This is a genomic window from Chlorobium sp. KB01 (assembly GCF_001975465.1).
In the GTDB taxonomy this organism is placed as follows: domain Bacteria; phylum Bacteroidota; class Chlorobiia; order Chlorobiales; family Chlorobiaceae; genus Chlorobium.
Map to the genome: position 1 here is coordinate 1 of NZ_MPJE01000040.1, position 44,807 is coordinate 44,807.

General features: G+C 49.9%; 44 protein-coding genes and 2 pseudogenes. 20 read left to right on the forward strand and 26 right to left on the reverse strand.

Annotation, left to right across the window (positions count from 1 at the left end):
* The first annotated feature begins 191 nt into the window (after positions 1–191).
* A complete protein-coding gene (locus tag BOO20_RS04190; RefSeq protein ID WP_076790832.1) occupies positions 192–686 on the forward strand; it encodes a DUF4405 domain-containing protein in 495 nt (164 codons plus the stop codon).
* A 204-nt stretch (positions 687–890) separates the two neighbouring features.
* On the opposite strand, the gene BOO20_RS04195 is transcribed toward BOO20_RS04190, so the two are convergent.
* Positions 891–1,367 (reverse strand): TspO/MBR family protein, encoded by a 477-nt coding sequence (locus BOO20_RS04195; protein ID WP_076790833.1) that lies wholly within the window; start codon positions 1,365–1,367, stop codon positions 891–893.
* A gap of 177 nt (positions 1,368–1,544) precedes the next feature.
* On the opposite strand from BOO20_RS04195, the gene BOO20_RS04200 reads away from it, so the two are divergent.
* Positions 1,545–2,345 carry an inositol monophosphatase family protein gene (locus BOO20_RS04200; RefSeq protein ID WP_076790835.1) on the forward strand — a complete coding sequence of 267 codons (801 nt, stop codon included), beginning with the start codon at positions 1,545–1,547 and terminating at the stop codon, positions 2,343–2,345.
* A 155-nt stretch (positions 2,346–2,500) separates the two neighbouring features.
* Positions 2,501–3,904 carry a bifunctional UDP-3-O-[3-hydroxymyristoyl] N-acetylglucosamine deacetylase/3-hydroxyacyl-ACP dehydratase gene (locus BOO20_RS04205; RefSeq protein WP_006365511.1) on the forward strand — a complete coding sequence of 468 codons (1,404 nt, stop codon included), beginning with the start codon at positions 2,501–2,503 and terminating at the stop codon, positions 3,902–3,904.
* Positions 3,905–4,221: 317 nt separating this feature from the next.
* Here the strand turns inward: BOO20_RS04205 and BOO20_RS04210 are convergent, their stop codons facing one another.
* From BOO20_RS04210 to BOO20_RS04220, 3 genes are all read right to left on the reverse strand, one after another.
* Positions 4,222–4,776, reverse strand: a complete 555-nt coding sequence (locus BOO20_RS04210; protein ID WP_006365512.1) for a CDP-alcohol phosphatidyltransferase family protein — start codon at positions 4,774–4,776, stop codon at positions 4,222–4,224.
* Positions 4,777–4,865: 89 nt separating this feature from the next.
* Positions 4,866–5,432: a crossover junction endodeoxyribonuclease RuvC gene (gene ruvC, locus BOO20_RS04215; protein ID WP_076790836.1), complete on the reverse strand. Its 567-nt coding sequence runs from the start codon at positions 5,430–5,432 to the stop codon at positions 4,866–4,868.
* Between the two features lie 5 nt (positions 5,433–5,437).
* The gene (locus BOO20_RS04220) at positions 5,438–6,190 is read right to left on the reverse strand and encodes a YebC/PmpR family DNA-binding transcriptional regulator (RefSeq protein ID WP_006365514.1); all 753 of its coding nucleotides are present in this window, start codon (positions 6,188–6,190) and stop codon (positions 5,438–5,440) included.
* A 232-nt stretch (positions 6,191–6,422) separates the two neighbouring features.
* Here BOO20_RS04220 and pheA point away from each other — a divergent pair, with 232 nt between their 5' ends.
* The 5 genes and pseudogenes from pheA to BOO20_RS13075 form a co-directional block, all read left to right on the forward strand.
* Positions 6,423–7,265: a prephenate dehydratase gene (gene pheA / locus BOO20_RS04225; RefSeq protein ID WP_076790838.1), complete on the forward strand. Its 843-nt coding sequence runs from the start codon at positions 6,423–6,425 to the stop codon at positions 7,263–7,265.
* A complete protein-coding gene (gene polA / locus BOO20_RS04230) occupies positions 7,262–10,099 on the forward strand; it encodes a DNA polymerase I (RefSeq protein WP_076790840.1) in 2,838 nt (945 codons plus the stop codon). The genes pheA and polA overlap by 4 nt, the downstream gene beginning before the upstream one ends.
* Positions 10,100–10,180: 81 nt before the next feature.
* A complete protein-coding gene (locus BOO20_RS04235) occupies positions 10,181–10,942 on the forward strand; it encodes a M23 family metallopeptidase (protein ID WP_076790841.1) in 762 nt (253 codons plus the stop codon).
* 20 nt (positions 10,943–10,962) lie between these two features.
* Positions 10,963–11,190 (forward strand): DUF2795 domain-containing protein, encoded by a 228-nt coding sequence (locus tag BOO20_RS04240; protein ID WP_006365518.1) that lies wholly within the window; start codon positions 10,963–10,965, stop codon positions 11,188–11,190.
* Between the two features lie 160 nt (positions 11,191–11,350).
* Positions 11,351–11,599: pseudogene (locus BOO20_RS13075) on the forward strand (POTRA domain-containing protein); the annotation flags it as partial.
* Between the two features lie 21 nt (positions 11,600–11,620).
* On the opposite strand, the gene BOO20_RS13080 reads toward BOO20_RS13075, so the two are convergent.
* Entirely contained in the window at positions 11,621–11,839 is a 219-nt protein-coding gene (locus tag BOO20_RS13080) for a hypothetical protein (RefSeq protein WP_232209738.1), read from the reverse strand.
* Positions 11,840–12,202: 363 nt separating this feature from the next.
* Between BOO20_RS13080 and BOO20_RS13085 the strand changes: the two genes are divergently transcribed.
* Complete coding sequence (locus BOO20_RS13085) at positions 12,203–13,441, forward strand: BamA/TamA family outer membrane protein (protein WP_233120875.1); 1,239 nt, start codon at positions 12,203–12,205, stop codon at positions 13,439–13,441.
* A 48-nt stretch (positions 13,442–13,489) separates the two neighbouring features.
* Positions 13,490–14,155: a ribulose-phosphate 3-epimerase gene (rpe, locus tag BOO20_RS04250; RefSeq protein WP_076790843.1), complete on the forward strand. Its 666-nt coding sequence runs from the start codon at positions 13,490–13,492 to the stop codon at positions 14,153–14,155.
* On the opposite strand, the gene trpC is transcribed toward rpe, so the two are convergent.
* The 4 genes from trpC to purD all read right to left on the reverse strand — a co-directional run bounded on the left by trpC (position 14,136) and on the right by purD (position 18,437).
* Complete coding sequence (gene trpC / locus BOO20_RS04255; protein WP_076790845.1) at positions 14,136–14,912, reverse strand: indole-3-glycerol phosphate synthase TrpC; 777 nt, start codon at positions 14,910–14,912, stop codon at positions 14,136–14,138. The genes rpe and trpC overlap by 20 nt on opposite strands.
* Before the next feature lie 5 nt (positions 14,913–14,917).
* A complete protein-coding gene (gene carB, locus BOO20_RS04260) occupies positions 14,918–16,396 on the reverse strand; it encodes a carbamoyl-phosphate synthase large subunit (RefSeq protein WP_076790846.1) in 1,479 nt (492 codons plus the stop codon).
* 152 nt (positions 16,397–16,548) lie between these two features.
* Positions 16,549–16,980 carry a Mov34/MPN/PAD-1 family protein gene (locus BOO20_RS04265; protein ID WP_006365523.1) on the reverse strand — a complete coding sequence of 144 codons (432 nt, stop codon included), beginning with the start codon at positions 16,978–16,980 and terminating at the stop codon, positions 16,549–16,551.
* Between the two features lie 167 nt (positions 16,981–17,147).
* Entirely contained in the window at positions 17,148–18,437 is a 1,290-nt protein-coding gene (gene purD / locus BOO20_RS04270) for a phosphoribosylamine--glycine ligase (RefSeq protein ID WP_076790848.1), read from the reverse strand.
* Positions 18,438–18,580: 143 nt separating this feature from the next.
* On the opposite strand from purD, the gene BOO20_RS04275 reads away from it, so the two are divergent.
* Both BOO20_RS04275 and lpxK read left to right on the forward strand, forming a co-directional pair.
* Complete coding sequence (locus BOO20_RS04275) at positions 18,581–19,198, forward strand: lysophospholipid acyltransferase family protein (protein WP_076790850.1); 618 nt, start codon at positions 18,581–18,583, stop codon at positions 19,196–19,198.
* Complete coding sequence (lpxK, locus tag BOO20_RS04280; RefSeq protein WP_076790852.1) at positions 19,191–20,258, forward strand: tetraacyldisaccharide 4'-kinase; 1,068 nt, start codon at positions 19,191–19,193, stop codon at positions 20,256–20,258. The genes BOO20_RS04275 and lpxK overlap by 8 nt, the downstream gene beginning before the upstream one ends.
* Positions 20,259–20,524: 266 nt before the next feature.
* On the opposite strand, the gene BOO20_RS04285 is transcribed toward lpxK, so the two are convergent.
* A complete protein-coding gene (locus BOO20_RS04285; RefSeq protein ID WP_076790853.1) occupies positions 20,525–21,067 on the reverse strand; it encodes a hydrolase in 543 nt (180 codons plus the stop codon).
* 111 nt (positions 21,068–21,178) lie between these two features.
* On the opposite strand from BOO20_RS04285, the gene BOO20_RS04290 reads away from it, so the two are divergent.
* Together BOO20_RS04290 and elbB are read left to right on the forward strand one after the other, a co-directional pair.
* Positions 21,179–21,667 (forward strand): isoprenylcysteine carboxylmethyltransferase family protein, encoded by a 489-nt coding sequence (locus tag BOO20_RS04290; RefSeq protein ID WP_076790855.1) that lies wholly within the window; start codon positions 21,179–21,181, stop codon positions 21,665–21,667.
* Positions 21,668–21,819: 152 nt separating this feature from the next.
* Positions 21,820–22,476 (forward strand): isoprenoid biosynthesis glyoxalase ElbB, encoded by a 657-nt coding sequence (gene elbB / locus BOO20_RS04295; RefSeq protein WP_076790856.1) that lies wholly within the window; start codon positions 21,820–21,822, stop codon positions 22,474–22,476.
* Positions 22,477–22,578: 102 nt separating this feature from the next.
* Here elbB and BOO20_RS04300 read toward each other — a convergent pair whose 3' ends face one another.
* The 3 genes from BOO20_RS04300 to BOO20_RS04310 form a co-directional block, all read right to left on the reverse strand.
* Entirely contained in the window at positions 22,579–23,004 is a 426-nt protein-coding gene (locus BOO20_RS04300) for a putative toxin-antitoxin system toxin component, PIN family (RefSeq protein ID WP_076790857.1), read from the reverse strand.
* Entirely contained in the window at positions 23,001–23,252 is a 252-nt protein-coding gene (locus BOO20_RS04305; protein WP_040432916.1) for a CopG family ribbon-helix-helix protein, read from the reverse strand. The genes BOO20_RS04300 and BOO20_RS04305 overlap by 4 nt, the downstream gene beginning before the upstream one ends.
* 161 nt (positions 23,253–23,413) lie before the next feature.
* Entirely contained in the window at positions 23,414–24,265 is an 852-nt protein-coding gene (locus BOO20_RS04310; protein ID WP_076790859.1) for an ABC transporter permease, read from the reverse strand.
* 153 nt (positions 24,266–24,418) lie between these two features.
* On the opposite strand from BOO20_RS04310, the gene ppdK reads away from it, so the two are divergent.
* The 4 genes from ppdK to BOO20_RS04330 all read left to right on the forward strand — a co-directional run bounded on the left by ppdK (position 24,419) and on the right by BOO20_RS04330 (position 31,243).
* Positions 24,419–27,169, forward strand: coding sequence for a pyruvate, phosphate dikinase (gene ppdK / locus BOO20_RS04315; protein WP_076790861.1), 2,751 nt, complete (start codon positions 24,419–24,421; stop codon positions 27,167–27,169).
* A gap of 597 nt (positions 27,170–27,766) precedes the next feature.
* On the forward strand, positions 27,767–30,610 hold the full coding sequence (gene uvrA / locus BOO20_RS04320) for an excinuclease ABC subunit UvrA (RefSeq protein ID WP_076790862.1): 2,844 nt from the start codon (positions 27,767–27,769) through the stop codon (positions 30,608–30,610).
* 173 nt (positions 30,611–30,783) lie between these two features.
* A complete protein-coding gene (locus BOO20_RS04325) occupies positions 30,784–31,035 on the forward strand; it encodes a hypothetical protein (protein WP_076790864.1) in 252 nt (83 codons plus the stop codon).
* Positions 31,025–31,243: a DUF2283 domain-containing protein gene (locus tag BOO20_RS04330; protein ID WP_076790865.1), complete on the forward strand. Its 219-nt coding sequence runs from the start codon at positions 31,025–31,027 to the stop codon at positions 31,241–31,243. The genes BOO20_RS04325 and BOO20_RS04330 overlap by 11 nt, the downstream gene beginning before the upstream one ends.
* Before the next feature lie 296 nt (positions 31,244–31,539).
* Here the strand turns inward: BOO20_RS04330 and BOO20_RS04335 are convergent, their stop codons facing one another.
* On the reverse strand, positions 31,540–31,962 hold the full coding sequence (locus tag BOO20_RS04335) for a putative toxin-antitoxin system toxin component, PIN family (protein WP_076790867.1): 423 nt from the start codon (positions 31,960–31,962) through the stop codon (positions 31,540–31,542).
* The gene (locus BOO20_RS04340; RefSeq protein WP_076790868.1) at positions 31,959–32,186 is read right to left on the reverse strand and encodes an AbrB/MazE/SpoVT family DNA-binding domain-containing protein; all 228 of its coding nucleotides are present in this window, start codon (positions 32,184–32,186) and stop codon (positions 31,959–31,961) included. The genes BOO20_RS04335 and BOO20_RS04340 overlap by 4 nt, the downstream gene beginning before the upstream one ends.
* 404 nt (positions 32,187–32,590) lie before the next feature.
* On the opposite strand from BOO20_RS04340, the gene BOO20_RS04345 reads away from it, so the two are divergent.
* On the forward strand, positions 32,591–32,872 hold the full coding sequence (locus tag BOO20_RS04345; RefSeq protein WP_076790870.1) for a type II toxin-antitoxin system prevent-host-death family antitoxin: 282 nt from the start codon (positions 32,591–32,593) through the stop codon (positions 32,870–32,872).
* Positions 32,854–33,135 carry a Txe/YoeB family addiction module toxin gene (locus BOO20_RS04350; RefSeq protein ID WP_076790872.1) on the forward strand — a complete coding sequence of 94 codons (282 nt, stop codon included), beginning with the start codon at positions 32,854–32,856 and terminating at the stop codon, positions 33,133–33,135. Before BOO20_RS04345 ends, BOO20_RS04350 begins: the two co-directional genes overlap by 19 nt.
* A 96-nt stretch (positions 33,136–33,231) precedes the next feature.
* Here BOO20_RS04350 and BOO20_RS04355 read toward each other — a convergent pair whose 3' ends face one another.
* From BOO20_RS04355 to BOO20_RS04405, 11 genes and pseudogenes are all read right to left on the reverse strand, one after another.
* Complete coding sequence (locus BOO20_RS04355; RefSeq protein ID WP_198935415.1) at positions 33,232–34,473, reverse strand: MFS transporter; 1,242 nt, start codon at positions 34,471–34,473, stop codon at positions 33,232–33,234.
* Between the two features lie 219 nt (positions 34,474–34,692).
* Entirely contained in the window at positions 34,693–35,277 is a 585-nt protein-coding gene (locus tag BOO20_RS04360; RefSeq protein ID WP_076790873.1) for a UpxY family transcription antiterminator, read from the reverse strand.
* Positions 35,278–35,506: 229 nt separating this feature from the next.
* The gene (locus BOO20_RS04365) at positions 35,507–36,049 is read right to left on the reverse strand and encodes a DUF4351 domain-containing protein (RefSeq protein ID WP_233120877.1); all 543 of its coding nucleotides are present in this window, start codon (positions 36,047–36,049) and stop codon (positions 35,507–35,509) included.
* Positions 36,050–36,219: 170 nt separating this feature from the next.
* A pseudogene (locus BOO20_RS04370) lies at positions 36,220–36,545 on the reverse strand (cytosolic protein); the annotation flags it as partial.
* 492 nt (positions 36,546–37,037) lie between these two features.
* Entirely contained in the window at positions 37,038–37,787 is a 750-nt protein-coding gene (locus BOO20_RS04375) for a YdcF family protein (protein ID WP_076790875.1), read from the reverse strand.
* A 166-nt stretch (positions 37,788–37,953) separates the two neighbouring features.
* Entirely contained in the window at positions 37,954–39,369 is a 1,416-nt protein-coding gene (locus tag BOO20_RS04380) for a mannose-1-phosphate guanylyltransferase/mannose-6-phosphate isomerase (RefSeq protein ID WP_076790877.1), read from the reverse strand.
* Positions 39,370–39,479: 110 nt separating this feature from the next.
* Entirely contained in the window at positions 39,480–40,073 is a 594-nt protein-coding gene (rfbC, locus tag BOO20_RS04385; RefSeq protein WP_076790878.1) for a dTDP-4-dehydrorhamnose 3,5-epimerase, read from the reverse strand.
* Between the two features lie 144 nt (positions 40,074–40,217).
* Complete coding sequence (gene rfbA / locus BOO20_RS04390; protein WP_076790880.1) at positions 40,218–41,099, reverse strand: glucose-1-phosphate thymidylyltransferase RfbA; 882 nt, start codon at positions 41,097–41,099, stop codon at positions 40,218–40,220.
* A 229-nt stretch (positions 41,100–41,328) separates the two neighbouring features.
* The gene (locus BOO20_RS04395) at positions 41,329–42,576 is read right to left on the reverse strand and encodes a type II toxin-antitoxin system HipA family toxin (RefSeq protein WP_076790882.1); all 1,248 of its coding nucleotides are present in this window, start codon (positions 42,574–42,576) and stop codon (positions 41,329–41,331) included.
* Positions 42,569–42,904, reverse strand: coding sequence for a helix-turn-helix domain-containing protein (locus tag BOO20_RS04400; RefSeq protein ID WP_076790883.1), 336 nt, complete (start codon positions 42,902–42,904; stop codon positions 42,569–42,571). Before BOO20_RS04400 ends, BOO20_RS04395 begins: the two co-directional genes overlap by 8 nt.
* 350 nt (positions 42,905–43,254) lie before the next feature.
* Positions 43,255–44,652, reverse strand: a complete 1,398-nt coding sequence (locus tag BOO20_RS04405) for an ATP-binding protein (protein ID WP_076790885.1) — start codon at positions 44,650–44,652, stop codon at positions 43,255–43,257.
* Positions 44,653–44,807: the final 155 nt, after the last annotated feature.

Sequence of the window (44,807 nt, forward strand, 5' to 3'; positions counted from 1 at the left end):
TTGAATATTCCATAATTCGCCTCCTTGTTGGACGCGACATCTATATTAACACATAGGGCTCTCTTGCTGTCCACTTTCTTTTCTTAAACAGGCGCAGGATTTCCGCAACAGTAACGTCACACCTGTGAACCCGGTATTTCGATACCCCGAAACAATCTGTTTCACAACCTCTGAACCAAACAAAATAAAAGATGTCCTCAATGAAATCATGGGCAACCCCTCTTGCCACAGGCACCTTCATCATTCTTGCCGTCACCGGCATCCTGATGTTCTTTAAAATCGAGACCGGATTTATCGGCCCGGTGCATGAATGGCTGAGCTGGGCGCTGATTGCAGGCGTCCTGCTGCATATCGCCGCAAACTGGAAGTCATTTACCGGCTACCTCTCCCGAAAACCCGCGCTTGCCATTATCGGCACAGGGCTCCTTGTCACCCTGATCTCGGTCTTCACTCCTGTTGAAAAAGAGTCAAACCCCCGGATGAATATCATCAGGGCCGTTGAATCGTCAAGCCTCGAAACGGTTGCCGGAGTTGCCGCCGAAAAGAGCGAAACCATCATTGCCAAACTTGAAAGCAAGGGCATCACCGTTGTCAAACCATCCATGACCATCCGGGAAATTGCAGCAAAAAACAGCAGGGAGGAGAAGGATATACTCGGCATTATCTTCGAACAGCCAAAAAAATAAAAATTTCAGGGGCATCCCGACGCCGTCGGGATACCCCTGAATTCCCAAATAAAGGACCAGAAGGACTTCAAGGACAGCAACGACAAAAAGAAAACTCAGCACCACTTCTCCTGTCCACTCACATCCTCTTTCTTCTTCTTCCCTCAGCACTCAGCACTTCTGCTCCTGTCCAGTAACGTCCACTGAAGTCCACTTTTCTCCTCTTCAGTTAAGCTGCCAGATCGTAAAGTTCAGATACGAGGCAAAGCTTACCCATAGGAGATAGGGAATCAAGAGATTGCCCGCCAAAGGCGAAATCGCCCGGAATTTCACGATAGTAAGCACGATCGCAAGCCAGAGCAGCACAATATCCACCAGAGCAAAGAGCGGAGAGTGCAGTCCGAAAAAGAGCGCTGACCATGCAAGATTCAAAAGAAGCTGAACACCGAACACCGCAAGAGCCCCCTTCACCAGTTTATTTTTATCCCACTCTGTCACAACAAGGTAGAGGGCAATGCCCATGAGCAGAAAGAATAGAGTCCATGCCGGGGGGAAAAGCCAGTCGGGCGGATTCCACCACGGCTTATTGAGCAGCTGATAGTACCACTCCGAGCCCGGCTCTGGCGTAAAGGTTCCTCCGGCAAATGCAAACAGAAAACAGAATGCAATGCTGAGTGCAAGTTTTGGGACGTTGAGTTTCATGATTTTGGGTATTATGGATATAAATCAACGTAAAGCAATAATTTAATGAACAAACGAACTCTGCCGATAATTCCCGCATGTCAGTCATAGAACATATAGGTCTTATAAGTCCTATGACGCTAAAATGCTATATTGAATTCAAATCATGCAAACCATTATCCCCAAACTCCTTCCCTCATGGAACAAATGAGCAGGGAACTGCAGACCGCCGTCAACGCGGCAAGGGCTGCAGGGGCCATCACGCTTGAAAAACTCGGAGAACTCACCGAGAGCGAAATCCACGCAAAAGAGTCCAGGGATTTTGTAACTGAAGTCGACAAGCGGTGTGAAGCTGCAATTACAGCAATAATCATGGCGGATTTTCCCGAAGACAGCCTTCTCTCGGAAGAGGGGACAATCAGGAACGGGAGTTCGGGACGCACCTGGATTGTCGATCCGCTTGACGGCACCCTTAATTTTATTCACTCCTTCCCGGTATTTTCAGTCAGCATCGCGTTGAAAAACGAGCAAAATGATCTCCTTGCCGGAGTAGTCTTTCAGCCACTTCTTGAGGAGCTCTTTACGGCTGAACGGGGAAAAGGAGCATACCTGAACGGCAGACGCATCTCTGTTTCAAACCGCACCGACAGCAACAGCTTTCTCATAGCAACCGGTCTTCCCTTCAAGGAGTACCACTATCTGGAGGCCTATTTCGGCATGCTCAAGGAGGTCATTGAAAATTCAGCAGGGGTTCGGCGGGCCGGGTCAGCGGCAATTGATCTGGCCTACACCGCCTGCGGTCGCTTTGACGGCTTCTGGGAGTTCAGGCTTTTTCCGTGGGATTTTGCCGCCGGAGCACTGCTGGTCCGTGAAGCCGGGGGAAGCGTAACCGGCTTTGGCGGAGAGAGCGATCTCTTCGGGCAGCAGAGCATCATCGCCGGCAACGCTGTGACTCATCCACTCCTGCTCGATCAGGCAAAGAGGCACTTTCCCGCATGATGGCCCGCCGTGATTTGAACAGGAATACGATCTTTATTATCTTGTACGCTTTATCGGTTACCCCTTACTCCTGTAATCGGCAGAAGGCTATAGTATAGCCAATAATTCCACTTCATTTCCTGTACGGCAGACTCGTCAGGAGCAACAAGAACACTATGCTCATTCATCAGCGCACACTGCAAAAAGAGGTCTCTCTCTGGGGTACCGGACTACACACCGGCAAGGAGTGTATGATCACCTTCAAACCGGCCCCGGTCAACTCCGGCTACCGTTTTGTCCGGACCGATATTGAAAACAGTCCCGAAATACCTGCCCTCATCGAGAATGTGGTTGATGTTCTCCGTGGCACAACCATAGGCCTGGACGGTGTAAAGGTTCATACCACTGAACATGTTCTTGGCGCACTTTACGGCCTTCAGATCGATAACTGCCGTATTGAACTGAGCGGGCCCGAGCCTCCGGTAATGGATGGAAGTTCACACCCCTTTGCGGAAGCCCTGCTTGGTGCAGGTTTCCTTGAGCAGGAGGAACCAAAAAACTACCTTGTCATCGATGAGACCATAGAGTACCATGATGCAGAAAACAGTGTGGATATTGTTGCTCTGCCGCTGGACAATTTCAGAATAACGGTCATGGTCGACTACAAAAATCCCGCCCTCGGCTCCCAGCACTCCGGTCTTTTTGATCTTGAGCAGGAGTTCGTAAAAGATTTTTCGGCATCCAGAACATTCTGCTTCCTCAGTGAAGTCGAAGCACTCGCCAATCAGGGTATCATCAAAGGTGGTGATATCGACAATGCAATCGTCATTATTGACAAAACCATGCAGCAGGAGGAGCTGAGTGCTCTTGGCGAAAAACTCGGTATTGAGAGCGCAAACCTCATCCTCGGAAAAAACGGCATTCTCAACAACAGGGAGCTTCGATTTAAAAATGAGCCTGCCCGCCATAAACTGCTCGATCTTCTTGGAGATATCGCCCTGCTCGGTATGCCGCTGAAAGCCCAGGTTCTTGCCGCAAGGCCGGGCCACGCATCAAATGTTGAATTTGTCAAACAGCTGAAAAAATATGCCGATCGCAACAAGCTCGCCCGGCAGTTCCAGCATGAGAAAAAAGCCGGTGTCATTTTTGATATCAATGCCATTCAGAACATCCTTCCGCATCGCTATCCATTCCTGTTGATTGACAAAATCGTCGAGTTCAAACTGGACGAGAAAATTGTCTCCATCAAGAATGTCACCATGAACGAGCCATTCTTCCAGGGCCATTTCCCCGGAAACCCCATCATGCCGGGAGTGCTTATCCTTGAAGCCATGGCCCAGACAGGCGGCATCATGATGCTTAACGGCAATGACAACATCAAGGAGAGTGTGGTCTACTTCATGGGGATCGACAAGGCACGTTTCCGCAAACCGGTGCTTCCCGGCGACACGCTTGTCATTGAAGCAATCATGACCAACAAGCGCAGAAATGTCTGCCAGTTTGACGCTAAAGCCTATGTACGGGGGGAGCTGGTCTGCGAAGCCTCACTCATGGCGACCGTTGTACAGAAGAGTAAATAACCTGCTTTTTTAATGAATAAAGCCCCCTTCTTCTCCCCGGAGGGGGGCTCTCTCTTTCTTTCACGCAATCCCGGTCAAGCGCAACGTAATCGGCTAAAAAAACAGCTGACGGCGCTTGCAAAAACGCATCTCAACATTCCATCCACAAGTTATCAACATTTTTAACGAACAGGCATAAAGTCCGTTAATAACCGCATCCCCATTTATAATAGCTATTTATGAAACTAAACGCCCTTAACATTCACTTTTCAAAAAAAGTTATCAATACCCTGAAGATAATAATGAGAGTACTGTTAAACCGGTAACCCCCGGAGAAATCAGGCACGATAATCGAGACCCTTGTGTATGCGCAGAAACCTCAAACAATAGAGCACGAAAGAGTAGAGAAGCATTACGGTGGAGAGATAGAGGAAAACCTCCTTCAGCGGATAACGGACAAAAATGGGATGAGGCCAGACCATGACAATAAACATCATGGAGACAAATCCAACGGCCCATTTCCCCGGCCAGAGGGATGTGGTAACAACTGAATGGCGTAACCGGACATAGGCTGCACCGATAAAGATCAGAATATCACGAAGGACTGCAAAAATCACAAACCAGAGGGGAAGCTCACCGATCCAGAGAAAATAGATAGCCACACTGGCAAGGCAGAGCTTGTCGGCAAGAGGGTCAAGAATTTTACCCATATCAGAGACCTCATTGGTCCAACGGGCAGCCTGACCGTCAAACCAGTCGCTCAAAACAGCTATAATCATGATAACCATAGCGATATTGACCTGACCGGTATGAAAATAATAGAGAAACCAGGGTATCAGTATTATTCTCAATACGCTGAGAAAATTCGGCAGATTGATGATGTGACCTTCCACAGTATTGAATTTATGGTTCAGCTTGTTCTCTGGATTAAACTGCTCGATTCAGCTCTCCGCGGCAGCCATAGATCACCGGCAACTCCGCTTCAGCCCCTGATAACCAGATCAGGTGATTCGGTAACAAACTTCGACCAGCTGCCGCCTCCGGAACGGGACTTTCGCTGCGGTATTACAAGATCCCTGCTTTCACCCCGGAGCAGATCACACAATGCTATGCCCAGGGCATCGGTAACGTCAAACGGTTCGGGCACCGGATTGAGGCCAAGTAATCTTCCAACCATAAAGGCAACCTGCTCCTTGGTTGCCGAGCCTCTTCCGGTCACTGCGGATTTGACCTCACGCGGTGCATACTCATGAAGCAGAAGATTACGGCTCATGACCAGAGCAATCACCGCACCCCGCACCTGGCCAAGCTTCAGAGCCGACTGCACATTTTTATTCAAAAAAACAGTCTCAAGCACAACCCTGTCAGGAGCAAATGCAGTGATAAGAGCATCAAGTTCACGATAAATCTGACCGATACGCTCTGCATGACTTCTGCTGGCCTGCATCCGGATCACTCCGGATGCAAGAACCCTCAACACTCCTGATTCCTGGCGAATAACGCCATAACCGGTGATCAGGCTTCCGGGATCAATCCCGAGAACAACCATCCGGCCTATCCGTTCAAACTGTTCATGGCACTCTCACTGATCTCCATATTGCTGTAGACTGCCTGGATATCATCATTATTTTCAAGTGCATCAATCAACTTGATCACCTTCTCTGCATCATCGGCTTCAAGCTCGATATAGTTTTCGGGAAGAAGATCAATCTTCGCATTTTCATAAGCGATCGCGGCTTCATCAAGCACTTTTTTAACATCCTCAAGCTGCCTGACATCGGTAATGACGGTATAGTAGTTATCATCATCATCACTGAGATCCTCAAGGCCTGCATCAAGCAGAATTTCCATAAGCTGATCCTCATCGGCGGCGGACTTCAGGACATCAACCGTTCCCTTTCGCTGGAACATCCATGCCACACTGCCGCTTTCGCCCAGAGAGCCGTTATTGCGGCTCATGATATGACGAATATCAGCCACGGTCCGGTTGCGGTTATCCGTTGCCGTTTCAATAATAAGGGCAATCCCTGCCGGACCGTAACCCTCATAGGTGATCTCATCATAGGTCACACCCTCCAGTTCACCTGTCCCCTTCTTGACTGCACGCTGGATATTGTCCATCGGCATGGAGTTGGCCCTTGCCGTATCAATGGCAAGCCTGAGCCGGGGGTTACCGTTTGGATCCCCTCCACCCATTTTTGCTGCTATGGTAATCTCTTTGACCAGCTTGGTAAAGAGGCTTCCTCTTTTCTGATCGGTGGCCGCCTTTTTTCTTTTAATAGTAGCCCATTTGCTATGTCCAGACATAAAAAACTGCTGATTTATAATTGCCGGAAACACCCGTCTATGATAATAGATTTATTTTCTTTAAATAAAATGAAATCCAACGGCATAAGTACCAAGGAATCACTATTTATAACTCCGGAGCATTGTTAAAAAAGTCAGCCGGAATACCGGAACCGGAGGCGATCCCGGCACACCGGTATATCGCGAGAGATAATAGATCGTGATCCATACAAGGTAATCACAAGAACAAATAATGACAAACTTGATCATAGCCTATCAGGGCGAACCCGGCGCCTACAGTGAAATTGCCGCCCTCAGGATTGGAGAGCCGAAACCCTTCGAATCCTTTGAAGAGGTATTTGCTGCCGTCGAAAACCGCGCGGCCGATTTCGCGGTTATCCCCATTGAAAATTCACTCGGAGGCAGCATTCATCAGAACTACGACCTGCTCCTCCAGCACCCTGTCACTATTGCAGCCGAAACCTTTGTCAAGGTGGAGCACTGCCTGCTCGGCATTCACGGTTCAACCATAGCGAATGCAAAAAGGGTACTCTCCCATCCCCAGGCACTCGCACAGTGCCGCAATTTCTTTGCAGCACACAAAGAAGTTAAAGCTGAAGTAGCCTATGACACTGCCGGCAGCGCAAAAATAATTGCCGCTGACAACGACCCCACAAAACTGGCCATTGCATCAAAAAGAGCCGGCGAACTCTACGGACTCCGAATCCTGCAGGAGAACCTGGCAGACGAAGAGTGGAATATTACCCGATTCTTCTGTATTTCGCATGCAGAGAACAGTGTTGCGCTTAAGCTCGAAACCGGAACGGACCCCGCACAATACAAAACATCCATAGCCTTCACCCTGCCGAACGAACCTGGATCACTTTTTAAAGCCATGGCAACCTTTGCCCTGCGAGGTATCGATATGACTAAAATAGAGTCGCGGCCATTTCGGAAAAAAGCGTTTGAGTATCTCTTCTATGTTGACTTTACCGGGCATCAGAGCGACCCGAATATCCATAACGCCCTCTGCCATCTCCGCGAATTCGCAACCATGGTCAAGGTGCTTGGCAGTTACGGGGTGGTTGCATCATGAGCCGCAAACAGCTTGATTTTTTCCATTCCGGCAGTGCGGAAAGAGCGACAGCCCCGCTAAAACCACCGGCTGCTGAAAAACCAAAGCTCATTCTGATCGACGGCATGGCCATGCTCTATCGGGCTTTTTTTGCCCTCCAGCGGGCAGGGATGACCAGTCGTGACGGCAAGCCGACCGGAGCAGTGTATGGATTTACCTCAGCGCTGCTGAAAATCTTTGAAACCTGGAAGCCCGACTACCTGGCGGCAGCATTCGACAGCCGTGAAAAAACCTTCCGTCACCATCTCTACCCGCTCTACAAGGCAAACCGTTCCGCTCCGCCCGAAGATCTCATCAGCCAGCTCGATGCGGTCTTCGAGCTGCTTGCAGCTTTCGATATCCCGCTCATCAAAATCCCCGGATTCGAGGCCGACGATCTTATCGGCACAGCCGCACGGATATTTCAACCGGAATGCGCGGTCTTTATCGTCACGCCGGACAAGGACCTTGCCCAGCTGGTCCAGGACGGAGTAAGCATCCTGAGGCCCGGTAAAAACCAGAATGAGCTTGAACTGCTCGGCCGGAGCGAGATCGCTGAACAGTTCGGGGTTCCTCCCGAGCGATTTACCGACCTGCTGACACTAACCGGAGATACCTCCGACAATATCCCCGGAGCAAAAGGGATCGGGCCGAAAACCGCAGCAACACTGCTCGGCAAATACGACTCCCTGCAGAATATCTACCTCCATCTCGGTGATCTCTCCCCAAAAAACAGACTCACTCTTGAAGAGTTTCAGCCGCAGCTCAACCTGATAAAGCAGCTCGTCACCATTCGCACGGATCTGCAGATCGACCTCACGCTGAAAGAGCTTACCTGCGGATCACCGGACCTCACCTTGCTGTTACCGCTCCTGAAAAAACTGGAGCTTAAAACCGTTATCGGACGGCTTCCAGTCGTCTTTCCGAAGCTCATGGAGCATGCTTCCCTTGAGGCGAGTATGCATGACGGCCCGGACAGTCCCCTCGCTGCAGCAGAGCCGGAACTCCGCTCACCCCGAACCGGCGCCGATTATGGCGTGATCACCACAGTGGAAGGGCTGAAGGCACTCATCAATTCACTTCAGGACGCTCCCCGGATCGCGGTAGATACCGAAACAACCAGCCTCAACACCTTTGAAGCTGAACTTGCCGGCATATCAATCTCCACAGAGGCCCGTAAAGCCCGCTTTATCGCACTTGCAAACAGCTCACTCAATCCTCAGAGTGCCCTTGAGCTCCTCAGACCGCTGCTTGAAAACCCTGAACTGCCGAAAACCGGCCAGAACCTCAAATACGATATTCTTGTTCTGAAGAAATACGGCATTGATCTCACGCCTGTCGGATTCGATACCATGCTGGCCAGCTATGTACTTGACCCGGAGGAGAAGCACAATCTCGATGACCTGGCAGCCCGCCATCTCGGTTACAAAACAACTACCTTTGAGGAGCTCACCGGCACCGGAAAAGCAAAACTGCATATTTTCGATGTGGAACCCGAACAACTCTCCGACTACGCCTGTCAGGATGCCGATCTTGCCCTGCAGCTTGAGGACATCTTCCGCAAAAAACTTGAAGGAGAAAAAGAGCTTCTCTGGCTATGCGAGCATATAGAATTTCCGCTGGTCAGTGTACTTGCCGCCATGGAGCATGCCGGTATCTGTATCGACACGCCCCATCTTGAAAAGACCTCCGAAGCGGTCGGAAAAGAACTTGAACTGCTGACGGAAAAGATATACGCAGCGTCAGGCGCACCATTCAACATCGACTCACCGAAGCAGCTCTCCAATATTCTCTTCAATGTGCTCGGTCTTCCCACAAAAAAGAGCACCAAAACCGGCTTTTCAACAAATGTCGAAGTGCTCGAAGAGCTCGCAGAGCTTCATCCCGTTGTAGCAAGTCTGCTTGAATACCGGACGCTCCAGAAGCTCAAGACCACCTATATTGATGCACTGCCGAAAATAGTCAATCCTTTAACCGGAAGGCTGCATACCTCTTTCAACCAGTTTATCACGGCAACCGGAAGGCTCTCCTCATCAAACCCGAACCTGCAGAACATCCCTATCCGCTCCCCTCTCGGCAAGGAGATCCGCAGGGCTTTTATTCCTTCATCACCGGACAAATGGCTGTTGTCGGCAGACTACTCCCAGATTGAACTTCGAATTGCGGCTGAAATTTCCGGAGACCCGCAGCTCATTGAAGCATTCCGTAACCGTGAAGATATCCATACGGCAACTGCCCGGGTAATTTTCGGCAGTGATGAGATAACTCCCGACATGCGGCGGAAGGCAAAAGAGGTGAACTTCGGTGTCCTCTACGGCATCATGCCGTTCGGCCTTTCAAAGCGGCTCAACATCCCCCGTTCCGAGGCAATCGCTATCATAGATACCTATAAAGCCAAATATCCGGGGCTCTTCCTCGCCCTGCAGGAGATTATCGAAACCGGAAAAAAAGATGGTTACGTTTCGACCCTTCTCGGACGGCGCCGCTATATTGCTGATCTCAACAGCCGCAATTCCAATATTCAGAAAGCGGCGGAACGGGCAGCAATGAATACGCCGATCCAGGGCACAGCGGCCGATATCATCAAGTGTGCCATGAACCTCTGCAGCCAGCGCATGCGTGAACACGCAATGCACTCCGTTATGCTTCTCCAGGTGCATGACGAACTGCTCTTCGAAACCACTGATGAGGAAAAAGAGCCGCTGAGCAACATGATTGAGCAGGCAATGATCGATGCAGCAATAACTTGCGGGTTAAAAAATGTTCCCGTAGAGGTTGATACCGGCATCGGAAAAAACTGGCTGGACGCCCACTAATCATTGACTTATAGGAAAAGTTTTTTTATACTTCCCAATCAATAAAAGGGCACCTGCCCGTCCAAATAATCCGGATATCGAATGTCTTCAGCTTCCCTGTTTTCGGCCCTGAAAGAATACGTCAGAACCCTGAAGAGAGTCGTCATATCCTCCGGGAAGGCGCGCATCTCTTTTGGTTTTCTGCTGCTCCTCTCTTCCTTCTCCTTTCCCTCGGACTCCCTTTTTGCCGAAGCAAAACCTCCGGCGGAAGCAAGAACCACCGAAGGCCTTCTGGCAAGCACCGAACAGATGATTGAACACCTGATCCTTCAGATAGAGCGCCAGAGGGAGAGTGCTCCCGAAACCGTTGAGATCGCAGACAATCCAAATCCGACCTCTTTTTTTTCAAGCGTACCGAATATCAAACCCCTTTCCGGCTCAATTACCAGCAAATTCGGTATCAGGGTACATCCAATCTACAATGTGCCTCTTTTTCACTCCGGCATTGACTTTGCTGCGGCCGAAGGATCAAGGGTGCACTCAACAGGTGACGGTATTGTAGCTTTCTCGGGATATGACCGGGGGTATGGCCAGAAAATCACCATCAATCACGGTTACGGCTATAAAACAATCTATGGCCATCTCTCAAAAGCTCTGGTTCGTCAGGGTCAAAGAGTCAAGCGCGGCGACATCATCGCGCTTTCCGGCAACACCGGAGTTTCAACCGGGCCGCACCTGCACTACGAAGTGCGCAAAAACAATCTCTTAGTAAATCCAACCGCCTATTTCTTTGATGATGCAAATCCTGACAAATTCATCACAACAAAGGACGCTTCAGCCGAAGAGAGTGGTAATAACTCTTAAACCGATTCAATCGACGCAGTATGTATTGGAATTTAGACCTGGCCCGTTATATAGCCGATGCCCCATGGCCTGTAACAAAAGATGAACTGATCAATTACGCCAACAGAACCGGCGCGCCCCAGCAAGTAATTGACAACCTGATTGATCTTCCCGATAGTGACGACATGTATGAAACCATTGATGAGATATGGCCTGACTACCCTACAGATGAGGACTTTCTGTATGGCGATGAAGAACCATTAACATAGAGCCAAAAAGGGAGCCAGTGTTTTTTTTTTAAATAAATCCCGCTCTGCAAGGGCAAAAGTCTTCGCACTTGTTGCCCTTCATCTCCTCTTTGCCTTACCGGTAAATGCTCTTCCCGAACCTTCTGAAACAGTCAGAGAAACGGTAACGCCCTATGTCGGCAACATTCGCTTTTCCGGCAATAAATCGATCAGTGAGGATGAACTCCGCCAGATCATTGCTACCACAGAACACTCATCCTTCCTCGGATTAGGGCTCTTTGGCGGGGCAAAAAAACCATTCAACCCCGAAGAGTTTAACAAGGATATCTCCCTCATAAAAAAGCTCTACACCTACAAAGGCTATTTTTTCAGTGAGGTAAACAGCTCCGTCGATAAAAAAGGAGACGGCCGGAAAGTCAACATCAACATCCGGATCCGTGAAAACGAGCCATCAAGAGTAGACAGCCTCAACTACATTGGTCTTGAGCCAATTTCCGACGAGCTCCGAACGCTCTTTCTCAATCAGAAACGCCTCAAAGTCAACGATATATTTTCCGTTGAACGACTGATTGAAGAACGAAACCGCACCATCTCCTTTTTCAAAGAGTATGGCTATACCTTTTTTCATGAAGACAGTATCCGCATCAAGGTTGATACCGTCGGCACCCATGCCGGCGTCCGGTTCAGGTTCAATCTGCCGCAACGCCTCAAATACGGCAGTGTCAATGTCGTTGTTAACACTACTTCGAGAAACAACGGCACCGCAAAAGTAAATTCATATACAAAAGAGGGGATCAGCACCACCATTATCGGCAAACAGAAAATAGCTCCGGATCTCATTGTTTCAGCCATAGAATTCAGACCGGGCGATACAACCCGCCAGAGTCGTGAACAGAACACCCTGCAGAATTTTGGCCTTACAAACCTCTTTTCCTCTATTTATATCAATCAGGACTCGGTCCGCGCCGGCGAGCTCTTCACCACACTCCATCTGGAAACCGCACCAAAGTACCAGATAGAGCCCAAGCTGCTGGTGGACAACCGGTACGGGGAGCTTTTTTTCGGAGGAGCACTGGCCTTTGAAAACAAAAATATCTTCGGTGGAGCCGAAAAATTCCTTTCAACGGCGGCATACGGCACCCAGTCCGGCAGCAGCACCAGACTGCTTTCAAACCTTGCCGAGGGAGAGTACGAGAAGGTTACACCCAGAGAGTTCAGCCTGAAAAATCGCCTCCTTCTGCCGGTGCTTAAAAAACCGGGAAACTTCTATGCCGTAACGGCCGAATATGCAACCATAACACAACCGATACTGCTCTCAAGCCGGACCGGACTGCTCCGCAGCAGCTACAGCGCCAAACTTGGCCCTTCATCCCGCCTGAATTTCGACTTCTTTGAATTTGAACTGGTACAGAAGGACTCCCTTCGCGGCTTTAAAAAGCTCTTCAAAACCGACCTTGCCCGCAATATCGGCATCGACCCGGCCAATGAGAGCAGAGTCAACGCGGGTATTGACAGCCTGCTCAACACCCATGTCAACCAGAGCTTCCGGCTTCGCTATAACTACTCGAACCGGCTGAACGCGATGCCCGAAAAGACAATCTGGAACCTCGATCTGCTCGTCGAAGAGTCCGGCAGTCTGGCTTGGCTCGTTGACAACTATCTTGACAAAAAACCGTATACAGGCTTTACCGACAGTGACCCCCAGATATTCGGCATAGCCTATTCACAGTATGTCAAGCTGGAATCAGGTATGGGATTTGCCAAAAACCTCTCACCCGGCAGCCAGCTGGCCGGAAGATGGAGTATCGGGTTGATGAGGCCGTACGGCAAGGCTGAAACAACTCCCGAAGAACGGCGCTTTTACGCCGGCGGGCCGAACAGTATGCGCGGCTGGCTGTTCAACACCCTTGGCCCCGGCAGGAGCGCCAGTGAAGCAGCCTCAAATTTCGGGGCGGATATCAAGCTTGAACTCGGTATGGAGTACCGTCTCAAATTCTTCAGGTTCTTCAAGCAGCAATCAGGAGTGACCTTCTTCACCGATGTCGGCAACATCTGGGATCGAACCGGGCCATACGCCCTGACACTGCGCTCGTTGAGAAGAGATTTTGCCTGGGATGCAGGCGCCGGGCTCAGAGTAGGCTCCCCGATCGGTCCCTTCCGTTTTGACTTCGCCTGGAAAATCCATGACCCGGCTGAAGTGCAGCCATGGCGAATAGCTCAATGGCGACTGAAAGACTACACCTTCAATTTTGGAATTGGAGAGGCTTTTTAATTATTTCATTACAAGGATATTTTTTTCACGATCAACAGAAGTTCAACCATGCCTGCACACTCAACACTCCTGGCCCCATCCATTCTCTCGGCAGACTTCACAGATCTCCGTTCATCAATAGCAATCGCTGAAAATGCGGGCGCCGAGTGGATTCACTGCGATATCATGGACGGAAACTTTGTACCGAACATCACCTTCGGGCCATTCATCGTTCAGGCAATCGCATCATGTACCTCCATGATCATCGATACACACCTCATGATTGCCGCACCGGACCGTTACATCGAGGAGTTTGTCAAGGCAGGATCACACCAGATCACCGTCCACCAGGAGGCCTGCCCGCACCTGCACCGCACCATTCAGTTCATCAAAAGTCTCGGAGCAAAAGCGGGAGTCTCGATCAACCCCGGAACACCGGTCTCAACCCTTGAATCAATTCTACCCGACCTTGACCTCGTCCTTTTGATGTCAGTCAATCCCGGTTTCGGCGGCCAGAAGTTTATCCCCTCTTCAATAGGAAAGATCAGAGAGCTGCACAACATGCGCACAAGGCTCAATCCTGAGCTGGTTATAGCTATTGATGGCGGTATTACAGAGGATAATGCTCAGGAGGTTGTTTCAGCAGGAGCCGATGCGCTGATAGCGGGAACCGCGTTCTTCAAGGCCGCAAACCCTGCGGAAACAGCGGCAAAAATCAGGGCCTTGACCAGGTAAGCGAAGAGAGTTCCGGACTGGTATGCAGCCCCTCACCGATCAGCACGGCATCGAAAGATGCCTGCTCGATCAGGGCAATATCGGCGGCGGTTTTCAGACCGCTCTCGGCCACAGCCAGAACTTCGGAGGGAATGTAGGGCCGGAGGCTTACAGAGGTCTGGATATCAACTGAAAAGTCCTTGAGATTGCGGTTGTTCACGCCGATTATCGCTGCTCCGGCTTCAACTGCCTGCTCAAGCTCTTTATGATCGTGAACCTCTACAAGCACATGGAGTCCGATTGAAGCTGCAAGCTGGAGATAGTCCGCAAGCTGGCTGCGGTCAAGCGCGGCAACGATGAGCAGAATGGCATCAGCTCCGATCAGGCGTGACTCAAAAATCTGGGATTCATCAATAATAAAATCCTTTCGCAGAACCGGCAGCGGAAATGAACGGCTGACAAGCTGGAGATAGTCGTTCGAACCCTGAAAAAACCGGCGGTCGGTCAGCACCGAATAGGCTGATGCGCCGAGTTCCAGGTAGCGACCGGCAATCGCCGCAGGATCAAAATCGTGGACAATAAGACCGCGCGAGGGAGAGGCTTTTTTGATTTCAGCAATAAGCCTCACTCCCCCGTCACTCCTTTTGAGGGCGGCGGTAAAATCACGGCACAAAGCAAAAGAGCCCTGCTCCGCCATATAGCGCTGCAGGGGCTTCTCTTTTTTGAGCTCCGCTATCTCCCGTCTCTTCTCCTCTAAAATCCTGGTAAGGTAGGTCATGGCGCTCACTCGGCGGCAGCAAGTTCCCTGAGCTCATTTTCGAACTCAACGATCTGGCGGATATTGTCGAGAAACCATGGATCAATTCCGGTTGACTGATGCACCTCATCAATGGTCGCACCCGCCTGAAATGCGTAACGGAGATAAAAAATCCTGTCCGCTTTCGGTATTCTGATCTTCTCCAGAATATCCTCTTTGGCAAACTTCTTCTGCTGCTGCGTCATATCAAGCACATTCATGATATCCTTGCCGTCGGAGCCAAGACCGGCACGACCGATCTCCAGTCCCCTGAGCGACTTCTGCAGCGCTTCGCGGAAGTTGCGGCCGAACGCCATCACTTCACCGACCGACTTCATCTGCACACCCAGACGGGCGTCAACATTCTTGAACTTTTCAAAATCCCAGCGGGGAACCTTGACGACGCAGTAATCAATGACCGGCTCAAAACTGGCCGGAGTGGTTTTGGTGATATCATTGAGAATCTCGTCGAGTGTATAACCCACGGCAAGCTTTGCCGCAACCTTGGCAATCGGAAATCCGGTCGCCTTGGAGGCCAGTGCAGAGCTGCGCGACACACGCGGATTCATCTCTATAACAACGATGCGGCCATTCCCGGGATGAATGGCAAACTGGATATTGCTGCCGCCGGTCTCAACACCGATTTCGCGGATAATGCGAACCGAAGCGTCCCTGAGCTCCTGGTACTGGCGGTCGGTAAGTGTCTGGGCAGGAGCCACGGTAATGCTGTCGCCGGTGTGCACACCCATCGGATCAAAATTTTCGATAGAGCAGACAATAATGACATTATCGGCGAGGTCACGAATCACCTCAAGCTCATACTCCTTCCAGCCGAAGAGGCACTCCTCAACCAGCACTTCATTGATGGGACTTTCAGAAAGTCCCCGGCGAACCGCTTCATAATAGTCAGCCTTGGTTTCGGCAAAACCGCCACCGGTGCCTCCAAGCGTAAACGAGGGACGGATAATGATCGGAAGACCTATCTCCTCAAGCGCCTCCCTGGCCTCTTTTTCATTGCGGACAAAAACGCCCTTGGCCATCTCAAGGCCTATTTTCTTCATGGCATCGCTGAAAAACTCACGGTTTTCAGCCTTCCTGATTGCACGAAGCTTCGCTCCGATAAGCTCAACTCCGTTACGTTCAAGAATGCCGGACTCGGCAAGAGCGACCGCCGTATTCAAAGCCGTCTGTCCGCCCATGGTAGGCAGAAGCGCATCAGGCTTCTCCTTCTCTATGATTTTCTGCACATACTCCGGTGTAATCGGCTCAATATAGGTGGCATCGGCAAACTCAACATCAGTCATAATGGTCGCCGGATTGCTGTTCACCAGAATAACACGATAGCCATCCTCCTTGAGTGCACGGCAGGCCTGGGTACCGGAATAATCAAACTCACAGGCCTGACCGATCACAATAGGGCCGGCCCCAATAACTAAAATCGACTTTATATCTTCCCGCTTTGGCACGTTGTTTCGGGTTTTAATACTTGACAAGCTTCAAAATGAACGTAATGTACAAAATATTTGCCGAGTTTCACCCCTCTTCATCTTGTCCACTAACGTCCACTTTCTTCATCTTCTCTTCGACTCAGCACTCAGCACTCAGCACTTTTCTTCCCCTACTCCATCACCCTGATCTGCTCCTGGTGAAAACCGCCTGATTCACGTCTCAGCCATGCCGTTACCTCTTTCGGCTCACGATTCATCAGTGAAATAATCAGCATGGTATGGCCCGATCGGGCAAAATCAACATCGTGAAGGGAAGGAATCGCCGGAGAATTGATATGCGAGTGGTAGGAACCGACAATCTGGTAACCGAGGCGTTCGGCCTCCCTCTCGACAGCGTCATACTCATTATGCGAAATCTCAAAACCATGTTCACGTCCGGAATAAAGGCAGTTCCTGCAGGGAGCAACCTCATAGACAATGTTCTCGATATTGCCCCGGTGATCAACATTTTTCACTCCTGCAAGCAGCCCGCAGCACTCATAGGGCAGTTCCCGGAAAGCCTGTTCCTGAATAATCTCAAATTTACGCCTGAGTAGTTTCATAAAACAACTATCGATTAAAAAAATAATGTGCTCCACTATTAATTGTCGTGAGCGGTTTGAGTGTGAGACGGACGGAGCGCAGAAACCGGAATGTACACGAAAGTACATGAGGATTTCGAGCACCGCCCAACGAAGCAATCAGATCGCGCAACAAATTAATAGCGGAGCTAAAGCGCTTTTGCCCCTATATCGCTTCGATAATATGCTCCCTCAAAACTGATCTTTTCAACACCCTTGTAAGCCCGGTCAATACTCTCTCTGAGCGTATCACCGAGAGCGGTAACCGAAAAAACCCTCCCCCCCGCCGTTAACAGTCTCGCGCCATCCAGGCTCGTTCCGGCATGAAAAACCATACACCCCTCCAAACGCTCCACTCCGTCGGCAATAGTGACCGGTTTACCGGTTTCATAATGATCCGGATAGCCGCCGGAAGCCATAACGACCGTCGCAGCAGATTGCTGATACATCTCGAACGGTACCTCATTGAGCCGTCCATCACCATCAACACTTGCCTGAAGGGCCGCGATCAGGTCGCTTTTCAAAAGCGGAAGCACCACCTGGGTTTCCGGATCACCGAGACGCGCATTGTACTCCACTACTGAAGGTTCACCGCCATCAATCATCAGACCGACATACAAAAAGCCTGTATAGGCATACCCTTCCGAAGCCATCCCGGCAAGAGTAGGACGGATAACCCGCTCTTCAACCTTTCGCATAACCCCGGCACTCACCAGCGGAGCCGGGGCATAGGCACCCATTCCCCCGGTGTTTTTCCCGGTATCCCCGTCGCCTATCCGCTTATGGTCCTGTGCAGAGAGAAACAACCTGTAGCTGACACCATCGGTCAGGGCAAAAACGCTTGCCTCCTCTCCCTTTAAAAAATCCTCTATAACCACCTCATCGGCGGCATCTCCGAAAATACGATCGTCAAAAAGCTCGCGGATGGTCCGCAAAGCAACGTCACGCTCTTCGGCAATAATCACACCCTTGCCACCGCAGAGACCGCTGGCCTTGATGACCTGGGGCCAGGAGCGTTCCGGAAGTGCACCGAGGTAGCTGACAGCGGAGGCCGAATCGCGGAACACACGATACCCGGCAGTGGGAATATGATGCCGCTGCATAAACTCCTTGGCAAACACCTTGCTCGATTCAAGACGGGCAGCATCCCTTGTCGGGCCGACGATCTTTTTACCGGAACGGCGAAACAGATCGACAATACCCAGTTCAAGCGGCTGTTCAGGGCCGACAACCGTCAGCTCAACACCTGTTTCTCCGGCAAATTGCAATAAACCGTCCAGATCGGTTGCCTTGAGCGCAACATTGTGGACTTTACCACCCATCATGGCGGTTCCTCCATTGCCGGGAGCAACAAAAACGGCTTGCACCCGTTCACTTTGTGCTGCTGCCCGCGCCATGGCATGCTCCCGGGCTCCGCTTCCAATAATCAAAACATTCATAGCTCTCAGTGTGGGCATCAGCCGCAGTTCACCCTGTGGTTTATCGGCGTGGTTTATTAAATTACTCCCGTTCATACAGCAGTAGCATGTATATAATGCAGACCGGGTAAAATAAACAATAAAAAAAATTTGCCACCCCTTTTATGGCTCTCTCACCGGTCATTACCAGGCATATCCTGCCGATTGTGCTGAAGCTTCTCTACAAGAGCCTCCGCATATCGGTGACACCTATGGAAGGTGAGATGAGAGTGCACGGAAAAGGAACCATTTTCGCATTCTGGCACGGCAAAATGGTTGCCGGATGGCTCCTGGCACGGGAACTCTTTCCCGGAGAGCCTACAGCTGCAGTGGTAAGCCAGTCAAAAGACGGGCGCATTCTTTCCGATGCACTGCAGCAACTCGGCTATGCACTCATCAGGGGGTCAAGCTCCAGGGGAAGCGTTGAAGTCATACGAGCCATGCAGCACACCCTCGAAAAAGGGGATATTGTTGTCATTACTCCAGACGGGCCAAGGGGACCGATAAACCAGTTCAAGTATGGCTCGATCAGGCTCGCTGCCCGTAGCCGCTCTCCTCTGATTTTTGCCCGAATCAGCTATGCCGCATCCTGGAAGATCAAAAGCTGGGACCGGTTTGAAATCCCGAAACCCTTCACCAGAACAACGGTCACGCTCCAGCTCATAGAACTCCCCGAATTCAGAAGTGAAGAGGAACTTCACACCTGCTGCAAACAACTTTCTGAACAACTGAGCCATGCATAACCCGCTCTCCATACTTCTCCGTCCCGTCGCTCTCCTCTATGGCTCCATCATGCAACTGCGCAATGCACTCTTCGAGCGCACACTCTTCAGCCGATGGAGCTCCCCGATTCCGGTTGTCTCAATCGGCAACCTTACGGCAGGAGGAACAGGCAAAACTCCGCTCGTTGACTGGATTGTCAAATACTACCTCTCAATCGGCTGTAAACCGGCAATCATCTCGCGTGGTTACCGGCGGGAGTCAACAGGGGTAAAACTGGTTTCAGACGGCAACAGAGTTCTGCTCGGCAGCAGGGAGGCCGGAGATGAAACAACAATGCTTGCATGGAACAATCCCGACGCCATAGTCATTGTTGGCGAAAAACGAAAAGCTGCTGTAACCTGGATGATCAGGCACTTTTCACGAAGAGTTCCCTCGGTCATCATTCTTGACGATGCATTCCAGCACCGTCAGATCGGCCGCGAGCTTGACATCGCCATTATCAATGCTGCTGAACCCTATTTCAAGGCCAGACTGCTGCCCGAAGGGCGATTGAGAGAACCCCTGAAAAATATTGCACGAGCCGACCTGATTCTGCTCAACAAAATCAGTGACTATGAAGAGGCCGAAATCGTGAAAAAAGAGCTGGAAAAAACCGGAAAGCCGGTTATAAAAGCCCGTATCAAAACCGGAGACCTTGTCTGCCTTTCAGGGGAATTCATCTCTTCAGATGAGGCCCCCCTGCCCGAAAGCCTTAACGCCCTTGCCTTTGCCGGCATCGCTTCGCCCGGCAGCTTTCTGGAAAGTCTTAAATCAAAAGGGGTAACCGTCTCGGCTCACCGTTTTTTCAAGGATCACGAGCCGTTCACCGCAAAAAAACTTCAGGCAATACGGCGTGAAGCCGATGAAAAGGGGCTCTGTCTGATTACGACCGAAAAAGACTACTTCCGTCTGCTCGGAAGTCCGGAACTGATCAGCATCATAACCGCAAGACCCAGCTACTACCTCAAAATAGAAACCGACATCTTTGAAGGCCAGGAGATACTCCAGGAGATGCTGCGAAAAGCCGCCGGGTTGAAATAAATTCTGAATGTTGAATTCTGAATTTTGGATTGAAAAAACCGCAGATTCTCAAATCCGGAATCCAGAATCTCTTCATTCGTGCCAATTCGTGTAATTCGTGGACACCACAAAAGGCGGGTGCAACACGCCCCTACATTTTCATCCCTTCCTCTTCTCTTCGACTCACCACTCAGCACTCGCGACTCAGCACTTTTTCCCTCTTGTCCACTCGCGTCCATTTCTGTCCACCATTTCTTCGTCCACATGGTCCACTTCCTCTTCGATTTTCACTCTTTGACAATCTTCGAAACCGCCTTGAACCGGTCGCCTTCGGCTACCCGCAGCAGCTCAAAGAGAGCCATTTCGCTGCTGGTCAGGGATGCTCCTGCTTTTTCAATGCAGCGAATCCCGAGGTTCTTGTTCTCTTCGGTTCGTGATGACACGGCATCCGTCACAAGATGAACATTATAGCCGAACTCAATCAATTCCACCGCAGTCTGATAGACGCAGACGTGGGTCTCCATGCCGGCAACAAGAATATCATTACGGTTGAATGAACGGAGCCGGTGCATAAACTCCGGGCTGCCGCAGCAACTGAAAGCAAGTTTTTCGACTGGAACATTGCCCGGAAGCAGCTCCCTCAGAGAGTCGATGGTGTGGCCCAGCCCCTTCGGGTACTGTTCGGTCACAAGAACCGGCACCTCAAGCACATGACAGCCTCGTACCAGCCTTCCAAGCGCACTCTCGACATTCGCAGCATCAAAAACACCCTGTGCCAGACGGCCCTGTACATCAATAAGCAGAAGCAGCGTCTCCTTTGGAGTAATCATAATCGTGTGTTGGTTGAAAAAGCAATAGATTTAACAGAAGGGTATCGCACCAAAGGTGAAATAAACAACATTTATGTGACTTTTTACAAGATAACAGTTCAAGAGCATTCCATGAAAATCGAAACTCCGCAAAAAGGAAAGGGCGCATACCTCGTGGTGCTCCAGGTCATGCTGATGTGCGGTTTTATTATTCTTCCTGTCAGGCCGCAGCTTGCAGGTACGGAACTTTTCGAAGCGCTGGGCATTGTCAGATGGATGGCACTCGCTCTCTTTTCAGGCTGCGCCCTGATACTGGGCGCGCTCGGTTCCTTCGCCATCAGAAACTATCTTACACCCCTGCCCTACCCTGTCGGGAACAACCGGCTTGTAACCACAGGAATATACAGCATCGTACGTCATCCGCTCTACAGTGCACTACTTCTTGCCGCTTCAGGATGGAGTGTGTTCAGCTTGAGCCTGTCGCATCTGCTTCTGACCGGTATCGCATTGCTTTTCTTTAACTTCAAAGCATCAAAAGAGGAAAAATGGCTTACCGGGATCCACCCTGAATATACCGCTTATACCCGTCAGGTAAAAAAATTCATCCCCTGGCTATATTAAAGAATTGCAATTAACGGGATTCATCTTGTATCAGAGAGAGAGGCCATGAGCGATTGTTCCACCGACGGTATTTCAAATTTCGGAGCAAACCCTTACCTTTCCCCCAATGAACTGCGATGTTCACCAAAACGTATGCATAACTGAACAATACCATGAAAAAAATAGGCGTTCTTCTTTCCGGATGCGGCTACCTTGACGGTTCTGAGATCCATGAAGCCGTACTGACACTCCTTGCAATTGACAATGCCGGAGCCAAAGCGGTCTGCCTTGCACCGAACATCCCGCAGCATCATGTGGTCAACCACCTGAACGGTGAAGAGGCCGCCTCCGAAACCCGTAATGTGCTTGTCGAGGCGGCACGCATCGCCAGGGGGGCCGTCACCGATCTCCGCAAAATCGATACCCTTGATCTCGATGCCCTGATTCTTGTCGGAGGGTACGGTGCAGGAAAGAATCTCAGCACCTATGCCTTCAAAGGGAGCGATTGCGACGTTATACCTGAACTATCCAGCGCCCTGCAATCATTCTATAAAGCCGGAAAACCACTCGGATTCATCTGTATAACCCCGGTGATCGGCGCAAAGGTTCTTGGGGAGCAGAAAATTGAACTGACAAGCGGTTGCGACAAAGAGACCGCCGGAAACATCGAAGCCATGGGCGCCCGGCACATTGAATGTACGGCCTCGGAAGCCATAGTCAGCAAACAGGGAAAAGTGGTCAGCACCCCCGCCTACATGCTCGAAACATCCATAGCCGAAGTAGCCAAAGGAATCGGAAAACTCGTTACAGAAATCATCGCAATGCTCTGATTTCACAAGGAAAAAAGTGGACAGCAGGAGGGTCTCCACCAGCTCTTCGTCCACTTGGTCCACTTTCTTTCTTTTTTTCGTGCCTTTTCGTGTATTTCGTGGCTAAAAATCTTTTCCCCTTTTTTCTTCGCTCAGCACTTTTAAAAAATCAGCCGGGGTCATAATAAGAATATCTTTCCAGAAGACCAGTTCGAGCAAATGCTTGTCACCTGAAACAATCATCTTTGCCTCTGCCGCATCCGCAGCTTCAAGAATCCGGTCATCATCAGGATCAAGAGTTATAAAATCAACCTGATTTTTGGGCGTCACCATCATAAACGTATCCCTGAACAATCCAATAATCCTGTATACCTGCTCAGGTGAAAGTGCAAACTTGGGACGATGCAATACTGCTTCCACCTCCTGAATTATTGCAGGAGAAATACAATTTATCACCTTGCCCGATGAACAGAGTCTCAGCACCTCTCGTGGATTTCCACCAAAAAGAAATCCGGAAATGAGAACATTGGTGTCGCAAACAATCCTCATGCAGATGTGGTTCTCGCAGCACGCGCTGAGGCTATCTCACCCGACACATCATCCTGGGTCAATTGATTTTTCTGTACAACCATATCGCCCAGCGCAAAAAGATCACTCCACTGGCTCCGGCGCTCAATGTATAGCCTGGCTGCCTCCCTGATCAGCTCTGAACGGCTTCTGAACTCCTTCCTGGCTGTTTTATCAATTTGATCCAGTAATGAATCCTGAAAAGCAATATTAACGGTAACAGTAGGCATCACTAAGTTTTTTAGAGGTTATAAATCAATATACAAACATTGTATATTATCATATAATTCCCCCATCCGCTCAACACTCGCGACTCAGCTCTTTTCTTCCCCTCCTGTCCACTGGCGTCCACCGCTGTCCACCATCTCTTCGTCCACTTGGTCCACTTTCTTCATCTTCCCTCAGCACGTTTCCCTCTCCTCCTCCCGAGCCCCGCAAGCACAATGAGCGTGATGATATAGGGCATTGACTGCACAAGCTGGGATGGAATCCATCCGGTCTGCATCCAGATCTGCATGGATTCGGCGGCAGCGAACATCAGGCTTGCAGCCGCAGCACCGAGCGGTGTCCACCTGCCGATAATCATGGCAGCAAGCGCCATATATCCTCTGCCTGCCGACATGTTATCCGTAAAGGAGTGCTGCTGAAAAACCAGAAAAGCACCGGCCAGCGCTGCAAGAGCCCCTGAAACCAGAACACCGCTGTAACGCATGCGCTCAACATTGATCCCCGCACTCCCGGCCGTTTCTGCGCTCTCTCCGGCCGCCCGGAGCCTGAGACCGTAAGGGGTTTTGAAAAGCAGAAAATGAGCTGTCAGCACTGAGAATACCGCCGCAAGAAAAAGAGGATCCAGAAAGAAAAACGGGACATCAATACCCGCAACACGCGCGGAGTTCATGGAACTGCCGTAAAGCAAAGTGAGGCCGAAACGGGTGGCGCCCATGACAAGAATATTGACTGCAATCCCTGCAACAATCTGGTCAGCCTTCAGGGTAACAGTGATAAAGGCAAAGAGCAGCGCAACCAAGAGACCGGAAACAAGAGCCAGTCCAATCCCTGCAAGAGCGGAACCGCTCCGGTACTGGCCCCAGGCCGCACCAAAAGCGCCGGCAAGCATCAGCCCCTCAAGAGCAAGGTTGACAACTCCACCTCGCTCGGAAAACGTTGCCCCCACAGAGGTAAGCACATAGGGCACCGAAATTCGCATAATTTGCAGCAGTATAACAATCAGTTCAGTTTCCATATTGGATGGATGGATTATCTCTGTTCCGGGGGTTTTTACATAGTTTTTTTTTATTAAATTTCAATTCTTGTAATAGTAGTCAACTTCATCTGTTTTTTCACCATCTCCCATTTTGTTAATCTGGTGAAAAGATAAATTTACTCCTGAAAAACAATGCCAACATCTGAGATGAGTAACGAAAAAGCTGCTGCCAAGCAGTACATCTACCGCTTCTCGGGCGGTTCTGCAGAAGGGGATGCGTCAATGAAAAACCTGCTGGGCGGTAAAGGCGCCAACCTGGCAGAAATGGCCAACATCGGCCTGCCTGTCCCTCCCGGATTCACCATTTCAACCGAAGTCTGCACCTACTATTACGACCACCAGAAAACCTACCCTGCAAATCTCTTCGACAAGGATATTCCCCTGGCCCTGACAAAAATCGAAGAGGTGCTTGAAAAAAAATTCGGAGACCCCGAAAATCCCCTGCTTGTTTCAGTCCGTTCAGGTGCAAGAGCCTCCATGCCCGGCATGATGGACACCATTCTCAATCTTGGTCTGAATGAAAAAACCGTTGCCGGTCTTGCAAAAAAATCGGGCAACCCCCGCTTTGCATGGGACTGCTACCGCCGGTTCGTACAGATGTACGGCGATGTTGTGCTGGATTTGAAACCCGCAGACAAAAAAGAGATTGATCCTTTCGAAAAGATACTTGAAGCAAAAAAACACGAGCTTGGCATTGAACTTGACACCGAGTTCAAGGTTGAAGACCTGCAGGATATCGTCGGCAAATACAAAGCCGCCATTCTTGAAAAAACCGGCAAGGTTTTCCCCGAAGATCCTCACGAACAGCTCCGTGGAGCCATCGGCGCCGTATTCAACAGTTGGAACAACGAACGGGCCATTGTATACCGCAAATTGAACCACATCCCCGGCTACTGGGGTACAGCCTGCAACGTACAGGCGATGGTCTTCGGCAATATGGGCGAAGATTGCGGAACCGGCGTAGCCTTCACCCGCGATGCCGCCACCGGCGACAACATCTTCTACGGCGAATTCCTGATGAATGCCCAGGGCGAAGACGTTGTGGCGGGAACAAGAACACCGCTCAAAATCGAACAGCTCAAGGCAGAGAACCCCGGAATCTACGACCAGCTTGAAGATATCCGCTCGATTCTCGAACACCACTACCACGACATGATGGACATCGAGTTCACCATCGAGAACAACAAGCTCTTCATGCTGCAGTGCCGTGTCGGCAAAAGAACCGGTTTTGCCGCTGTCAAAATCGCTGTTGACATGTTCAACGAAAAACTGATCGACGAAAAAGAGGCACTGATGCGCATTGAGCCTGAACAGCTCAACCAGCTTCTCCGTCCCGTCTTTAACCTCGATGAGAAAAGGGCCGCTATTTCAGGCGGGCGCCTGCTTGCTACCGGCCTGAATGCCGGGCCCGGCGCTGCAACCGGAAAAATCTACTTCAATGCGGTTGATGCCTATGAGGCCGGCAAGCGCGGAGAGGATGTCATTCTTGTGCGTATCGAAACTTCACCTGAAGACATCAAGGGTATGGCTGTTTCGGAAGGCATTCTCACCGAACGCGGCGGCATGACCTCCCATGCAGCGCTTGTTGCCCGCCAGATGGGCAAAGTCTGCGTTGTGGGATGCGGTGCACTCAGCATCGACTACCAGAAAGGCGAACTTCGTGTTCCCGGCCACCCGACTGTGCTCAAGGAAGGGGACTACATCTCCATCGACGGCAGCACCGGCGAAGTCATTGCCGGAAAGGTTGCAACCAAAAACTCCGAGATTATCGAGGTTCTGGTCGACAAGACCCTGAAACCCGAAGATGCTCCTACCTGGCCGATCTACAAGCAGCTCATGGAGTGGACCGACAAATACCGCAAACTCAACATCCGCACCAATGCCGACCAGCCTGACCAGGCCGAGATCGCCATCACCTTCGGCGCGGAAGGAATCGGCCTCTGCCGCACCGAGCACATGTTCTTCGGCGGAGAGCGCATTGACGCGATGCGCGAAATGATTCTGGCCGAAAATGTTGACGGTCGTAAAAAAGCGCTTGAAAAACTGCTTCCCTACCAGCGCGAAGACTTCTACGGACTCTTCAAGGCTATGGGCTCACGCCCTGTCACCATCAGGCTCCTTGATCCTCCGCTGCACGAGTTCCTGCCGCACACCGACAGCGAAATCGAATCCCTTGCCAAAAAGATGGGCAAATCGGTTGCCGCAGTAAAGGAGCGCATCAGCGATCTGCACGAGTTCAACCCGATGCTCGGCCTCCGCGGCTGTCGCCTCGGCATCCTCCACCCTGAAATCACCGTCATGCAGGTCCGCGCCATTATTGAGGCCGCCTGCAAAATCAAGAAGGAGGGACTCGAAGTTGTTCCTGAAATCATGGTTCCTCTGGTCAGCACGGTAAAAGAGCTTGAGATCACCAGTGAAATCATCCACAAAACAGCCCGCAGCGTCATAGCCGAACAGGGAACCGGTGTCAAGTATCTCGTGGGCACCATGATCGAGGTTCCTCGTGCGGCAATCACCTCCGACCAGATTGCAACCGCTGCTGATTTCTTCAGCTACGGCACCAACGATCTGACCCAGATGGGACTCGGTATGAGCCGCGACGACTCCGGCCAGTTCCTGCCGACCTACCAGCAGCAGGAGATCTTTGCCCGCAACCCGTTTGAATCCATTGACAGGGATGGCGTTGGCCGACTGATGAGTATCTCTGCCAAAGAGGGTCGTTCAGTCAAACCGGATCTCAAACTCGGCATCTGCGGCGAACACGGAGGCGATCCCTCTTCAGTCGAGTTCTGCCACCAGATAGGACTCAACTACGTTTCATGCAGCCCTTTCCGGGTTCCGATTGCACGCCTTGCCGCTGCAAGAGCTGCACTGCAGGGCTGAAGCTTTTCACACACACACCATGTTCTTATGAAAAAGGCGGCCACCGGCCGCCTTTTTCATGATAAGGGCACCTCTATGTATGTTCGCGAGCAGTTTGAAAATTTTTAAACCACGAAACAGACGAAATAGTGCAGGAGCAATCCCTTGTGGTTCCCCTGATTTTTCTCTTCGACTCACCACCCGGCAATCGCTACTCAGCACTTTTTTCCTCCTGTCCACTTCGTCCACTTCTGTCCACCATCTCTTCGTCCACTAAAGTCCACTCTCTCCCTCTTCTCTTTTCAGATCACCACTCAACGAAGTAATCGAATCGCAGAATAAATTTATAGCGGTGCTCTTACCTTTTTCAGTGTGCTTACGGAAAATAATATCGATATTGAAATTCGTTCCGTTATGCTGCTCAACAGCACAAAATAAACCGGAGCCATAAACGCTCATTCGGGCAGCACTTTTTATTGTCGCAAGCGGTTTGATCTTTGCGATCTGCCGGGGGGCGAGATAGAAATATCACTCCCACAGTTTGGACGGAATATATTTATAGCAGTGCCCCGATAGCACGAATTAATAGGGGTGCCCTAAAAGAGAATAGAGAGAACAATGGAATACAGTCATATCAATATCAGAGGCGCCAGAGTCCACAATCTCAAAAACATCTCTCTCGATATACCGCGCAACCGGTTTGTTGTCATTACCGGACTATCAGGCTCCGGAAAATCCAGCCTCGCCTTCGACACCATCTATGCCGAAGGTCAGCGCCGCTTTATGGAGACCCTCTCCCCCTATGCACGCCAGTATATCGGCAGCATAGAACGCCCGGACGTTGATTTTATTGAAGGTCTCTCACCCGTTATAGCCATCGACCAGAAGAGCACAAACCGCTCTCCCCGCTCAACAGTCGGGACCATCACGGAAATTCATGACTTCATCCGCCTGCTCTACGCCAGGGCCGGACGACGCTACGACCCCGTTACCGGCCATATGCTGCAGAAACAGAGCGAGGAACAGATCTGTGAAGCCATACTTGCTCTTCCTGAAGGAACGAAAATCCAGATTCTCTCCCCTCTTGTTGCCGGTCGCAAAGGGCACTATCGCGAGCTCTTTGAGCGCCTCCTCCTCAAAGGCTATCTCCGGGTCCGTATTGACGGCGAGTACCGGGAGATGGAAAAAAACATGCAGATTGAGCGGTATAAAAGCCACTCGATTGAACTGGTGGTGGACCGGATGGTGATCGGTCCTGACTGCGCTGACCGGCTCAAACAGGCCGTCTCGCTTGCCATCAGCCTCTCTGAACACAAGTCAACGGTAATCTGTGATCCGGTTGACAGCCACCTGAAGGAGCTGGTCTTCAGCACCCGCTACGCCTACTCGGACGGCTCCGTTCCGGTCGATACCCTTGCGCCGAACCATTTCAGCTTCAACTCCCCTTACGGAGCATGCCCGAAGTGCAACGGCCTCGGTGAGCTGATGCAGCTTTCGGGAGAGTTGATGATTCCCGACCTCTCGCTTTCTCTCAACGAGGGGGGACTTGACCCGTTCGGCAAACCCGGCAAACGAAACCTCTGGCAGGTGATCAGGGCTATTGCCAGGGAGTTTGACTTTACCCTTGACACCCCTCTTGGTGACATACCAAAAGAGGCTCTTGATATTCTGATTGAAGGGTCGGGAAGCCGGACATTCAACGTCAGCTACTCCTACTCCGGCCACGACACCCTCTATCCCCAGCCTTTTCCCGGAGCGCTCCCCTACGTTGACGAGATCCGCCGCAATGCAGGCTCCCCGAAAATCAGGGAGTGGGCGGAGAGTTTCATGATCCATCAGGCATGCCCCGAGTGCAAAGGGGCCCGGCTGCGCAAGGAGAGCCTCATGGTTAAAATCAACGACCTCAACATTGCCGAAGCCGAAGCGCTCCCGCTGCCTGATGCCCTTGCTTTTTTCAGCGCCCTGCCTCCAACCCTGACACCAAAAGAGCTGCTGGTTGCCACCCCCGTGCTGCATGAAATCATCAAGCGGCTCGAATTTCTTTTGAATGTAGGACTCGGCTACCTCTCGCTCGACAGAGGCTCACAGACCCTCTCCGGTGGGGAAGCACAGCGAATCAGGCTTGCCTCACAGCTCGGCTCACAGCTCAGCGGAGTGCTCTACGTGCTCGACGAACCAAGTATCGGCCTCCACCAGCGCGACAACCACAAACTTATCGATTCGCTGAAACGGCTTCGCGATCTCGGCAACACGGTACTCGTGGTCGAACACGACAAGGATACCATGCTTGAGGCCGATGAGATCATCGATCTCGGACCAGGAGCGGGAGAGTACGGCGGAGAGATTGTTGCACAGGGAACAGCCGCAACCCTGGATCCGCATTCACTCACAGCGGAGTATCTCAACGGAACACGCCATGTCAGCTTCAGGGGTGAGAAAAAAAGTGACGGAGAGGAGAGGCAATTCCTCGCAATCAAAGGGTGCAGAGGAAACAACCTGAAAAACGTTGACATCACCATTCCCCTTCGCTCGCTCGTCAGCATTACCGGCGTCAGCGGATCAGGTAAATCAACCCTGATCAATGAAACACTCTTCCCGATACTTGCACGCCACTTCTATCGATCAAAACTTCTGACCTATCCCTATGAGAGTGTGGAGGGAATCCAGAATATTGACAAGGTGGTCAATGTCGACCAGTCACCGATCGGGCGCACACCCCGGTCCAACCCGGTAACCTATACCGGCGCGTTCACCTTTATCCGCGACTTCTTTACCCGACTGCCTGAAGCGCAGATACGCGGCTACAAAGCCGGACGCTTCAGCTTCAACGTCAAGGGAGGACGCTGTGAAGTGTGTCAGGGAGCGGGAACCCGCAAAATCGAGATGAACTTTCTGCCCGACGTCTATGTGCAGTGCGAAAACTGCAAGGGAGAGCGCTACAACCGCGAAACCCTGCTCGTCAAATACCACGGCAAATCCATCGCCGATGTGCTTGAAATGACCATCGAAGAGGCTTCGGAGTTCTTTGTCGACTTTCCCCGTATTCGGCGCATCCTCACCACCATGCAGAGCGTCGGGCTCGGCTACCTCAAACTCGGCCAGCCCTCCCCCATGCTCTCGGGCGGAGAAGCCCAGCGCATCAAACTCTCGGCTGAACTGGCCAAAATCCAGACCGGCAAAACGCTCTACATTCTCGATGAACCGACAACCGGACTGCACTTCCAGGATATCCAGCACCTTCTCGAGGTCCTGCGCAAGCTTGTGGACAAAGGCAACAGCGTCATTATCATCGAGCACAACCTCGATATCGTCAAAAACAGTGACTGGGTAATAGACCTCGGGCCTGAAGGGGGGAATGAAGGGGGGGAAATAATAGCAGAAGGAACACCCGAAGCGATAGCCACCATGGCACACTCCCACACCGGCCGCTACCTCAAAATGGAAATGACACCCTTGGCTTGATAATGCTTGATTCCGGATTTTAGATTTTGGATTAAAAAACACGGCAATTCAGAATTCAGCATCCAAAATCCAGAATTTCTTCCACTTATAGCATAGAGTTGCAAAACGACATGATTCTCTATAACTTATAATCGGTAGTACGGCAGAATTTCTTTTTGAACCAATTCCAGGTAATGCCCACTGTCTATAAATTCACTCCATACTTTGAAAATCAAGTATTAAGCAAAAGAGCTTACCTCAAAAAGGAGTGGTGTATTGAAGTTATTGAAAACCCGATTCGAATAGAAAAGCAGGAAGAGAACCGCTATCGCTTTTGGGGGAAAATTGACCAGCTTGATGGGAAAATATTACGCGTCATAACCCTTGACGACAAAGTCACGATACATAACGCATTTCCAGATCGGAGATACAAAGATGAAAATTAATTACTACCCGGATACGGATTCATTGTATATCGAATTTTCAGAAAAAGAGAGTTCTGAAAGTATCGAAATATCAGAAGGAGTTGTTCTCGACTATGACGAGACAGGAGCACTTGTGGGTATGGATATTGACAATGCCAGAAAAAAAATAAACCTCAAAGAATTAATTCTGAACAAGTTACCACTCGATATCCAAAAATTATCGGCATAAAAAACAACCCCGATTTCGTTTCGTGCCAATTCGTGAAATTCGTGGACAACCTCTTCCTCTTCTCTTCTCCCATCTTCGGCTCAGCTCTCGCCGCTACCAATATCGCGCTCCTCCGGAGCTCGATTCAAAATCTCTGCAACGCTTTCAATCCAAAAGTCAGCATCCAGAATCCCTAATCTCTTCAACCGCTTCTCTTCGACTCAGCACCCAGCACTCGCTACTCAGCACTTTTTACCTCCTGTCCACTGACGTCCACTTCTGTCCACCATCTCTTCGTCCACTGGTGTCCACTTTCCTCATCTTTTCAACCATTCCTCTAATTCGCTGAGCGACATAATCGGCAGAGTCTTAAAGCTATCCTTGATAACAAGCAGGTCATTATCGCCAGTGACTAAAGCATCGGCTTTACCAACCACAGCTAACGTTATAAATATCTGATCAGCTTTATCTCTGATTACAGGTAAATCAGGCGATACATCAAGCAACGTGACCGTTTCAGCATAAGGCAGAAAATCTGACAGCAATGACATTCGCTCTCTGTTCGTGAGCCTGAACTTCGGATATGCCAACACCTTCAAAAGTTCGCTGGCAGTTTCCTTGCAGACTAACGGAATGATAGCACCTGACTGCCAACTATGACGCAACCATGCCATCTTCCGGCGTGAAAATATCAACCCGGAAATAATACAGTTCGTATCAAGCACTATGCGACAGCTCATTGCTGACTTTTTCTTGCCCACTCTACCGCGTCCAGAACATCCTGGTCATTAATACCCAAAGCCTCTAATTTGGCTCGCACTGCATCTGCCTGCTGAATACGCACGGGCGTAAGCATAATTCGACCATTCTCAACTTCTACTTCAAAATAATCTGTTTTGGGAATGGAGGTTACAATAGATTTTGGCAAGGTCAACTGATTCTTGCTGGTGATTTTAGCTAACATGGCATTCCTTTCAAATGGTAATGATGTAAGGATATCTTACCATGATAACTATTTTTCGTGCAAATTCGTGAAATTCGCGGACAAACCTTCCTTTCTTCTCTTCGACTCAGCACCCAGCACTCGCTACTCAGCACTTTCTTTCCACCCAGCACTCAGCACTTTTTCCTCTCTTGTCCACTCCGTCCTCTTCTGTCCACCATCTCTTCGTCCACTGGTGTCCACTTTCTTCCTTTTTTTCGTGCCTTTTCGCGTCTTTCGTGGCCAAAAATCTTTTCCCCTTTTTTCTTCGATCAGCACTCAGCACTCGTTACCCGGCACTCAGCACTTTCTTTCCCCACCCGAACTATTTCGAAAAAATCCCTGTTCATTTAGTAACTTGAAAATTAACCATGAACTGTTGAAACATGATAGAGATCACCAGCACAGAACTGCGTAAAAACATTGGCAAGTACCTTGATATCGCAATGCAAAAAAAGGAACAGGTACTTGTACGCCACAGAAACAAGGGGGTTTTTGTGTTAACCCCCAAAAAAAATGGTTATCAACCCGATAGAACAGATGCCAGTGACAATTCTGTTGAGCAGCAGGAACTTCAGCAAATCATTAAAGAGGCTGAGGAGGATTTTGATGCCGGCAGGCATACGGTCATCAAGAACCCAGCCAACATATGGGCAAGTATACATTAGCGCTTTCGCCTCAATCCAAAAAGGAGTTGCTGGCCATACAACAGCTTAACGATTCGGCATTTATAAGGAAAGTAGACAAACTATTCCTTGAGTTGTCTGAGCACCCAACCACCGGAACAGGCAAACCAGAGCGCCTGAAAGGCGATCAGTCAGGATATTGGTCCAGAAGACTGAATAAAAAAGACCGGATCATATATCGCATAGACAACTCTGTAGTGCTGGTCTATGTCGTCTCCATAAAAGGTCATTACGGAGACAAATAGCCTCCCCCTCCCCCTTCATCTTCTCTTCGCTCAGCACCCAGCACTCAGCACTTTTTCCTCTCTTCGTCCACTGGTGTCCACTTTCTTCTTCTTTCCTCACAGAAACTCCTCGTAATAATCAAGATCCTTGTGGAAGGTCTCTGCAAGAGAGTTAAGTGAAATGAAGGCTACAGAAATGCAGAGTGCGCCGACCAGGAGAGCTCCTGATTCCAGACCGAAAAAGCCCTTGCTGAACTGAAAGAGCATCGTGATGGGCACCACCATGCCGCGAACAAAATTCGGAACGGTTGTCGCCACCGTTGCACGGAGATTGGTGCCGAACTGCTCGGCCGCAACGGTCACAAAAATAGCCCAGTATCCACCGGAAAAACCTAAAACAGCACATACTGCATAGAAGAATTGAGGAGTGCGATTGCCCTGGAGAAAATAGAGTGCAATGGAGACGACAGTCAGCAGCATAAACAGCAGAATAACCTTCTTCCTGCTCTGCAAAAGCTGGCTCAAGAGACCGCTCGAAAGATCACCGAACACCAGACCGAGATAGCAGAACATCACGGCATTTCCGGCAGAAACAGGTCCGGTTGTACCAAGCTCAACGGCAAATTCGGGAGAGAAGGTGATCAGCACACCCACAACAAACCAGATCGGCACGCCGATCATGATGGAGTTGATATAGCGTAAAAAACGGCCCCGGTCGGTAAAGAGGGCAAACATGTTGCCTCTGCTCACCCCGGATTTCTCCTCCATTTTTTTAAACATCCCCGACTCGGCAACCTTCACCCGGGCGGCAAGCAGGAGAAGGCCAAGCCCGCCTCCGATAAAAAAGGCATTATGCCACTCATAGGTATTGGCCACATAGTTGGCAAGAATGGCGCCCGAAACACCGATTGAAGCCACCAGCATGGTTCCGTAACCGCGGATGCGTGTGTGCAGCACTTCAGAAACAAGGGTAATGCCCGCCCCGAGCTCACCGGCAAGCCCGACACCGGCAATGAAACGCAAAACCGCATAAGCCGGAAGAGTGGTCACAAGACCGTTGGCAATATTGGCAAGAGAGTAGAGCAGAATCGAGGCAAACATAATTTTCAGGCGCCCCTTTTTATCGCCGAGCCAACCCCAGAGAATACCCCCGACAAGCATGCCGATCATCTGCATGTTCAGGAGAAAAACCCCGTAGTCAATCAGCTCCCTGCCTCCAAGTCCGAATGACTTCAGGCTCGGAACCCTGACAATACTGAAAAGCACCAGGTCATAAATATCAACAAAGTAACCCAGTGCAGCCACGATAACCGGCATGCTGAAAATATCACGAACCGATACATGCTCCTTAAGCTCCACAAACCCTCCCGTTAAGGTTTATTGCCCTTCAGGCGATTGAATTAAATCATACAAAGGGCGGGTTCCAACCCGCCCCAACATTCGTGTAAATTCGTACAATTCGTGGACAACCTCTTCCTCATCTCTTCCCTCAGCACTCAGCACTCAGCACTCAGCGCTTTTCGTCCACTCCGTCCACTTCTGTCCACCATTTCTTCGTCCACTTGCGTCCACTTTGCTTCAGGTCTTCAGAAAATGCTTTTCAACCTCTACCAGCTCTTTATGCTCTTCACCGGGCAAAGCCTTCCGCGAACCGGTAACCGGTTGCAAAACATCAGGTAAAATAGTGACTTCGACCCCCTGCATGATACTGTCAAAAAAGACAACAAGGGAAGCCTCTCTCCCCTGCTTCACGACAACACCTTCAAAATCTTTGAACGGCCCGGCAAGCACCTTGACCTTCTGGCCAACCGGAATAGCGGTGACTGTGCGCCCGATCGCACCAGGCTCCCTCACCAGTTTTCTCAACCAGTCAATATCTTTTTCAGCTATCACCGAAGGGACTTTCCCTATTCCAATGAACTTCACCACCCCTTCCATCTCCAGAACCTGCAAATGATCATGGCGCATATCAATATGGACAAACACATAACCCCTGAAAAGCGGCTCGCTCACCTTTTTCTTCCGGTCACTCCACTGCTTCCATGTTTCAATCAGCGGAAGAAAAGTAGTAATCTGCTTTTCAAGCAGCATCCGGTAAACTTTTTTTTCACAACGGGATCGAACATAAACTGCATACCAACGCACACTCGCTTCCTCAACCATAATATCCGGACCTCTTTATTTAAACCATGGCGTTACACCCAAAAAATATTGAAAAACAAAGTAACCACTAAGGAATAGTACACCAAATACACTAACAAAAAAAAGCGGGTTCAACCTGCCTCTACATTCATAAGAATTCTTGCCAATTCGTGAAATTCGTGGACCACCCTCTTCTCATTCCTCAATTCGTGTAATTCGTGGACAACATTCTTCATTTTCCGAATGACGGTCAGTTGAAAACCGCTTCAAGCGTTGGGGCGGTGAGGATGGCTTCACCCCAAGCTTCTAACTGTTGCTCTGAAGCGTTTGCTAACTGCTCTGATACCCATAAAGGCAAAACGCCAAAACGACGTTCAAGCAATCTTCTCAGTAACCGGGATTCACCTTCTACTCGACCCTTTTCAACACCTTTGGCCATACCGGTTGCCATGCCTTTGGCTATACCAATTCTTTCTACGCTGGTGATATATTGCACTTTTTTACTCTCCTCTATCGTTTCAAGTTCTTGCCAGACCTGACTATCCAACCATTCCGGCAGTTGCATTAACCAATCCAAAACACTAAACAAATCGATGACGCGTTGTTTATCCCGGTGCCGTCGATACAGTATTCGTATTAACCCCAGTTTGGCTTTATACCGTTCCTGATGCTGCTTTCGGGTTTGCTGTGTCAGGATATGTGCTGCTGTAATTAAACCAAATGCGTTATTCGAAACAAGAAGTTCATCGAGCTTATCCTCATATTCGCTCAGTTTGGCTACAGGAAATTCCAAAGTATGGCGACAACCGAACACGGTGAAACCATTAGGGCGCAGCTATTAATTGTCGTGAGCGGTTTGAGTGCGAGGCGGACGGAGCGGAGCAACCGGAGTGTACACGTAGTACATGAGGATTGTGAGCACCGCCCAAAGAAGCAATCGAATTGCGGAATAAATTAATAGCTGTGCCCATAAGAAGAAGGTTTCCACTGCCTCTGCTCATCCGCCAGCACTGCCAAACTTGCTACAGGCCTTTTGTATCGATCAAAGAGCCGATAGTTGTACACAAACATCCTTTCAGCACATTCACCCTGACCAGCCGGTCAACAAAGCACGTTCCCAATTCTGCATCCTGTACCACTGCCCGCAACTCCTGATCAAGAAAAACATGTTCTCGTGACCAATCAATTTCCGCACAGGCATCAGGGAAATAAAACGCCATAAACTCCGGAAAATAGCGCTCAATGACCTCCTTCCACGGACTATCGTATTGATCGTTCGAAGTATCCATACCTGTTAATTTGTTCAGGCATAATCAGCTTTACTTCCCGAAAAGGCATACCATGCCATGATCCGAACCGTTGCTTAAAAACAAATATATGCACGACGCCAACCCAATCCAAATACGCATATATTACAAATTAAAGAAAAATAACAGGAGAATTCATTCGTGTAAATTCGTGTAATTCGTGGACAGCTTCTTCAACAGGGCAACCACGCAGGGGCGCCCCTACACCTTCCTCACCACTTGTTGTTCTTCTCGTAAATACAGTAGGTCACGACCGTCCCCCCTCGCTGTCACAATAACACACCAAATACACCAACAAAAAAAGGCGGGTTCAACCCGCCCCTACATTCATAAGAATTCTTGCCAATTCGTGAAATTCGTGGACAACTTTCCTTTCTTCTCTTCCGCTCAACACACACTACTCAGCACTCTTCGTCCACTCACGTCCACTTCCTTCCACCATCTCTTCGTCCACTGGAGTCCACTTTCTTCTCTTCAACCTTTCGCCCAGTAGTAAACCCACCCGATCATCTCCCGCAATGCTTTTGACGACACTCTTAAGCCTTCAGCATCAGGAAGAAAATCCAGAATGGTCATATCACTATTATTCCCCGTCTGAAAATCAACCGGATAACGCTCTACCTGAAATCCGGCCTTTTCAAACTGCATCGCAGCACGGCGCATATGGAATGCGCTCGTAACCAGTATAATTTTTTTTCGCACACCTCTTCTGACCCCAAGAAGCTTTCCGGCGGCTACGGCTTCATCAGCAGTATTCCCGGCAATTGTTGTTAACCGAATCACCTTCTCCGGGACCCCGAGCAGCATCGCCCGTTTTGCGAGCAGCTCCCCTTCGGGAACTGCATCAGGCTGCCATGGAAGCTGACCACGAGTAAACACAATAACCGGTGCAATCCCTGCCCTGACAAGCTCGATTCCTCCCTCAAAACGATCTACCGCCTCACCCCATTCACCAAGTGGAGCTCCCTCAAGCTGCATAACCATGCCACTTAATACCACAATCGCATCCGCACGATGCAAAGAACTCACCGGAACCCTTGCAGACCAGCCCTCCACCGCCCGAATCAAGGCAGTACTGACTACTGGCAAGCTGAACATTCCCAAAACCAGAATACCAAGCCCGATCAGCAACCGCCTGCGAAGCACCAACCCCGCAACTGTCAGCAGCAGACTCAACCCCAAAGGCAGCACCAGCATCGGAAGTAACTTGTTAATCAGCAGCATAGATCATCTTATGTCCTGTTTCGTGTATTTCACGGTATTAAATTTTCAATCCAAAATCAAGAATCACTTCACCCTCTTCATCCGTATAAATTCGTGTAATTCGTGGACAATCTCTTCCTCTTTTCTTCGCTCAGCACTCAACCCTCAGCACTCTCTTTCTTCGTATCTACTGCCGCCCGTAACGATCTTCCACACGCACAATATCATCCTCTCCCAGATAACTGCCGGTCTGAACCTCTATCAGATCGAGCGGCAGATCTCCGGGATTTTCCAGACGGTGAAATGAACCCACAGGAATATAGGTTGACTGATCTTCATGGAGCGTAATCTGCTGCTCTTCAACAGTCACCAGCGCTGTTCCCTTCACGACAACCCAGTGTTCGGCTCGGTGATTGTGTTTCTGTAGCGAAAGCGCCGCTCCGGGGTTGACCGTTATTCGCTTTACCTTGAACCGGTCAGCATAATCAACCGTTTCATAGGAACCCCAGGGACGGTAGACCCTCCGGTGCATGACCGCTTCATCCCGCTCTTTCCGGTTAAGCTGTTCGACAAGCAACTTGACATCCTGAACCCGATCTTTTGTGGCAACAAGCACCGCATCGGAGGTCTCAACAATAATGTGATCATCGAGACCAACGGCAGTGACAAGACGGCTGGTTGCATGTATATAGCTGTTACGGACATCGTGCAGCAGCACATCACCCTTTTTCACGTTGCCCGCTTCGTCACGTTCGTGAACATCCCAAAGCGCCGACCATGCCCCGACATCATTCCATCCGGCTTCAAGAGGAACGAGTACGGCCCGATCTGTTTTTTCCATCACGGCATAGTCTACGGAATCTGATGGGGAAACCTGAAAAGCTTCACTATCCAGCCTTACAAAATCGAGATCTTTGACCGCTTTGCCTAAAGCCTCTCTGCATGCAGCCGTAATGGCCGGAGCATTCATCTCAAGCTCCTGCAGATAGCTCTCTGCCTTGAAAAGAAAGATTCCACTGTTCCAGAAATAGTCGCCCGAAGCAAGATAACGTTCCGCTGTTTGCTGATCCGGCTTCTCGACAAATTCAAGAACCGGATGGACCTGCTCCTGTTCCTCACCCGTTACTGACGCCTGGATATAGCCGTAACCGGTTTCAGGTGATGCAGGAACAATACCAAAGGTAACCAGAGCCCCCCCTTCAGCCGCCTCCTTGCCTTTTGAAACCGCATCAGCGAAAGCCTGGGCATCAAGAATGACATGGTCGGCTGGCAGAAGAAGTATAAGAGCTCCAGGGTGCTTGCGCATAACAAGCATTGCTGCCACTGCCGCTGCCGGAGCAGTATTGCGCCCGACAGGCTCAAGAATGATCTCGCCGATATCGGCCTTTATCTCATGAAGCTGTTCAGCTACAAGAAAACGGTGACTTTCATTGCATACACAGTATATCGGCCCGACATCATCGGCTGAAGCAAGGCGAAGAGCGGTATCCTGCAGCATTGTTCTTTCACCAACCAGCGACAAAAGCTGCTTTGGATACAACGCTCTTGAAAGAGGCCAAAGTCTTGTCCCGGAACCGCCACTTAAAATCACAGGTATAATCATAGATTCAAACCAATTTCTTGACGCTGAACAAATTTCTTATCCGTGACATCATCCTTACTTTCGTGCCAATTCGTGAAATTCGTAGACAACCTTCCTTTCTTCTCTTCCGCTCAGCACTCACTACTCAGCACTTTCTTTCCACCGCCATACGCTTCATACGGAAACAGATCCATCTGACCGAAAACCGGCTGCCGACAATCCTTGTCTGACAAGCGGACATCACCTTCAGGAAGCTGCCAGTCAATACCAATAACCGGATCATTCCAGATGATACCTGCATCGTGCGAAGGTGTATAGTAGTTGTCACACTTGTATGCAAAAACAGCCGTCTCCGAGAGTACAACAAAACCGTGAGCAAATCCTTTCGGGATCCACATCATATTCTTGCGTTCACCATCAAGTACGCAGGATACATGCCTGCCATACCAAGGTGATCCCTGACGGATATCGACTGCAACATCCAGCACTCTGCCCTGAACCGCACGCAGAAGCTTTGACTGGGTATAGGGCGGTATCTGAAAATGAAGCCCGCGCAATACTCCATAGCAGGATTTGGACTCATTGTCCTGCACAAATGAAACAGGCCCTATATGCTTCTCAATCAAATCCTGGCGAAACGACTCGAAAAAATAACCCCGATCATCACCAAACACCTTCGGCTCAAAAAACAGCACATCGGGTATCTCGGATAAAATAACTCGCATGGATTCTATCAACAAAAATGAATCAAAATAAAAGCCTCAATTCGTGAAAATTCGCGCAATTCGCGGGTAACCTCTTCCTCTCTTAAACTCAGCACTCGTCCCTCAGCACTATTTTTCCTTTCGTGTAATTCGTAGACAATCCCACTAAAACCGCTGAGAAGGCAACTTTTTCAAATACTCGCCATACTGATTCTTCATAAGCGGTTCCGCTAACCGCATCAGATCGGTATCGCTGATCCACCCTGTACGCCAGGCAATCTCCTCCGGGCAGGCAACTTTCAACCCCTGCCGTTTTTCCACTGTCTGTATAAAGTTTCCAGCCTCCTGAAAAGACTCATGCGTACCGGTATCAAGCCAGGCAAAACCACGCCCGAGCATTGAGCATTTCAGGGATTTACGATTAAGGTACTCCTCATTCACCGAGGTAATTTCAAGCTCGCCTCTTGCAGATGGTCGAATATTTTTTGCGATTTCAACCACATCATTCGGATAAAAGTAAAGCCCGACAACCGCAAAATTTGATTTCGGCTTCGCCGGTTTTTCCTCAATAGAGAGCACATTTCCCCCGGCATCGAACTCCGCAACACCATACCGTTCAGGGTCAATGACATAGTAGCCGAAAATATTGGCTTTGCGCTCCTCCGTCACCATCCTGACTGCCGCTTCAAGCATCTGCGTAAAGGCATATCCGAAAAAGATATTATCACCAAGAATCAGCACAACATCATCGCTGCCAATGAACGATTCACCAAGAATGAAAGCCTGGGCCAGACCGTCAGGAGAGGGCTGAACGGTATAGGAAAGAGAAATACCCCAGTCACTGCCGTCGCCCAACAGTTTCACAAACATAGGCTGGTCTTCAGGGGTGGTAATGATCAGAATCTCCCTGATCCCGGCAAGCATAAGAGTCGTCAGCGGGTAATAGATCATCGGCTTGTCATAAATCGGCAGCAACTGCTTTGATATTCCTTTCGTAACCGGATACAATCTCGAACCCGATCCCCCCGCAAGAATAATTCCTTTCATACTTCGTATTTGAATCTTCGTGTTACTTCGTGAATTCGAGAAAAAACTCTCCTCTTTTTCTCAGCACTCAGTACTTTCTTTCCCTTTCGTGCCAATTCGCGCCATTCGCGGACAACCTTCCTTTCTTCTCTTCCGTTCAGCACTCAGCACTCACTACTCAGCACTTTCTTTCCACCCAGCACTCAGAACTCAGCACTTTCCTTCTTCGTGTAATTCGTGGACAAAATCTTTACAAGCGTAATGCACGATACAAGTCATCATGCTCAAAAGCGCTCTCCATTCTTTTTATATCAGCAGAGCGTGCACCAACAGTTTTTGCGACTTCACACCAAGTCTGCGTAGCACGAGCCACGTCAGCAATCATTCGATCCGCATCCACCTTGTGTAATCCAAACTGAGAGGCAACCTCCTGAACCAGCTCGATTGAGCAGGTTCCATCTTCAAAGTCGATGTTTGTGGAAAGAACTCTCGGTTTCAGGTCCTGAGGTGTCGGGTTAAGATCGTACACTGGAGACAACGTCCAGCCATGCCTGCTCAACATCAAAAAACCGTGGTTGCGTAAATGATCATCCACATTTGAAATCAGCACATTAAAGACCATACGCCGAAACAAATCGGCCCGGTCTCCCTTCGCCTGAGCGCCGGATACTCCAAGCGCATCAACAATATCCAGATAGCTTCCGCCTTCACCATCCAACGATCCAGTCATAGACATAGCTGACATGAATGGAATACGCCCTGCATTATTTCGATCAAAACGCCGGGAGAGCAGAATTGCTTTATCCGCAATCCTGACCAGCTCATGAATTGGTGTCTGTATCCCTGCTTTTTCGGCAAGTCTCAACGCAATCTCTTCCCAGGTTTCAATGCTGTATTCGTCATTTTCCTTTGGGAACTTGGCTATCGAAAGATGACCATACTGATCAATAACTGAAGCCTTGGGGCGAGCACCACCAAGTGAGGACCCGGGAGCAAAAATCAACATGAGATCTTCATCGCTCTCTTCATCGCGAAGAATCCGCTCGCTCGCACCCAATAATTTTCCCAGCTCAATAAGTTTTGGTACTCCACTCTCTGTTCTTGCAAGGAAAGCCTCCTCTCCGGGGTATTTGAAGCGAAGAGCGCCCAGACGAGTCTCATCTACAACTCCCAACAGATAGTCTGTTTCAAATAACGTACGAGGAGCACTCCTCTCTTTTTCAGCGCGGCGACGCTCGGCACGACGCATGAGACGCCGACCCCACTGGTCAGGAGAAGAGTCGCCTAACGTACCAAACATATCCTGCCGAGGTCGTGGAACAAAAACACCACGCCCCACCTTAAGTGATGCGTCAATCGAAAAATTATCGTAGGCCTCAATCCATGCGTTATCATACTCAAATGAAACCTTCTCACGCCCGCGTCCAGATTGACGGTGAAGTCGACCGATAAATCGGCATGAACCTTGCCAATCAATATAGACCTCGACGTCAGGCATTTCGATCACTGCGATGGTTGACCGGAATGCGAGCCCGCCTGGGCAAAGCTGCCGACGCAAGTTGTTGGCCCACGCTATCTCGCACAGGATCAGCAATACCGGCAAGATCATCCAACAACCCAAGAGCCTGGAGTACCCCGGCATAGATACCGATGCTCACAGCAGGGTCTCCCTTTTCAAGACGAGAGAGTGTTGGCCGGGAGGTGGAAGCACGCTCAGCGACTACACTCATAGGAAGTTTGCGGTGCATCCGTGCGTCATGAATATTATTGCCTAACTTGCGCAGCACTTTTCGAACTGCCGGTGTCGGTAAATGAGGTGTCGGCATTTGTAATCTCTATTTATCTCAAACAAGACTTAATGTAACACGAAAGCTACACATCACAAAACTAAACTCAGCACTCACTACTCAGCACTTTTCTACTCCCTTTCTCACAAATTCGTGAAATTCGTGGACAACCTCTTCCTCTTCAACTCAGCACTATTTTTCCCCTCAGCACTTTCTTTCCTCGTGCCAATTCGTGAAATTCGTGGACAACCTTCCTTTCTTCTCTTCCGCACAGCACTCAGCACTTTCTTTCTTCGCGCAATTAGCTGACAACATCTTCCTCTTCAATCCAAAATCTCCTTAAGTGTAATTAATCACCTGCGTCCCACGTTTTGGTTACAAAAACGGGACTATTGTTTAGGATAGTAACCACCGGTTTTTGGTGAGCCCATGTACTCAATCTTGCCTGCTTCTCGCAGTTGTTTAAGCCAGCGTTCTATAGTCCTCTGTGTTACCTTAAAAGATGCTGCCATTTCGCCTGCCCGATGTCCTGGATTTGCCTGAATATATGCGAAAAGGGCATTTACTCCGACATTTACTCCGACATTTACTCCGCTGCGCTGCTCTGGCAATTTAAAAGTCATCACCACACTGCCAGCATTTTCATGCAAAATCGGTACTGGCAAGCCAGCCGACTGCATTAAACTGGCAATTCTAAGAGTGCCACGCCCCCAGGTTTTGATCAGCCCTCGACGATAAAACACCTTGGCAATCCAAGGGTTCCAGGGTTTTGATTCGTGAGGCTGATAAAGTATTTCCGGAGTTAATCCAAAATGAAGCTCACCGGGTGAGATAATTTCAAGACGGTCGTCGTACAAGGCCACAGCAACAGAACCGGCAGCACTGGTATAATCGCGATGGATAAACGCGTTAGCAAGTGCTTCACGCACAGCTTCAGGAGGAAGCGCAGGCATGTCGATACGCACCATTTGGCCCGATACGATCTTGCTGGCTACCGGGAGCCAATCAATCATGAACCGCTCGGCCCGACGCATGAGTGTAAACGCATTACCGGTATACTGCCGGTTATCGAGAAACTCATCGCGAGTTGTGCCTTTGAAGCGGGCAACACGGAGATTAAATTGCGGGAATTCTGGTAAAGCCACTTCGTCTTTGCAAAACAAGGCAATGGCTGCTCGTGATAGTTGTTCGCCATTGACAAGCAAACCCAAGCCACGCAATACAGCCAAGGGTTCGCGAGTACCAGGATCAACGCTACGCCCACGTCGAATGGACTCTTCAAGGGTGACAATAATTTCATGAATGTCGAGATCTGCCTCACAGCATCCGACAGCGGGCTGTATTTCCCAGCGTTCGGTAGTATGCATGGACTCGACCAACAACCGCTGATAATTGGCTCGATGCATAACACGAGTTGTGTTCAGCACGCGCTCGTAAGGTATGCCTCGAAAAGAAACAGGAGCAGATGTTGCTCGTTCAACTGCTACCAAAAGAACTTCCAAACCTTGCTCATTCCCTTCGGAAAGCGGGATCCGCTCTAATTGAAGAGAAAGTGGTGGCTCAAAACCTTGAAACTCCTGTGACAGCTCTTCAAGTGTACGATCAGTTACTTTTTGGCCTACGATTTTGCCGGATGGAATTACACCAAACACCACTTGCCCACCTTGGCCGTTAGCCAAAACACATAAAGTGCGACAAGCTCGATCTTTTTCTGCTGTTGACTTTTTGAGTTCCAACTTCAGAGATTCGCCAGCTACAATGCTTTTTTGAAGTTCAGTAAAATGCAAAAGTTTATCCTGAATTATTCACGAAGGCAATAAAAAAGGTGGCATAAAATACCGCAAATGCTTATATTACCGTTAGTTAGACAAGAAAATAAGCAGCGACATTCATGCACACCCTTTCAGAGAATATAGCCACAATCAACCCGAAACAACAAGAG

Excerpts from the sequence above, each read along its gene's own strand:
- BOO20_RS13080 (WP_232209738.1), bottom strand. The coding sequence starts at position 11,839 with ATGGGTGCCGACGGTATCAACCTTGATGCGGATACTGTCTTCATGAAA.
- BOO20_RS04305 (WP_040432916.1), bottom strand. The coding sequence starts at position 23,252 with ATGCCTACTGTTACCGTTAATATTGCTTTTCAGGATTCATTACTGGAT.
- BOO20_RS04375 (WP_076790875.1), bottom strand. The coding sequence starts at position 37,787 with ATGCTGCTGATTAACAAGTTACTTCCGATGCTGGTGCTGCCTTTGGGG.
- BOO20_RS04235 (WP_076790841.1), top strand. The coding sequence starts at position 10,181 with ATGTCTTCAGCTTCCCTGTTTTCGGCCCTGAAAGAATACGTCAGAACC.
- BOO20_RS04350 (WP_076790872.1), top strand. The coding sequence starts at position 32,854 with ATGGGCAAGTATACATTAGCGCTTTCGCCTCAATCCAAAAAGGAGTTG.
- lpxK (WP_076790852.1), top strand. The coding sequence starts at position 19,191 with ATGCATAACCCGCTCTCCATACTTCTCCGTCCCGTCGCTCTCCTCTAT.
- BOO20_RS04190 (WP_076790832.1), top strand. The coding sequence starts at position 192 with ATGTCCTCAATGAAATCATGGGCAACCCCTCTTGCCACAGGCACCTTC.
- BOO20_RS04335 (WP_076790867.1), bottom strand. The coding sequence starts at position 31,962 with ATGAGCTGTCGCATAGTGCTTGATACGAACTGTATTATTTCCGGGTTG.
- BOO20_RS04285 (WP_076790853.1), bottom strand. The coding sequence starts at position 21,067 with ATGATTACTCCAAAGGAGACGCTGCTTCTGCTTATTGATGTACAGGGC.
- ruvC (WP_076790836.1), bottom strand. The coding sequence starts at position 5,432 with ATGGTTGTTCTCGGGATTGATCCCGGAAGCCTGATCACCGGTTATGGC.
- BOO20_RS04195 (WP_076790833.1), bottom strand. The coding sequence starts at position 1,367 with ATGAAACTCAACGTCCCAAAACTTGCACTCAGCATTGCATTCTGTTTT.
- pheA (WP_076790838.1), top strand. The coding sequence starts at position 6,423 with ATGACAAACTTGATCATAGCCTATCAGGGCGAACCCGGCGCCTACAGT.
- BOO20_RS04300 (WP_076790857.1), bottom strand. The coding sequence starts at position 23,004 with ATGAGGATTGTTTGCGACACCAATGTTCTCATTTCCGGATTTCTTTTT.
- BOO20_RS04200 (WP_076790835.1), top strand. The coding sequence starts at position 1,545 with ATGGAACAAATGAGCAGGGAACTGCAGACCGCCGTCAACGCGGCAAGG.
- BOO20_RS04325 (WP_076790864.1), top strand. The coding sequence starts at position 30,784 with ATGCCCACTGTCTATAAATTCACTCCATACTTTGAAAATCAAGTATTA.
- BOO20_RS04380 (WP_076790877.1), bottom strand. The coding sequence starts at position 39,369 with ATGATTATACCTGTGATTTTAAGTGGCGGTTCCGGGACAAGACTTTGG.
- BOO20_RS04240 (WP_006365518.1), top strand. The coding sequence starts at position 10,963 with ATGTATTGGAATTTAGACCTGGCCCGTTATATAGCCGATGCCCCATGG.
- purD (WP_076790848.1), bottom strand. The coding sequence starts at position 18,437 with ATGAATGTTTTGATTATTGGAAGCGGAGCCCGGGAGCATGCCATGGCG.
- BOO20_RS04290 (WP_076790855.1), top strand. The coding sequence starts at position 21,179 with ATGAAAATCGAAACTCCGCAAAAAGGAAAGGGCGCATACCTCGTGGTG.
- BOO20_RS04345 (WP_076790870.1), top strand. The coding sequence starts at position 32,591 with ATGATAGAGATCACCAGCACAGAACTGCGTAAAAACATTGGCAAGTAC.
- elbB (WP_076790856.1), top strand. The coding sequence starts at position 21,820 with ATGAAAAAAATAGGCGTTCTTCTTTCCGGATGCGGCTACCTTGACGGT.
- trpC (WP_076790845.1), bottom strand. The coding sequence starts at position 14,912 with ATGACCTACCTTACCAGGATTTTAGAGGAGAAGAGACGGGAGATAGCG.
- BOO20_RS04265 (WP_006365523.1), bottom strand. The coding sequence starts at position 16,980 with ATGAAACTACTCAGGCGTAAATTTGAGATTATTCAGGAACAGGCTTTC.
- BOO20_RS04330 (WP_076790865.1), top strand. The coding sequence starts at position 31,025 with ATGAAAATTAATTACTACCCGGATACGGATTCATTGTATATCGAATTT.
- BOO20_RS04205 (WP_006365511.1), top strand. The coding sequence starts at position 2,501 with ATGCTCATTCATCAGCGCACACTGCAAAAAGAGGTCTCTCTCTGGGGT.
- BOO20_RS04310 (WP_076790859.1), bottom strand. The coding sequence starts at position 24,265 with ATGGAAACTGAACTGATTGTTATACTGCTGCAAATTATGCGAATTTCG.
- BOO20_RS04400 (WP_076790883.1), bottom strand. The coding sequence starts at position 42,904 with ATGCCGACACCTCATTTACCGACACCGGCAGTTCGAAAAGTGCTGCGC.
- BOO20_RS04340 (WP_076790868.1), bottom strand. The coding sequence starts at position 32,186 with ATGTTAGCTAAAATCACCAGCAAGAATCAGTTGACCTTGCCAAAATCT.
- BOO20_RS04220 (WP_006365514.1), bottom strand. The coding sequence starts at position 6,190 with ATGTCTGGACATAGCAAATGGGCTACTATTAAAAGAAAAAAGGCGGCC.
- ppdK (WP_076790861.1), top strand. The coding sequence starts at position 24,419 with ATGCCAACATCTGAGATGAGTAACGAAAAAGCTGCTGCCAAGCAGTAC.
- polA (WP_076790840.1), top strand. The coding sequence starts at position 7,262 with ATGAGCCGCAAACAGCTTGATTTTTTCCATTCCGGCAGTGCGGAAAGA.
- rpe (WP_076790843.1), top strand. The coding sequence starts at position 13,490 with ATGCCTGCACACTCAACACTCCTGGCCCCATCCATTCTCTCGGCAGAC.
- rfbC (WP_076790878.1), bottom strand. The coding sequence starts at position 40,073 with ATGCGAGTTATTTTATCCGAGATACCCGATGTGCTGTTTTTTGAGCCG.
- BOO20_RS04395 (WP_076790882.1), bottom strand. The coding sequence starts at position 42,576 with ATGCCTGACGTCGAGGTCTATATTGATTGGCAAGGTTCATGCCGATTT.
- uvrA (WP_076790862.1), top strand. The coding sequence starts at position 27,767 with ATGGAATACAGTCATATCAATATCAGAGGCGCCAGAGTCCACAATCTC.
- rfbA (WP_076790880.1), bottom strand. The coding sequence starts at position 41,099 with ATGAAAGGAATTATTCTTGCGGGGGGATCGGGTTCGAGATTGTATCCG.
- BOO20_RS04275 (WP_076790850.1), top strand. The coding sequence starts at position 18,581 with ATGGCTCTCTCACCGGTCATTACCAGGCATATCCTGCCGATTGTGCTG.
- BOO20_RS04360 (WP_076790873.1), bottom strand. The coding sequence starts at position 35,277 with ATGGTTGAGGAAGCGAGTGTGCGTTGGTATGCAGTTTATGTTCGATCC.